The following is a 54,428-nucleotide window of genomic DNA, read 5'->3' on the forward strand; positions in this document are numbered from 1 at the left end:
AAACGGCGCGCACGCTGAAACTGATCCAGACACTGAAGGCGCAAGGGTTGGCGGTGATCCTGATCAGCCATTCGCTGGATGATGTCTTTGAGGTGTCTGACCGCATCCATGTGCAAAGGCGCGGCCAATGTGTCGGTGTGGTGCAGACATCAGAAAGTAACACGCAAGACGTCCTCGGCCTGATCGTTGGCGCAGAGGAGGCCGCGTGATGACGACCGAGATTGCAAACAAGACGCTCTCCGAACGGATTGAACCTTATGTCGCGATCATCGGCCCGATGGTGATGATCCTGGCGATCCTGCTGTTCATGGCCGTGGCGGAACCCGCGCGGTATTTCCGCGCAACAAACCTGAACCTGATCCTGCTGGATGCGGCGCTCTATATGCCGATGGCGATGGCGATGACCTTTGTCATCACGCAACGGGGCATCGACCTGTCTATCGGCTCCATCGCGGCGCTCAGTGGTATCATGATGGCCTTTCTGATCAAGCAATACGGCTTTTCGGTCTATGTCGCCGTCCCCATTGCGATCCTGTTGGGTGCGGTGATGGGGCTGATCAACGGTCTGATCATCACGCGGTTCAACGTGCCGGATCTGATCGGAACGTTGGCGATGGACCTTGTCTATCGCGGCTTTGCCCTGGTGCTGGCCAAAGGGCTTGTTCTGGCGCGCTTCCCCGAGTTCCTGACCGAGATCGGGCGCGGCCAGATTCCCGGCTTCATCCCGATCCCGGTCATCATCGGTATGGCGACGATGATCGCGGGTTACGTGCTGCTGACGCGCAGCTATTTCGGCCGCTATACCATCGCCATCGGATCGAACCCCGAAGCCGCCGAGCTGACCGGCATCTCGGTCAATCGCCACAAGGTCTATGCCTATGTGCTGATGGGGGCGTGTGCCGCATTGGGCGGGGTCATGCTGACCGGCAAACTGAATGCGATTCAGGCGACATCGGCACCCTATTTCAATCTGCATGTCATTGCAGCGGTGGTGGTGGGTGGCACGTCGCTATTCGGCGGTCGCGCCTCGATGCTGGGCTCGTTTGCGGGCGTTCTGCTGCTGAGCATGATGATCAACGCGCTGGTGACCCTGCGGATCGAGTTCTTCTGGCAATCGGTCGCCTCGGGCGTCGTCATTGTCAGTTCGGTCGCGCTGTACACCTGGATGCAAAAGAAGGACCGGGACGGGGCAGGCGGCGTGTTCGCGGGCCTCATGACCCCGGATGGACAGAAAATGCTGCGCTTCAGCGCGGCCCTGATTGGTGTGCTGATCGCGCTGCTTGCGATTGGTGGACTATTTGCCGGAAACCCCAATCCAAGCGGGTGACCGGCCAACACGCGGGTGGCCGGGCCGGGGGTGCAGCCCTGACCCGACCGATGGCTCCGCACTCATGTAAAGGGAGGAACCGAAATGAGGTTATTTACAACAACGGCACTGGTGGCAAGCGTGGCCCTGGGCGGGGGCGCATTCGCCGAAGGATCTCTGCCACTCAAGGAATTGCCCGATATCGGCGAGCGCGATTACTGGGTGCCGGACGAAGTCAATGCCGATGGCAAGCTTGAAGCATTGCAGGCGGTGGTCGGGTCAGAAGCGGTGCCGTTCTCTGGCTCGCTCGACAACCCGGTCCAGATCGCGCTGATCTACCCGTCGGCGGATACGTCCGACTTCTGGGCGCGCAACTATCTGGCCATGACCAAGCGGCTGGACGAGCTGGGCATCACCTATGAGACCACCGAATTTGCCAGCCGCCAGATCGAACACTCGCTGCAATCGACCTATGCCAATCAGGTCGAACAGGATGCCGATCTGTACGACTATGTCATCTTTGGCCCGTCGGAACTGGCCATTCAGGCTGACAATATCGACAAGCTGGCCGGGAATGACGGGTTCTCCACCTATGTCTGGGCGTTCCACACGCCGCTGAAAGACCTCAAGACCCAGCCCGACGTCTGGTTCGACTTTTCGTCGGCGGCGGGTGCGCTGGTGATGTGTGACTACATGCTGGACCGTCTGGGCAATGATGTGACCATGGCGATGAACCGAGGCATCCCCGGCATCACCGACAATCAGCGCTCGGGCGATTTCAAGGCCTGCGTGGAAGAGAAGGGCAACTGGACGACCGCCTATGAGCATTACGGCGAATACCAGCGTGAGGGCGGCTTTGATGGCACCAGCCTGATCCTGCAAGCCTACCCTGAGGCGACAATCATCCACAACGCCAACACAGCCATGGCCATGGGCTCGGTGGAGGCGCAGGTGTCGCAAGGCAAGGAGAAAGAGGTCTTCTCGACCGGCTGGGGCGGCACCGGGCTGGAGCTGGACGCCATCCGCCGCGGCGAGCTGGATGCAACGCCGATGCGCATGGGCGATGACGTGGGCGCGGCAACAGCCGAAGCGATCAAGGCCGACCTTGAGGACCGCGCGGAGGAACTGCCGCTGGTGTTCCTGGGCCGGATCACCGTCGCCCATGACCAGCTCAGCGCCGAAGAGATCGACGCGCTGGAACAGGAAGCCTTCCGCTTCTCTGGTGTTGGCGCGCTGGAGCGCTGAAATTTCTCGGGGCGCCGCGCCTGTGGCGGTGCCCCTTGATCCTCGGCAGGTGCTGCCGCATTCTGTGACCGATAACAAACAAGCGGTTCGCCGGTGTCACAGTCACAGAAAACGCACTCTCCGGTCACCATGCGCGACGTGGCGCGCGCCGCTGGCGTATCGCGCATGACGGTCTCGCGCGCGCTTAAGGAAAACAGCCCGATCTCGAAGGAAACGCGCGAGCGTATTCTGCAGATTGTGCGCGATATGAACTATGTGCCCGACCAGATGGCGGGCAGCCTGACCACCAAACGCTCGGGATTTGTGGCGGTTCTGGTGCCGTCTCTGAACAACCTGCACTTTGCCGAGACCGTCCAGGCCCTGACCGAAGAGCTTGAAGGGATCGGCCAGCAGATATTGCTGGGCTATACCGATTACTCCGCCGAACGCGAAGAAACGCTGGTTGAAACCATGCTCAGGCGCAGACCCGAAGCCATCGTGCTGTCTTATGACGGCCATTCGGACCGCACCGTTCAATTGCTGAGCGATGCCAATGTCCCGGTGATCGAATTGTGGGAACGCCCGGAGGACCCGATTGGCCACACGATCGGCTTTTCCAACCGCGCCGCCGCCGCCGAGATGACCCAAGCCCTGATCCAGCGCGGATATCGCAATATCGCCTTTCTTGGCGAGGCCGATGATGACTGGACCCGGGGTGCCGCGCGTCGAAAAGGGTTTATTGACGCAATGACAAAGGCAGACCTGTCCGCGCATCGCATCCTGAAGTTTGGCAAGCCGCCGCTCTCGATCGAGGATGGGGCGGCAGCCATGCCCGAATTGCTGGCGCGCTTCCCGGATGTCGATTGCATCTTCTGCGTTTCCGACGCCCCGGCCTTCGGGGCGCTTTCGGCCTTGCCCGCAATGGGCAGGTCTGTGCCTGACGGGATCGGCATCGCCGGCTTCGGGAATTTCGAAGTCTCGCGTTTCGCCTCCCCCGCCATCACCACCGTGATGGTCGATCCAAAAGGCATCGGTCGGGCCAGTGGCCAGTTGATCGCCGAGTTGCTGGGCACGCAGCCAGAAGGCGCAGTGATTCCCCAACATATCAAGATCGAGGCCCGACCGATCTTTCGCGGCACCACCCGGGATTAGTGATCCTCTAGTTTTCAACAGCTTACGGAGGGGTGCGATTTTCCTTTGTGTTACCGGTCACAATTGCTAATGTGACCGGTAACACATCGGAGAATCTGCACAGCCATGCCAACCATCCACCTTGAGAATCTGATCAAGCGCTATGGCGATGTTGAGGTCCTGCACGGGATCGAGCTTGAGATGGCGGACAACGAATTCACGGTTCTGGTCGGCCCCTCGGGCTGCGGAAAATCCACCACATTGCGGATGATCGCCGGGCTTGAGGATGTGACCGAAGGCGAGATCTATATCGGGGGAAAGCCGGTCAGCCGTCTGGAACCCAAGGACCGCGATCTTGCCATGGTGTTTCAGGACTACGCGCTTTACCCGCATATGAACGTGGCGCGGAACATGTCCTTTGCCCTGCGCCTGCAAAAGCGCCCTCAGGCTGAGATCGACCAGAAGGTCAAAGCGGTCGCGGCAACGCTGGGGCTGACCGATTATCTGGCACGCAAGCCCGGCGAATTGTCGGGCGGGCAACGCCAACGGGTTGCAATGGGGCGGGCGCTGACCCGTGATGCCGGAACATTCCTGTTCGACGAGCCGCTGTCAAATCTGGACGCCAAACTGCGCGGGCAGATGCGAGCCGAACTGGCGCTGATGAGCCAGCGGGTTCAGAAGAACATGATCTACGTCACCCATGACCAGATCGAGGCGATGACGCTGGCGGACCGGATCGTTGTGATGCATGGCGGCTATATCCAGCAGCAGGGCACCCCGGAAGAGTTGTTCAAACGCCCGGTGAACAAGTTCGTCGCGGGTTTCCTCGGCATGCCGCCGATGAACTTTCTGGACGGAGAGATTGTCGAGCGCAACGCGGGCGTCTTTGTCAGCGGCGATGGTTTCGATCTGCGGTTGGGGGACGAAAAGGCTGCGGTCGCAAAAGCCCATTCCAATAAAGAGGTCATTCTGGGCGTACGCCCGTCTGATCTGGTTTTTGACGCGGATGCGTCCGAACAGGAGTCATTGACGCTGGATGTCATGGTCTCGGAATATGTCGGCGCTCAATCGGTCCTGCTGTGCAGATGCGGACCGGCCAAGGTGATGGTCGAGGTGAATTCGGAAACGCCCGTCGCACTGGGGCAGAGGCTGACATTTGCGGTCAATCCAAACGGGATGCACCTGTTCGACCGCCAAGACGAGGTTGCGATCTAGCGGCCCGATTTCATGCAAAGGGAGGAACAAATGTCACTATCACTGAAATCCGCCACCGCCGGTCTGGCGCTTGCCGCCTGCTTGGCCGGGCCGTCTCTGGCCAATCCTTATGCGGAGTATGAGGGCACGACCCTGATCGTGAATTTTCCCGCCCATCCACATTATGACGCGGTGATGAAGATCCTGCCGGAATTCACCGCAGAAACCGGTATCGAGGTCGAGGTGGATCAGCTGCCCTATCTCAAGATGCGCGAACGCCAGACGCTTGAGCTGGGTCAGGACGAGGGCGAATATGACCTGATCGCTTATGTTGTGTTCTCCAAGGCGGATTATGTTTTTGCCGATCAACTGGAGAACCTGGCGAAATACTTCATGAACCCCAAGCTGTCCGACCCCGGATATGACGCGGGCGACCTGATCGACGGCTATGTCTACAACATCGGCTTTGCGGGGGGTGACAAAGGGTATCTGCAAGGAGCGACCGGTTCGCTCTTTGGCATTCCCTATGGCTCGGAAACCTCTGTGCTGGGTTACCGCAAGGACATCTTCGACAAGCATGGGCTGAAAGTGCCCGAAACCTATGACGAACTGCTCGAGATCGCCTGCCAGATCCCCGAGCTGGAACCGGGCATGGGCGGGCTCTCGTCGCGGGCGGCCTCTGGGCATCACGCGGCCCATGCCTTCCTGCTGCATCTTAATCCGATGGGCGGGGCGATCTTTGACGATCAGTGGAACCCGGTGGTGAACAACGAAGCCGGTGTGAAGGCGGCCGAAGCGCTCAAGACCATCGTGGATTGCGGCCCCGAAGGTGCCACCAACTTTGGCTTTGGCGAGGCACTGGGGTCTTTCCTGAACGGTGATACCGCGATGTTCCTGGATACCACTGTTGTGGCCGGGCAGATCGACGATCCGTCCAAAAGCCAGGTGGTCGGCAAGGTCGGCTGGGCGCTGCATCCAATGGGCACCGAACGGGCCAGCCAGACTGGTGGGTTCGGCATCGGTATTCCGGCCAATGCCGAAAACAAAGAGGCCGCCTTCCTGCTGATGCAATGGCTGACCTCCAGGAAAGGTGACAAGCTGGTTGCGATGGCGGGCGGCAACCCGTCACGCTTCTCGACCCACGCCGATGAAGAAGTGAATGCCAAATATCCGCATATGGCGACCTTTGGCGAGGCGCTGAAACATGCCGATCCCGATTGGCGTCCGATCATTCCGGTATGGGGCAAGATCAATGCCGATCTGGGCACAACCCTGTCCAAGGTGCTGACCGAAGACCTGGATATCCAGGAGGCGCTGGACGGCGTGGCCGAGCGCACCAAGGGCGTGATGACCGAGGCCGGGTACTACACCTGGAACTGACCCACACGGGCAGGGCCGGGGCCTGTGCGCCCCGGTCCGAGACAAGCATTTCCAAAGGACCCCTCCCATGCGACGCGCCGTGGCCAACCGTCTGACGCCTTACATGTTCATGGCCCCTGCGGTCGTCATCATGGTGATCGCCCTGCTCTACCCGTTGGGCTACATGGTCTGGGGCAGTTTCCGCGACTGGGACCCCAGCCAGACCATTGGCGAGGCCGAGTTCGTGGGGCTCAAGAACTACGTCACCCTGTGGCATGACCCCAATTTCCGCGAGAGCCTTGGCGTTACCCTCAGCTTTGCCTTCTTTGTCGTTACCTTCGAGATGTTCATTGGCGTGGGGCTGGCCCTGCTGCTGGACCGCAACATTCGCGGCATGTCGGTGCTGCGGACCCTGTTCATCCTGCCGATGATGATCGCGCCGGTCGTGGTCGGGCTGATGTGGCGCTACATGTATCACCCGACGGTAGGCACGTTTAACCGGGTCTTCGAGGCGATCGGCCTGCCCAAAGTGGACTGGCTGGGAACAAACGCGCTGATGTCGGTGATCATTGCCGATATCTGGCAATGGACCCCGTTCATCTTCATCCTGTCACTGGCCGCCCTGCAATCGCTGCCGCGTTCGGCGTTGGAGGCCGCGCGTATCGATGGCGCAACCGGCTGGCAGCAGATCATCCATATCAAGCTGCCGCTGATGATGCCGGTGCTGATCGTGACCGGGCTCTTGCGGCTGATCGACGCCTTCAAGGTGCTCGAGGTCATTCTGGTCATGACCGAGGGCGGTCCGGGTCTGAGTACCGAGATCCTCGCCCTGCGCATCTCACGTACCGCGACCGAGTTCCGAGAATTGGGCGTCGCGGCGGCGATGTCCAACTACCTGCTGATCCTGTTGCTGTTCTTCACCGTGTCGATGTTCGCCTTCACGCGCTGGCAGGAAATGCGCGCCAACCGCCTGCGCACCGCCGTGGAGGAGGATGAATAATGTCCACTGGATACGAAAAACAGCCCACGGCCTTCTATGCCCTGATCGCCGCGCTGGTGGTGATGTCGGTGGGGCCGGTCCTGCTGATGTTCATCAATTCCTTCAAGCTGGACGTGGACATCATCTCGGGCACGTCAGGCCTGATCTTTCTGCCGACGATCCAGAACTACGAGACCGCGCTCTGTGACGTGCTCTGGTACAAGCCAGATCATGTGGATCACTGTTCGCTGAAATTCGGCAACGCCTTCATCAATTCGCTGATCATCGCGCTGGTGTCGACCGTGCTGACGCTGGTGATCGGTTGCATGGCGGCTTATGCGCTGGTGCGGTTCCGGTTCATGGGGCGCGATACGGTCTCACTCTCCACGCTGATGGTGCGCATGGTGCCACCCGCCGTGCTGCTGGTCCCGGTCTTCGGGCTCTGGAACAACGAGTTCTGCATTGGCAAGACGACCTATGTCGGCGCGCTGATCCGCGAGACCTTTGGCGGCAGGGGGGATGTCTGCCTTGCGGGCACCCATTCGGGCATCATACTGGTCTATGTCGCCATGAATCTGCCTTTTGTGATCTGGATCCTCCAGAGCTTCATCCTGCAGGTTCCGCGCTCGCTGGAAGAAGCGGCGCGCGTGGATGGGGCGGGGCCGTTTCAGGTGTTCTTCAAGGTGGTGCTGCCGCTGATCAAGCCCGGCCTTGCGGCGGCCGCGATCTTTACCTTCCGCATTGCCTGGAACGAGTATCTGCTCGCCTCGGCACTGTCGGACCGCAATACCAAGACCGTGCCCATTCTGATCGTGAACAACATGTCCGAGTTCAACGTCGAGTGGGGGGTGATCATGGCGACGGGCATGCTGCTGGCGATCCCTCCGATCATCTTCACGCTGTTTGCGTCGCGACAGATCATCACCGGCATGACCGCAGGGGCAGTGAAGGGCTGATGTGGGACTGGCTGACCTCTCCCATTGATCCGGGGCGCGCGCATGAGGTGGGTTTTGCCATCTCTTGGCACGCGCGCTGCATGGTTCTGGGCTGGGGCGTGTTGGCACCGCTGGCGGTGATAGCGGCGCGGTTCTTCAAGGTCTTGCCGGGTCAGGACTGGCCAAAAGAGTTGGACAATCAGCGCTGGTGGCGCGCGCATTGGATTGGGCAGGCCCTGGTGGTGGGCCTGTCGATCTTTGGCCTGGCCCTCGTCCTGCCAAGTCGCGGGGACGCGATGAGCCTGCACAACTGGCTGGGGTATCTGGTCCTGGTCACGATGGTGGTGCAGGTCCTGCTGGGTGTCTTTCGCGGCACTAAGGGCGGCCCCACAGCCCCGGCAGCAGATGGCAGTCCGCGCGGCGATCACTATGACATGACCACGCGGCGACAGGCGTTTGAGATCCTGCACAAGCTGATCGGATACGCCTTGCTGCTGCTGGCGATCTTGACCATCGCTCTGGGGCTATGGAAGGCCAACGCCCCGATCTGGATGTGGTTGGTGGTTTTGGTCTGGTGGGCCGGGTTGATCGCCGGGTTCATCCTGCTGCAACGTCGCGGGATGGCCGTTGACACCTATCAGGCAATCTGGGGGAATGACCCGGACCATCCAGGCAACAGACGACATGCGCCGGGATGGGGCATGCGCAGGTTTGACAAGACGACAGGCAAGGGAGACACGAGATGTTCGGAGTGATCGAAGGAACCGGGTTCGAAGTTATTGATCCCCGGTTCGAAGAGTGTTTCATCGGGCATGTAAAGGTCGAACGCCTGTGGACCGGCGCACGCTGGACCGAAGGACCGGTCTGGTTTGCCGCCGGGCGCTACCTGCTATGGTCGGACATCCCCAACAACCGGATCATGCGCTTTGACGAGACCGATGGTTCGGTCTCGGTCTTTCGTGAACCAAGCAACAACAGCAATGGCCACACCGTCGATCGGCAGGGGCGACTGGTGAGTTGCGAACATCTGACCCGCCGCGTCACCCGCACCGAGCTTGACGGCAGCGTCACCGTCATCGCCGACCGGTATCAGGGCAAACGCCTGAATTCACCCAATGATGTGGTGGTGAAATCCGACGGCTCGATCTGGTTCAGCGATCCCAGCTACGGCATCCTGATGGATTATGAGGGCGAGCGGGCGGAAAGCGAGATCGGTGCCTGCCATGTCTACCGCGTCGACCCCACGACCGGCGAGGTTCGGATCGTGGCCGATGATTATGTCAAACCAAACGGGTTGGCCTTTTCACCCGATGAAAGCCTGCTTTACATCGCGGATACCGGCATCACCCACACGCCGGGCGGTCCTGCGCATATCCGCAGACACCAGGTCACGGCGGATGGTGCGCTGAGCGGTGGCAAGGTCATCTCGGATTGCTCCAACGGTGTTTTCGACGGTTTCCGCCTGGACCGTGACGGACGCATCTGGAGCTCTGCCGCAGATGGCGTCCATTGCATGACAGCGGAGGGCGAATTGATCGGCAAAGTGCTGATCCCCGAGATGGTTTCGAATGTCTGCTTCGGTGGGCCGAAACTGAACCGGCTTTTTATCACCGGCACCACCTCGCTCTATTCGGTATTCCTGAACGTGAATGGCGTTTCGCCGGTGTGATGGGTGATTTGCAACCTGCAGAAAGGGAATAACCGATGTTTGTTGAGACCACCCAACGCCTGACGGATGAAGCCATCCTTGCGATGCTGACCAAAGCGGTGGCCAAGGCGACCGAGATCGGCCAGCCGCAATGTATCGTGATCGTTGACGCAAGCGGGGTGACGCTTGGCCAGATCCGCATGAATGGCGCGAAGTATCTGAGCCTGAAAAGCGCCAGCGCAAAGGCGCGCACCGCCGCCTCGATCGGGGCTGAGACCACCGCCATTCCCGAGCATGTCGGATTGCCCATCGCCGCCGCCACCGAAGGTGACGTGACGCGGCTTGGGGGTGGGTTGCCCATCCATATGGACGACCACCTTATCGGTGGGATCGGCGTCGGGTCCGGCAGCCCGGAGCAGGACCTCGCTGTCGCTCGTGCCGCGCTGGATGCGATTGGCGCGCAATGACCTCTGCGATTGCCGCAATGTCGGTTTTCGCAACTGGAATTCGCAAAATCATGTGAACGCGGATCTGATTTGGTCGACACTTCCTGCAATACAGGAGGCCAAAGATGACCGCGCAACCCGCAATTCGTTCCCGCTCTGGCGGCCGTTCGACCCGCCGCGCCCTGCGCGCCGCCCCCGATTGTCGCATGTTGCCGGGGCTGACCAACGCACTGCCGCTTTGCGAGGTGATGGAGGACAGCCAGGTCGAGCGCATCGACGCCGCTTCGATGGATATTCTGGAAAATGTCGGCGTGCAATTCCGCGACCCGATCGCCGTGCAGGACTGGAAACGGGCAGGTGCGAAAGTGGACGGCGAGATGGTCTATCTCGACCGCGGTCTGGTGCGCGAGCTGATCAAGACGATCCCGTCGGATTTCACCTATCACGCGCGCGACCCGCAGAAAAACGTCCGGCTGGGCGGGCGCAACGCGGTGTTTGTGCCGATGACCGGCGCACCCTTCCTGCGCGATCTGGACGACGTGCGCCGCAACCCGATGCTGGATGATTTGGCGATGTTCCACAAGCTCAGCCACATGATGCCCGCGCTGCATTCTTCGGCGCACCACATCGTGGAGCCTTATGATCATCCGATCAGTCAGCGGCATCTGCGCATCACCTATTCGTCGATGAAACACTCGGACAAGATGTTCATGGGCATGACCACCTCGCCGAAAAACGCCGAGGATGTCATGGATATGTGCGCGATCCTGTTTGGCGAGGACTTCCTGGAGGACCATCCCGTCACCACCGGCAATTGCAACGGCAACTCGCCGCTGGTCTGGGACGAAACCATGCTGGGTGCGATGCGGGCCTTCTGCCGCCGCAATCAGCCGGTGCTCTGCTCGCCTTTCGTGCTGGGCGGGGCCAACACGCCCGCCAGCGTACCCGCTACCGTTGCGCAGTTGAACGCCGAGGCGTTGAGCGCGCTGGCCTATACGCAGGTGATCCGCAAGGGCGCGCCAGCGATCTACGGCCATTACCTGTCGACCGTCAGCATGAAGTCCGGCGCACCGATGGCGGGCACGCCCGAGATCAGCCTGATGAATTTCATGATTGGTCAGATGGCGCGGCATTACGGCGTGCCATGGCGCACCTCTAACACGCTGGGTGGGGCCAAGACATTCGACGCACAGGCGGGCTATGAAAGCGCCACAACCCTGTCGTCGGTGATGCATGCGGGGGCGAATTACATCTGGCATTCGGCGGGCTGGAACGAGGCGGGCATGCATTGCTCGGTTGCCAAGTTCATCGTCGATGCGGAACAATGCGCGATGGCCTACCGGATGGCGGAAGGCCCGAAATGGGGGGATTTCGATCAGGCGATCGCCGCTGTGCCCGATATCGGGCCGGGCGGGCATTATCTGGGCCATCCGCATACCCAGGAAAACTTCCAGAGCGCGTTCTTCATGCCCGAGCTCTTCGACAACAACTCGATCGAACAATGGGCCGCCGAGGGAAAGGTCGAGATCACCGAGCGCGCCCTGAAGCGCGCCCGATATTTGCTGGGCGAGTATCAGGAACCGACGCTGGACCCGGCCAAGGACGAGGCCCTGCGCGACTATATCGCGCGGCGCGAGCGCGAGATTCCGGCGGCGGACGAGTTGAACCAGAGCTTCTGAATCATGTTTCTGACTGGATGATGCAAGTTTGGATTTGAACGGCAAAACCGCTTTGGTCACAGGTGCAGCAGGCGGGATCGGCATCGCGATCGTCGAACGCATTGGGCACGCAGGCGCGCGCGTCGCCGTTGCCGACCGCGTGATGGACGGGATCGCGGCCGATGCCCATTTGCCGGGCGATCTGCTGGACCCGACCTATGCCGATGGGTTGGCCGAGGCCGCCGCCCGCCAATTAGGTGGGCTGGACATCGTGATCAACAATGCAGGCGCTATCACGCGCGGCCCGGTCGCGGAAACGACCGACGCCGATTGGTCGCTATCGCTTGGCGTGAGTGTCGAAGCGCCGTTTCGCATCTGCCGCGCCGCGATCCCGCTCATGGCCTCCGGGGGCGGCGGGGCCATTGTCAACACGGCCTCTTGTTGGGGGCTCAGACCCGGACCCAATCATGCGCTTTATTGTATGACGAAAGCGGCCCTTGCTTCGCTCACGCAATGTATGGGCATGGACTATGCCCATCAGGGCATCCGCATCAATGCGGTTTGCCCGAACGAGGTCGACACACCGATGCTGCGCTCCGGTTTCGCCAAGCGCGGGTTCGATCCCAACAAGGCGGTTGAGGAGCTTGCGGAAACCGTCCCGCTGGGGCGCAGTGCCGGACCCGGTGACATCGCTGATGTGATCCTGTTCCTGGCCTCCGATGCCGCGCGCTATATCTGCGGCGCTTTGGTAGAGGTCAATGGCGGGAAACCGGTGTCATGAGCCGTTTCAAAGGTCAGGTTGCCTTGATCACCGGTGGGCGCAGCGGCATCGGACGGGCCATCGCAGAGCGGTTGCATCAGGACGGCGCCCGGGTTTTCACCGCGCAGCGAGGGCAGGACGACTTGTTCGAGGGCATCGAGGCGGATTTGAGTGATCCCGTTTGCCCTGCAGAGATCGTCACTGAGGTTGCCGCGCGGGGCGGGCGGCTGGATATCCTGATCAACAACGCGGGTGTCATGCAGGAAGCCTCGGTCGAAGACATGAGTCTTGATGACTGGCACCGCACGCTGGCGGTCAATCTGACTGCGCCGTTCCTGATGATCAAAGCGGCGTTGCCTCATCTGCGGCACGACAAAGGAAACATCGTCAATATCGGATCCATCGAAGGTCTGGGCAGCAATTCGGGCCATACCGCCTATGGCGCGTCCAAGGCAGGTCTGCATGGGCTGACGCGTGCGGTGGCGGTGGATCACGGCGGCGACGGCATCAGATGCAACGCGGTCGCGCCGGGCTGGATCGATACGGAATTGAACACGGAGTTCATCGTCTCCATGCCGGACCCCCAGGCGTTTGCACGCCAGATCCGGCATATTCATCCGGTTGCGCGCACGGGCGAGCCCGCAGATGTGGCGGCTCTGGTCGCGTTCCTGGCCTCTGCCGAGGCGAGCTTTATCACCGGTCAGGTCTATACGGTCGACGGCGGGCGTATGGCAAAGCTCAGCCTGCCCTGATCGGTTATTATTCGTCCCGGGCGAGCCATTCTTTCCAGCGCAGAACCAGATTGGCCCCGATCTCGCGCAAAGGCTGTGGTGGCAGCCGCTTTGGCGCGGGTTCAGCGGTGAAATGGCGCGTGATGTCAGAGCTGTGACCGCAGGCAAGTTCAGCCGCACAGATCCCGGTGAGGGTGCCGCGCGCGGTGCCCAAGCCGTTCTGCACACATCCGGAATAGACCCCGTCCTCGATCTCTCGCGCAACGGACACGCCGTTGAAGCTGAGGCACAAATGTCCGGCCCAGGCATATTCCATGGCCATCCCGGCAAGCTGTGGAAATCGTTGATCGAACTTGCGCTGCATGACTGATGCGGCCCGTTTCAGGTCGGCCTGTTTCGACACCATGCCGGGACGCAGGCTGGCGCAGGTGCGGGTGATGATGCGATTGCCGCCCTGGCCGGTATCAATGCGCCGCATTGTTGTGCCCATCGGGTCGGATGGCGTGATGCCCCAGCGCGGCTGTCCCCCCAGCGCACGAAGGGCGTCGGCAGGTAATTCGGGCGTCATAACGGCAAACAGAAAAAGCTGCATCAACTGGCCTCGTGCGATGCCAAAGCTCTCCAGATGTCCATTCACGGTCACGATCACCCGATCGGTGGATACAGCGCCTTTCCCGGTCTGCACCAGCCATCCGCCGCTTTGCTGTTCGAACCCGGTGACCGCACTGTTCTCAAAGATACCGACGCCTTTGTCCGCCAACCCGGCCCCCAGTCCCCGGATATACCCGGCCGGTTGCAACATCACCGTGCCGGGCGTGTAGAGGCCCGCCGCATAATGCGCGCTGCCGGTCAGCTCTTGCATCTGTTGTGCGTCCAGCGTCTCGACCTGCTCGCCGAGGGATCTGAGGTGGCTGGCATAGCTTTGGGTATGGGCGATGGCCGCATCCCCGACCGCACCGTTCACCTTGCCGATCGCGTCAAAGAAGTTCGGGTCGATGTCATATTCGGCCACCGCCTTACGGCCAAACCCGATCGCCTGACGGTTCAGCGCGATGATCTTCCGGTCATCCCCGGTCCCGGCGTAATCGTCCGAGGTCAGGTCATGCGGCAGATCGATCATAAAGCCGGAATTGCGCCCGGCGGCCCCTTCGGCAAGCCGCCCGGCCTCCAGCACCGCGATCCGCGCACCGGGCTGCAACTGGGTCAGTCTGCGCGCGGCAGACAGCCCGGCAAAGCCGCCGCCGATGATCACGAAATCCGCGCTCTGATCGCCGGTCAGTTGGCGTGGCTCAGGCTGCGACCCAAGGATCGCATTCCAGGCCGCCTTTCCACGATGAACAGGCAGCCGCGCGGCGCGGTACCCTGTCAATCGACCGCCTCGTCTGCGTCATCGGCAAGGTCGATCCAGATCGTCTTGAGCTGGGTGTACTGATCATGCGCGTGGATCCCATTGTCGCGCCCGCCAAAGCCTGATTGCTTGTAGCCCCCGAACGGGGTCGAGATATCACCCTCGCCAAAGCAGTTCACCGTCCCGGCCTGCAACGCCCGCGCGCCCCGGATCGCGCGCTTTGCATTGGCGGTGAAGATCGACGCGCAGAGCCCGTAATCGGTGTCGTTTGCGATGGCGATGGCCTCGTCAAATCCCGAGACCTCGATCACCGAAAGAACCGGTCCAAAAATCTCTTCGCGGGCCAGGGCCACGTTGTTGCCTGCGAGTTCGATCACTGTGGCCTCGACAAACCCGTCTTCGGCCTTGCCGCCCAGAAGCACGCTCTCAGCTTGTTCCAGATAGCCGCGCACCTTGTCGAAATGCGCCCGCGAGACCAAGGCGCCCATGCGCGTCTCGGGGGCCAGCGGGTCGCCCACGTTCCACTGCTTGGCGTGATGCGCGATGCGCTGCAGCAGCGCGTTCTTGACATCCTTGTGCACGATCAGGCGCGAGGATGCCGAGCAGTTTTCGCCCATGTTCCAGAACGCGCCATTGACCACATGGCTCGCCACCCGGTCGAGGTTTTCGACGTCCTCCAGCACGATGGCCGGGTTCTTGCCGCCCATCTCCAGCACCACTTCCTTGGCATTGCTGTCCGCCGAATAACGCAGGAAACGCTTGCCGGTCACGGTCGAGCCGGTGAAGGACACCATGTCGATATCCATATGCCGCCCGATGGGTTCACCCACTTCAGCCCCGCCGCCCGGCACCACGTTCAGCACGCCGCGCGGCAGACCCGCCTCGGCGGCCAGTTCCGCCACGCGCAAAGCGGTCAGCGATGTTTCCTCGGCCGGTTTCACCACGACCGAGCAACCCGCCGCCAGCGCCGGGGCGATCTTCCAGGCCAGCATCAGCAGCGGAAAGTTCCACGGCAGCACCAGACCGACGACGCCAATCGGCTCGCGCACCACCATGGCGATGTGATCGTCCGATGCGGGGGCGACCTGATCATAGATCTTGTCGATCATCTCGGCATGCCATTTCAGGCAGTGGATGGTCTCGGGCAGGTCGACCGTATCGCAATCATAGATCGTCTTGCCGCTGTCGAGGCTTTCCATCACCGCCAGTTCGCGGGCGTTCCGGGTCATCAGCTTTGCCAGACGGATCAGCACATCCTTGCGCGCGGACGGGTGTTGCCGCGACCAGCGCCCGTCATCAAACGCCTTGCGCGCCTTCAGCACCGCAATATCCACATCTTCCGCCGCACAGGCCGCGATATCGGCCAGCGTCTCGCCGGTGGCAGGGTTGATGGTCTCGAAGGTCCGACCAGAGATAGCGGGGCGATAGCCCCCATCGATGAACGCGCCGTTGGGCAGGGCCAGACCAGCGGCGAGAGCCTTGTATTCTTCCTGTGTCAGCAATTCCATGGCTCAGCCCTCTGCTCGAATGGTGGCGATCGTGGTCTTCAGCACGCGCGTCACCTGTTCCAGCGCGCGTTTGTCGTCCTTGTTCAGACCTTTCAGCGGGGCGCGCATCGCGCCCGCCGGGATGCCGTTCATGGTGACACCATGTTTGATGGTCTGGATGAACTTGCCGCCCTGTTCCAGCACCCGCATCAGCGGCATCAAGGCTGACATGATCCGGCGGCCCTTGTCGAAATCGCCCTCGATCACGCAGGCCTGATAGAGCGCCACATGCTCTTCGGGCAGAAAGTTCGAGCCGCCGCAGACCCAGAACGGCGCGCCCCAGGCAAAGAATTCCAGCGCCTGATCATCCATGCCGCAGCCCAACTGGATATGCGGATAGTCCCGCGCCAGAAGATGCACCCGGTTGATGTCGCCAGAGCTTTCCTTGATCCCGCAGAAATTGCGCGACCGGCCGACGCGGTCCAGAAACGCCGCGCCCATCATCGTGCCGGTGCGGTGCGGGTAGTTATAGAGCATGACCGGCAGATCCGCCGCCTTGTCGATGGCCAGCGCGTTAAGCGCGTTTTCTCGATCGGTCGGCACGGCATAAGGCGGTGAGGCCAGCAAGATGGCGTCGGCCCCCATGTCGCGTGCGGCAGAAGCGAGAGAGATCGAGTCCTCCGTCAGCATAGTCCCGGTGCCAATAACCAGCGGCAGACGGCCTGCGATCCTGTCTTTGGTGAACCGCGCAAGCTCCAGCCGCTCGGGGACGGTCTGGGCATAGTTCTCGCCCGTGGACCCGCCCGAGATCATCCCGTGCACGCCCTTTTCGATCAGAAACTCGATGACGTCGGCAAGCGCCTCCCAATTGACGCTCCGGTCGTCGTGATAGGGGGTGACAACCGGCGTGTAGATGCCTTGGAATTGAAAAAGTGGGGTCATCTGATCCTCATGCGGGGGTCTTGCGCGACAACTCGCCCATGGGCATGTCCAGCGCGGCGGGCATCACAAACAGTTCGATCTGGTTGCGCGACAGGTTCCAGTGATCTTCGGCCAGTTGCGCCGCCGCACCCTCGTCCTGTGCCTCGATTGCGGCGATGATGGCGTCGTGCTGCTGGCACGCCTCGGTCAGGTTCTGCGCCATCTGTTGTGTCTGAGGCCGGTAGAAGGTCATCGAAATCCGGGCGTGGTCGATCAGCAGCCGGTTCAGCGATGGCAGCAGATAGATATTGCCCGCCATTTCGCCGGTGATCTGGTGGAAGTGATTGTTGGCCAAAGCACGATTCTCGGTTGAGCCGGCCCGCAGGGCTTCGCGAAATTCGACCTGCGCCAGCTTCAGCGCCTCGATCTGCTGCGCCGTGGCATTCAGCGCGGCCAGCCGCATCACCGCACCATAGATCATCGGCGCGGCAAGGAAAAAGTCCCTCAGCGTGGTATGCGACAGATCGGACACCCGCGCGCCGCGATTGAGGCGCAAGGTCAGGTACCCTTCGCCTGCCAGTTCCCGAAGCACTTCGCGCAGCGGTGTGCGGGAGACATCGAACGCGTCACATAGCTGCGTCTCGTCCAGATCCGCGCCCGGTTCCAGCGCAAGTGTCAGCACCGAGCGTTTCAAATGCTCCGCGAGCCTGACCTTGCGATCGCCAACACTGTCATTCACCGCTGATTCTCCCATTGCCAAAGACATCGTATCCTGTAAGAATACATATTGTATACAAAATAGCGACCCGCAGGGTCGCAGGACCGACATCATGGCGACGCCGCTTCACTTTTGCTTCATTCTGGTCGAGGAGTTCTCGCATCTCGCGTTCTCCTGCGCGGTGGAGCCATTGCGCATCGCCAATCTGGTCAGTGGCGCGGAGCTGTACCGATGGTCGCTGGTTTCCGAGGATGGCACGGTGGCGACCTGCTCGAACGGGACGGTCACGCAGGTCCATCATGGGCTGTCCGATATCCCGAAATGCGAGCGTCTGTTCGTGCTGTCCGGCATCAATATGCGTGACCATGTGAGCAAGCCGTTGCTTGCGACATTGCGGCGGGAACGCTCGGTTGGCACCCAGATCGGGGCGCTGTGTTCCGGCGCGTGGATCTTGGCCGAGGCCGGGTTCCTCGATGGGCGGCGGGCGGCGATCCATTGGGAATACCACGACAGCTTCATGGAGCATTTCCCCGAGGCCAATCTCGTGCGCAGCGTCTTTGTCGCTGATGGCAAGCACATCACCGCGTCAGGTGGAACGGCGACCGCCGATCTGATGCTGCATCTGATCGAGCAGGACCATGGCCGCGACCTGTCGGTCGAGGTGGCTGATCAGATGGTCTATAATGCCGTGCGCGATGCCAGCGCCGCGCAACGCGTGTCGCTGCAATCGCGCAACGGGATGCGCAACGCGCATCTGTCAAAGGCGATCAAGATCATGCGGGTGCGCACCGACAGGGCTATCTCGCCCTCTGACATTGCCGATGAAATCGGGATATCGACCCGGCAGTTGGAACGGCTGTTCGGCCGCTATCTGAATACCTCGCCCAAGAAATACCACATGGAGCTGCGGCTCGAGCGGGCACGCAACTTGCTGATCCAGTCCGAGGCCTCGATCATCGACATCGCTGTATCCTGCGGGTTCGAATCCGCCGGGCATTTTGCCCGCGTCTATCGCGCGGCCTACGGCCTGCCACCGACCCAGCAGCGCGACCGCATCACATAACGCGTGGTCCCGGATCAGAGATAACCCGACGTTAGGGTAACAGAGCGGTGTTTCCGCCCTATGTAGTCAAGACACGTTCCATCAGGAGAATTCCATGACCAAGACAGCGCTTGTCACCGGTGCGTCTTCCGGCATTGGCCGCGAATTCGCGCGTTATCACGCCTCGAAGGGTGGCAATGTCATCATCACCGCCCGTCGCGTCGAGCAGCTGGAGGCGCTCAAATCCGAACTGGAAGCGGCCCATGGTGTGACCGTGACCGTCATCGCGCTGGATCTGGGCGCGCCGGGTGGGGCGGCCAAGCTGCATGAGGCGGTCAAGGCCACCGGGATCAGGGTCGATTACCTGATCAACAACGCAGGCTTTGGCGGGCGCGGCGCGTTTCTGGAGCGCGAACTGTCGGAAGATCTCGACATGATCCGGTTGAATGTCGAGGCTCTGGTCTCGCTTTGCCACATGTTCGGCAACGATATGGTGGCCGCAGGTGGCGGCAAGATCCTCAATGTCAGCTCAACCGCTTCTTATATGCCCGGCCCCCTGCAGGCGACCTATTTCGCCACCAAGGCCTATGTGTCGAATTTCAGCCAGGCACTGGCCGAAGAGCTGCGCGGCAAAGGCGTGACCGTGACCGCGCTGGAGCCCGGCTATGTGCCCACCGAATTTGCCGCCCGCGCCGATCTGGAGGGCACCAAGCTGGCCTCGCAGAAAGGCATGACACCGGCGGATGTGGCCAAGATCGGCTATGACGCCATGGAGGCGGGCAAGCTGTACGTCATCAACGAGAAGTCTCTGGCCTTCACCCTGAAATGGGTCCTGCCCTTCCTGCCCCGCCGCATGAACCTGAACATGGTGCGGAAGATGCAGGAAAAGGGAGTCTGAGCCAGTGGGAGCTGGTGCGGGCGTTGTAGATGCTAGAGCTGGCCCCTCGTCTGAGAGAGGCCAGCGTGGGCAAGAGGTAACGCACGCAATCTACTCGTCGAATAGATCGTCTATGCCCTCTGGGCGCTTCTTTGAAAGACCGCGCCCCCTGGTGAAGCAAGGATGTAGCGTTCCAAGGTGACTTAGACCTGCCTCAAAATGAGCCCATCCGCCTTTCTTGCTTTTGGTTGTGTGTATTCGGGCTCCGCAATGCGGGCATTTGCTGCTTCCCGAGCTGCCAGATCTGGAGCTTCCCGCTTTCTCTGGTTTCCAATAGTAACTCTCGGGAACGTGGATAAATTTGCCGTTTCGGTAATATGAATAGCTTCTTCTTTTTCTCCACAAGTCTTTGTAGGCCTCTGATTAAAGGTTGCTGGACGATCATCTTCAAGTGGTTTATGGGCGGGAAAATTCAATGTCTGCGGGTTTAAGGATTGGGTCTCGCGGCCAAGTCCAATCTGTGGCCCAAACTTTCCCTTGCCACCCCACACCGAACCCCCTATAGAGCGGCATCTTGCGTGTCCCCCGGCCTTGTCGGGGGATTCGTTTTTATCATTCATCCACCAGGCCCAAGGTCACCCGGGCAATTCGGGGCCTTCTGGTGTTTTGAGAAAAGGAAAAGGCGATGAACGCCAACGAACTGCGTGACAAGACGCCGGACCAGCTCCGCGAGGAACTGGCCAATCTGAAAAAAGAAAGCTTCAACTTGCGCTTCCAGCAGGCCACCGGCTCGATGGAAAGCACCGCTGGCATCAAGGCAGCCCGCCGTAATGCCGCACGTGTGAAGACCATTCTGAACGAAAAGGCCGCTGCCGCGGCATCGCAGGAGTAATCAGATGCCCAAGCGTATCCTTACAGGCACCGTGACCAGCGACGCCAATGCACAGACCGTAACCGTTTCCGTCGAGCGCCGCTTTACGCACCCGGTTCTGAAAAAGACCATTCGTAAGTCCAAGAAATACCGGGCGCACGATGAGAAGAATACCTTCAAGGTAGGTGACTCGGTCCGCATCATCGAATGCGCGCCGAAATCGAAAACCAAACGTTGGGAGGTTCTGGAGGCGTAAGCCTGCAGGATTTTTCCTATTTGTCGAAACCCTGGGGGATCTAACTAGACCAGCCCCCACAGGTCGGGAGAAACCACATGATCCAGATGCAGACCAATCTGGATGTCGCTGACAACTCCGGCGCACGCCGAGTTCAGTGCATCAAGGTCCTGGGTGGTTCCAAGCGTAAATACGCCTCCGTCGGCGACATCATTGTCGTCTCGGTGAAGGAAGCCATCCCGCGCGGCCGCGTGAAGAAAGGGGACGTCCGCAAGGCCGTCGTCGTACGCACCGCCAAAGAAGTCCGTCGCGAAGACGGCACCGCGATCCGTTTCGATCGCAACGCCGCCGTCATTCTGAACAACAACAACGAGCCGGTCGGTACCCGTATCTTTGGCCCCGTTGTTCGCGAGCTGCGCGGCAAGAATTTCATGAAGATCATCTCGCTGGCTCCGGAGGTGCTCTGATGGCTGCGAAACTGAAAAAAGGCGACAAGGTCGTCGTGCTCTCCGGCAAGGACAAGGGCAAGGAAGGCACCATTGCCTCCGTTGACCCGAAAGCCGGCAAAGCTGTTGTTGATGGCCTGAACATCGCCATCCGTCACACCCGTCAGTCCCAGAGCGAACAAGGCGGCCGCCTGCCCAAGGCCCTGCCGATCGAGCTGAGCAACCTGGCCTATCTTGATGCAAACGGCAAACCGACCCGCGTTGGCTTCCGCATGGAAGGTGACAAGAAGGTCCGCTTCGCCAAGACCACGGGGGACGTGATCGATGCTTGATAACGCAACCTATACCCCGCGCCTCAAGTCCGCTTACAAGGACACCATCCGGGCCGCTCTGAAAGAAGAGTTCGGCTACAAGAACGAGATGATGATCCCCAAGCTGGACAAGATCGTTCTGAACATCGGCTGCGGTGCCGAAGCGGTCAAGGACAGCAAGAAGGCCAAGTCGGCGCAAGCAGACCTGACCGCAATTGCTGGCCAGCAGGCCGTGATCACCAAAGCGAAAAAGTCGATCGCTGGCTTCCGCGTTCGTGAGGAAATGCCGCTGGGCTCGAAAGTGACCCTGCGCGGTGACCGCATGTACGATTTCCTGGATCGCCTGGTCACCATCGCGATGCCGCGCATCCGTGACTTCCGCGGCGTGTCCGGCAGCTCTTTCGACGGTCGTGGCAACTATGCCATGGGCATCAAAGAGCACATCGTGTTCCCCGAGATCGATTTCGACAAGGTCGATGAGGCCTGGGGCATGGACATCGTAATTGGCACCACAGCGAAAACCGACGCTGAAGCAAAGGCACTGTTGAAAGCATTCAACATGCCCTTCAACAGCTGAAGCGCGGGAAGGAAAAGACATGGCTAAGAAAGCAATGATCGAACGCGAAAAGAAGCGCGAGCGCCTGGTGGCCAAATACGCTGCCAAACGTGCCGAGCTCAAAGAGATCGCGAATGACGAAAGCAAGCCGATGGAAGAGCGTTTCAAAGCGCGTCTGAAACTGGCGAAACTGCCGCGCAACAGCTCGGCGACCCGTCTTCACAACCGCTGCCAGCTCACCGGCCGTCCCCACGCTTACTACCGTAAGCTGAAGGTCAGCCGTATTGCGCTGCGCGAGCTGGGCTCTGCTGGTCAGATCCCCGGCATGGTGAAATCGAGCTGGTAAGGGAGAGAATGATATGAACGATCCTATCGGCGATATGCTCACCCGTATCCGCAACGCGCAAATGCGCGGCAAATCCACTGTGAACACTCCGGCGTCGAAACTGCGCGCCTGGGTTCTGGACGTGCTGGCGGACGAAGGTTACATCCGTGGCTATGAAAGCATGACTGGTGAAAACGGTCATCCGGCCATCGAAATCAGCCTGAAGTACTACGAAGGCACCCCTGTCATTCGCGAGATCAAGCGGGTTTCCAAACCCGGTCGCCGCGTCTACATGGGCGTCAATGACATCCCGCAGGTCCGTCAGGGTCTGGGCGTGTCGATTGTCAGCACTCCGAAAGGTGTGATGTCGGACCAGAACGCTCGCTCCAACAATGTTGGCGGCGAAGTGCTCTGCACCGTCTTCTAAGGAGGTCTGTCAATGTCTCGTATTGGTAAGAAACCGGTCGAGCTGCCTAGTGGCGTTTCCGCTGCTGTGTCGGGTCAGACCATCGAAGTGAAGGGCCCCAAGGGCACCCGCAGCTTCACCGCGACCGACGACGTTACCCTCAATGTTGAGGACAATGTCGTCACCATCGTGCCGCGCGGCAAATCCAAGCGCGCACGCCAGCAGTGGGGCATGTCCCGCACCGTGGTGGCCAATCTGGTGACCGGCGTGACCGCCGGTTTCAAGAAAGAGCTGGAAATCCAGGGTGTGGGTTACCGGGCACAGATGCAGGGCAACACCCTGAAGCTGAACCTGGGCCTTAGCCACGACGTTGATTACGTGGCGCCCGAAGGTGTCACCGTAACGGCGCCGAAGCAGACCGAGATTGTTGTCGAAGGTATCGACGAACAGCAGGTCGGTCAGGTCGCAGCGGAGATCCGCGCCTGGCGTAAGCCCGAGCCCTACAAAGGCAAAGGCATTCGCTACAAGGGCGAGTTCATCTTCCGCAAGGAAGGCAAGAAGAAGTAAGGACGCAAACAATGGCAAACAGCAAAAGAACCCTGTTTCTGAAGCGCCGCCTGCGCGTTCGGAACAAACTTCGCAAGGTCAACGCGGGTCGTCCGCGGCTGTCCGTGCACCGGTCGAACAAGAACATCTCTGTTCAACTGATCGACGACGTGCGTGGCGTGACCCTGGCCTCGGCCTCGACCCTGGAAAAAGATCTGGGTCTGGCTGGCAAGAACAACGTCGAAGCGGCCACCAAGGTGGGCGCGGTCATCGCCGAGCGTGCCAAGAAGGCAGGCGTCGAAGAGGCCTATTTCGATCGTGGCGGCTTCCTGTTCCACGGCAAGGTGAAGGCTCTGGCCGACGCTGCGCGTGAAGGTGGTCTGAAGATCTAAGGCCAAGCGCATCCCGAAAAGTGGGAACCGGTTTTCGGATCAAGATGCGCGATACTTAAGATGGAGGGCAGCTTTGCGGCTGCCCCGATGATCCGGGGGCCCTGGCGACAGTCGGGGCCCACCTGGATTGAACAATCGGCGCCGAAATGCGCCACCAATGAAAGGGATGCCAAATGGCAGAACGTGATAATCGCCGGGGACGTGGTCGTGACCGCGACGAAACTCCGGAATTTGCAGATCGCCTGGTCGCGATCAACCGTGTTTCGAAAACCGTAAAAGGTGGTAAGCGCTTTGGCTTCGCCGCTCTGGTGGTTGTCGGCGATCAGAAAGGCCGCGTGGGCTTTGGCAAGGGTAAGGCGAAAGAAGTGCCCGAGGCCATCCGCAAGGCAACTGAACAAGCCAAGCGTCAGATGATCCGCGTGCAACTGCGCGAAGGCCGCACCCTGCACCACGATATCGAAGGCCGTCACGGCGCCGGTAAAGTGATCATGCGGACCGCACCCGAAGGTACCGGAATCATCGCCGGTGGCCCGATGCGTGCCGTGTTCGAAATGCTGGGTATCAAGGACGTTGTATCCAAGTCGGTCGGTTCGCAGAACCCCTACAACATGATCCGCGCAACCATGAACGGCCTGACCAAAGAGCAGAGCCCGCGTTCGGTTGCCCAGCGTCGTGGCAAGAAGGTTGCCGACATCCTGCCCAAGCGGGACGAAGCACCGGCTGCTGCCTCTGAAGCCGCAGAAGCGTAAGGAGACGGAAACATGGCAAAAACCATCGTCGTCAAGCAGATCGGTTCCCCGATCCGCCGTCCCGCCGACCAGCGCGCAACGCTGATTGGTCTGGGTCTGAACAAGATGCACAAGACCCGCGAGCTGGAGGACACTCCCAGCGTCCGCGGCATGATCAACAAGATCCCGCATATGGTCGAGATCATCGAAGAACGCGATTGATCGACGGGGTGAAACCCCGTTCCAAGACACATGAAAACGCCCTCGGTCCTCCGGGGGCGTTTTTCATTCTGAAGGCGTGTAAATCTCCTGTGGGCTTGTAACGCCCTTTAGCATCACGCGCTCTGTCCTTGCCGTGGGTGTCCTGACCCGCTCGGCGATCTCGCGGGACATCAGAACCGGTTGGCCCAGCCCGGCACACAGGCTTTCGATCCGGGCCGCGATGTTCACCGCCTGTCCCAGCACCGTGAAATCCAGCCGTTCTTCTGCGCCGATATTGCCATAGAGCACCTGCCCGAAATGCAACCCCGTCCCGAACGAAAGCGGCAAGGGCGGATCGAGGCGGGCGGCTGCGTCAATTGCCGCAAGGGCCGCATCCAGCGCCGATTGGCAAGCCTGTTCGGCATTCCCGGCATCAGGAAACACCGCCAATACCCCATCACCCAGAAACTTCAGGATTTCGCCGCCATGATCCGATACCGCCCGGTCGAGCAATTCGAAATACCGGTTGGCCATGGCGAGCAGCTCCGGCGGGGCGAGCCGTGCGCTCCAGCCGGTCCAGTCGCGAATGTCGCTGACCAGTATCGCGGCGTCGATGGTTTCGATATCGCCACGCGTGATCTGGCCGGACAGCACCCGCTGCCCGGTGCGCGGCCCCAGATAGGCCTCGGCGATGGCCGTGGACAGGTTCTGCAGCCGGAACACTTCGGCGATCGGGGTCAGCGCGGTGGCGACCGAATTCAGGCGCGAAAGATCGTCATCAGAGAACCCCTCCGCCGCGTCGGTAACAAAAATGGCGATACCGTTGCTGCCCGAAGAAAAGGGCAGACGCAGGCCGAAGTAATCCGTCGCCCCCCTTTGCCTCAACTCATGAAAGACAGCATGATCCGAGGCGGTGAGCGTATCCAGCCTTCGCCGCAAGGGGTGGTCGGAGTTGTTGAGCTGTGCCATCGGGCTGCCGATATACCCGCTGCGCTGTTCCAGCCCATGTGCGGCTTGCAGCGGCGTGGTGGCCGCGCCGTCGCGTTCCCAGACAGCGCTGACGGCAGTGACCAGCGGATGCACCGTTCGCATCGAATAGCGCACCCGCCAGAGCGGCGCGCCCTGCGCCAGCAGACGCGGACCCAGCGCGCCCACGACGGCGGCCAGCGTCGGCAGCCGCCGCCCGTCTTCCAGCAACCACCGAATGACCGGTGCTTCATTCCAACTCATCCAACCCACCTCCGGGTTCCAAACTCCATGCAATGCCATGCAGCAGATGCATAACGGCCAGTCCCGAACATCGCTTGCTGGAACAGGCCGGGGTACCTAAATGACCGCTATCGGTAACAAACCAGAAACTTTGTCAGGAAATTCGTCCTGACGCACTGAAAGGAACACAATATGGCACATACACTGACACATGCCGCCGCCCCTATCGGAATTTTCGCACGCCTGCGCTCGCTTTTTGAAGAAGCGAAAGAGGCCCGCGCCCGCCGCACGCTTTATGTCCAGACCGTCAAGGAACTGGAACGGCTGACCGACCGCGAACTCGCCGATATCGGCCTGGCCCGCTGCAACATCGCTGAAACTGTGGATCGTCACGTTTTCGGTCACTGAATTCGACTGCACCGCCACTCACGCGAAAGAGCCCTCGGTCCTCCGGGGGCGTTTTTCGTTGCGCTGGTCGGGTTGCCTTAGCCCGACAGAAGCCGGCGCTTTTCGGCCATCGCCTCGCGTTGCGAGCGTTCGATGCCGGTGCGGAACGAATCCTCGACAAAGTCGAGATGTGCCAGCGCGGCCTTTTCGGCCCGTTCCGCATCGCCGTCGATCACCGCCTGACCCAGTTCGAGATGCTGTTCCAGCAGCCGCTTGCCGGTGCCGTCGATGGATTTGAGGTAGGCGCGGTTGTAGAACACGCCCTGCCGGGTCAGATGGTAGATCGAGGCCATGATGTGGATCAGCGTGGCGTTCTGGCTGGCATCGACAATCGCGGAATGCAGTTGATAATCCGCCTCGCGTGAGCTGTCGGGATCATTCTCTTCCCAGGCGCGCTGCAGCCGGTCGAGGATTTCGGTGATCCGTTCCTTGTCGGCCTTGGTGGCACGTTGTGCGGCAAGCCGGGCGGCAAAACCTTCCTGCTCGCGGCGGTATTCCAGATAGTCGAAGAAGGCCGGTTCGTGACGACCGTAGAGGTCCAGCAGCGCGGGCATCATCGCCTGGCCGGTCAGGGGCGCGATAAAGCTGCCTTCGCCATGGCGCGTTGTGACCAGCCCGCGCTCTTCCAGCGCTTGCAGCGCATCGCGGAGCTTGGGGCGCGAGACATTGAGCGTTTCGGCCAGCTCCCGCTCCGAGGGCAGTTTGCGGCCCTGTTTCAGGATTCCGGCGGCGATCAGACCCTCGATCTGAGAGATCACGGCCTCAGAGACCGATTCGTGATCAATCGGCTCGAAGAGGGATGTTGGGGTCAGTTTGCTGGGCATGGTTTGCCTCCGGTGTCCCTATGCTTGGTAAAGTATATTAACCTCAAGGGTTACAATTTCAATCAAAACATCTTGTCACATACGGCGGCGTAACTCTCTGAAAATTATCTGAAAGCTACCACATTAAGCGTACGAGCCAAAACTCCCTTGCAATGGCAAACGTGTGAAACCCGGTCGATTTACCGGCCGAAGAGATGTCAAGTGGTAAATAAAATTGTTGACTTAACGTAGTGGTAAAAATTATGAACCACTATAAGGCGCAGGAAATCCCGGCGCTCTGACCAGGGACGGAACCGTCCAAAACTGTTGGAGGAGACATCATGAAAAACGTTCTGACCGGATTGGCCGTGGCGGCCAGCCTGATGGCAGGCCCCGCCATTGCAGCCGACAAGATGCTGCTGAAAACCCCGATCGCGTTCTCGACCGCGTTGCCGGGTCTGGGGTCGCCCATTCCGCGTGTGGCCGAGCAACTGGACCTGATGTCGGGCGGCACGCTGAAAATGAAAGTTTACGAGCCGGGCAAACTGGTGCCGCCGTTCGAGATCCTCGATGCCGTGTCGTCGGGCAAGATCAACTCGGGCTACACCACTGCGGGTTACTGGGCGGGCAAAATCCCGGCCGCGCCGCTGTTTTCCGCCGTGCCCTTCGGCCCGGAAGCGGGCGAATACATGGCGTGGCTCTACTATGGCAACGGCATGAGCCTGTATCAGGAGATGTATGATCAAGCGGGTTTCAACGTCAAAGTCATCCCCTGCGCGATCATCGCCCCCGAAACTTCGGGCTGGTTCGCCACCGAGATCAATTCGCCCGATGACCTGAGCGGGCTGAAAATGCGCTTCTTCGGTCTGGGCGGCAAAGTGATGCAAAAGCTGGGCGTCGCGACCTCGCTGCTGCCCGGCGGTGAGATCTTCCCGGCGCTGGAAAAAGGCGCGATCGACGCAACCGAGTTCTCGATGCCGGCCATCGACGCGCGTCTTGGCTTCCACAAGCTGGTCAAGTTCAACTACTTCCCGGGCTGGCACCAGCAGGCGACCGTGTTTGAACTGCTGATCAACAAGGATGCCTGGAACGATGCCTCGGAACAGCATCAGGCCATCATCGAAAATGCCTGCAAGGCGTCCATGGCCGACAGTTTTGCCGAAGGCGAGGCGATCCAGCATGCGGCCCTGATTGACAATGTTGAAAACAACGGCGTCGAGATCAAGCAGTGGAACGAAGACATGCTGACCACCTTCCGCGCCACCTGGGACGAGGTCGCCGCCGAAGAAGCCGCCAATGACGCCTTCTTCGCCAAGGTGCTGGGCGACATGACCGAATTCCGCGAGGGCTACGCGGTCTGGAAAGAAAACGCCTTCCTCCCGCGCAAGTAATTCTACCTGCGCATCCCGGGAGCGGTGCTGAGTTTTCGCACCGCTCCCACCCTGATTTTCGCAATTTTGCAGACCCGTTTGCCGCATTCCCGGCCCGAACCGTCATGCCCTGAGGAGGAGACCATGTCACAGAAGCTGCGCACACCGGATGATCCGATTGAAGTCTATGAGACGCTGCTGGAGCACCCGGATGTCGACAACCAGAAACTGGCCACCGGCATCGACAGGACCATCAAGGGCATCGGCAATGTGGTCATGTGGGCCAACCTGTTGCTGGTGGCGGCCATCGTGTCTCAGGTGGCGATGCGCTATCTGCTGAACCAGAACTACCCGAAGCTGGACGAGATTCAGTGGCATTTCTACGGGCTGGTTACCATGATCGGCATCTCTTATGCGCTGGTCACCGACAGCCATGTGCGTGTCGACGTGCTGCACATGCAGCTCAGCCGCCGCGCGCAGCGCATCATCGAGGTGGTGGGCATCCTGACCCTGCTGGCGCCGTTCATCTATCTGATGATCGATCAGGGCTATGATTATTTCTACGAAAGCTGGCGCGTCAATGAACGCTCTGACAGCCCCACCGGTCTGGCGGCGCGCTGGGCGCTCAAGGCGGTGATCCCGGTCAGCTTTGTCTTGCTGGGTTTTGCTGCGCTGGCCCGACTGATCCATGATGCCCATGCCCTGCTGCTTGGCCCCGAGGCGGAACGCACCGGATCCGGCCTGCGGTTGATATTCTGGGCGCTGTTCGGGTTCGCGGTGGCGGCAACGGCGCTGACCTTCCTGGTGGAAACGACCGAGGAAAAGCTGGTCATCGTGATGTTCCTGACCTTCATCGCGCTGCTCTTCACCGGCTTCCCTGTGGCCTGGGCACTGGCCGGGGTCGGCGTTGCCTTTTGCGGGCTGGCCTATCTGTTCGACAACGGCATGATGAACTGGACCGGCATGGAAGAGACCCTGACCGGGCTGGATTACCTGACCCTTGGCGCGGTGGTGAACCGGGTCTATGCGACCATGTCGAACGCGGTTCTGGTGGCGCTGCCGATGTTCATCTTCATGGGGCTGATGCTGGACGAATCCGGCGTGGCCGAGCGGCTGATGACCTCGATGCAAAGGCTCTTTGGCACGGTGCGTGGCGGGTTGGCGATCACCGTGACGATGATCGGCATCATTCTGGCCGCCTCCACCGGGATTATCGGCGCGTCGATCGTGCTGCTGGGCGTACTGTCGCTGCCGTCGATGATGGAACAGAAATACGCCCCGACGCTCGCCGCGGGTGTGGTCTCGGCCTCTGGCACGCTGGGCATTCTTATTCCGCCCTCGATCATGCTGGTGATCATGGCTGATCAGATGGCGCTGTCGGTAGGTGATCTGTTCATGGCAGCGGTGTTTCCGGGTGTCATCATCGGCGGTCTTTACCTGACCTATATATTCATCATCGCGCTGATCAAACGCGACGTGGCCCCGGTGCCCGAAGGCGCGACACGCCCCGACTGGGCCGCCGTCAAGGACGTGATGATCGCGGTTCTGCCGACATTGGCGCTGATCCTCGCGGTGCTGGGTTCGATCTTCGCGGGTCTGACGACACCCACCGAAGCCTCGGGCGTTGGTGCTTTGGGCGCGACCCTGCTGGCCATCGGGTATCGCAAGCTGACACTGGCGAAGCTGGTCAACGTGCTCAAGGCGACCTTCAACACCACCGCCTATATCTTTGCGATCTTCCTGGGCGCGACGGTGTTTTCCTACGTGCTGCGCGAGTTGGGCGGCGACGAGCTGATCGAGGACATGATCACCGGCACCGGTTTTGGCCCCAATGGCACCGTCTTCATGATCCTGTTCATCGTGTTCCTGCTGGGCTTCGTGCTGGACTGGATCGAGATCACGCTGATCGTGTTGCCGCTGATGCGTCCGATCGTGAACGGGTTGGGCATGGATATTCCGGGTTTTGACGCAATCGACGAGCCGTCGCTGGTCTGGTTCGTGATCCTTGTGGCAGTCACGCTGCAGACCTCGTTCCTGACCCCGCCGGTTGGATTTGCGCTGTTCTACCTGAAAGGCGTCTGCCCGCCCGAGATCAAGCTGTCGCATATCTACAAGGGCATCATCCCTTTCGTGCTGCTGCAACTGACCGGTCTGGCACTAGTCTTCCTGTGGCCCGCGCTGGCGACCTGGCTGCCCTCCGTGGCCTACTGAGAGGGGGGCTGACATGGATGACGCAACCCTCATCTCTGCCTTCCGCGACATCGTGGGACGGCGCCATGTGCTGACCGGCGCGCGCGCAACCGAGCGGTTCCGCAAGGGGTTCCGCTCGGGCGAGGGCGAAGCGCTCTGCGTTATTCAGCCCGGCACCCTGCTGGAGCAGTGGAAGGTTTTGCAGGCCTGCGTCGCGGCGGACAAGATCGTGATCATGCAGGCCGCCAATACTGGCCTGACCGAGGGGTCCACCCCCTCGGGGTGCTATGACCGCGACGTGGTGCTGATCAACACCCGCCGCATGGACCGGATCAAGGTGCTGGGGCAGGGCGAACAGGTCATCGGTTTTCCGGGCTCGACGCTTTTTGCGCTGGAAAAGCTGCTGGACCCGCTGGGGCGCGAACCGCATTCGGTGATCGGATCATCCTGCATCGGGGCCTCGATCGTGGGCGGGGTGTGCAACAATTCCGGCGGCTCACTGGTTGAACGCGGCCCGTCCTATACGGAAATGTCGCTTTTTGCGCAGATCGACGCGCAGGGGCAGCTGAGCCTCGTGAACCATCTGGGCATCGACCTTGGCGACACGCCGGAAGACATCCTGACCCGTCTGGAAACCGGCGATTTCAACCATGATCCTTCTGCCAGCAACCGCAAGGCCTCGGCCTCGGATTACGCCGATCAGGTGCGCAAGGTGGATGCCGACACGCCCGCGCGCTTCAATGCCGACAAGCGCCGCCTCTATGAGGCGTCGGGCTGCGCGGGCAAGCTGGGTGTCTTTGCCGTGCGGCTGGATACCTACGCCAAACCCGACCGGCAAAAGACCTACTATATCGGCACCAATGATGTGGCCGACCTGACCGAGCTGCGCCGCCACATGCTGGCCGATTTCGACAACCTGCCGGTTTCCGCCGAATATATGGAGCGTGAAGCTTTCGACATCACCGCCCGCTACGGCAAGGACACGGTGATGATGATCGACTGGCTGGGCACCGACCTGCTGCCCACCTTCTTTGCGCTGAAAGGCGCGGTGGATGCACGGCTGCGCAATGTGCCGGGGTTGGCGAGTTTTACCGACCGATTCATGCAGCTTTTTTCCCGGTTGACGCCACAGGTTCTGCCAAAGCGCATCCGGTGCTTTCGCGACCGCTACCGCCATCACCTGATCCTCAAGATGCGCGATGACGGCATTGACGAGGCGGCGAGCTTTCTGACCTCATTCCTTGCCGGGCGCGATGGCGGGTTCTTTGAATGCACCGACCGCGAAGCCAAACTCGCGGCGCTGCAACGCTTTGCCGCTGCCGGGGCCGCCGTTCGTTACATGGCGATCCACAAGAATGAGGTTGCCGATATCATCCCGCTCGATATCGCGCTGCGGCGCAATGATCGTGACTGGTACGAACAGCTCCCGCCCGAGATCGAAGGGCAATTGGTGGCCAAGCTTTATTACGGCCATTTCATGTGCCACGTGCTGCATCAGGACTATGTCGTGCGTAAAGGGGCCGACGCCAAGGCGCTCAAGGCGCGGATGCTGGAAATCCTCGACCAGCGCGGCGCGGAATACCCTGCCGAGCATAATGTCGGCCATCTCTATCCTGCCAAGCCCGATCTGGCCGCGTTCTACAAAGGCTGCGACCCGACCAATTCCTTCAACCCCGGTATCGGCAAGATGTCAAAGGCCCGCAACTACGCCGAAGACGCGATCTGAGGCCCGGTTTACTGCTGGTAGGGGTCCAGACTGTCCCGCAACCCGTCGCCAAGGAAGTTGAACGCCAGCACCACGACGATGATCGGCAGCATCGGGATGGCGGTCCAGGGATAGATCTCGATCGAGGCGAGGTTTTGCGCATCGTTCAGCATCACGCCCCAACTGACCGCCGGGGCCCGCAGTCCCAGACCAAGGAAACTCAACGCGGTTTCCCCGAGGATCATCGCCGGGATCGACAGCGTGGCCGAGGCGATCAGGTGCGACATGAAATTGGGCAGCAGGTGTTTGCGGATCACCCGGCCAGACCCGGCCCCCATCATCTCGGCGGCGCGAACATACTCCTCTTCGCGCAGGGACAGGAACTTGGCCCGCACCGCACGGGCCAGACCCGGCCAGTCGAGAATGCCCAGGATGATCGAGATGACAAAGAACACCGCCACCGGCGACCAGTTCGACGGCACCGCCGCCGACAGCGCCAGCCAGAGCGGCAACTCCGGCAGGCTTCGCAGGATCTCGATCACCCGGTTGATGATCCAGTCGGTCCTGCCGCCGAAATACCCCGCGATTGACCCAAAAAGGATGCCCAGAGTGAACGACACCGTAATGCCGATCAGACCCACGGTCAGCGACAGCTGCGCGCCATAAAGGATGCGGCTGAACACGTCGCGGCCCAGCCGGTCCGAACCCCAGAGGAACACGGTTGCGCCCTCGGGCGCGCAGAACAGATGGGTGTCAGCCGGGATGAACCCCGCCAGCTTGTAGTCGTCGCCCTTGCAGAAGAACCGCAGGTTCTGCGGATCACTGATGTCGGGGATAAACTTCCACTGGAAGGTCTCCAGATCCGGCTCGGCGGTGATCGGGTAGATGAACGGCCCCTTGAATTCCCCCTCATGGAAGAAATGCACCGCCTGCGGCGGGGCGTATAGGTGGTCTCCGTTGCGCTCATTGGGCGTATAGGGTGCGATGAAGCCAGCAAAGGGCAGCATCAGATAGCTCAGCAGCAGGAAGAGGCCCGAGAACAGCCCCAATTTATGGGTCTTGAACTTGCGCCAGATAAGTACCCAGTTGGGCGCGTCCAGATCGCGCCGCTCAAGCTGTTGCAGCGACGCCTGCGGATCATAGGGCGCGTCGTCGACATAGCGACCATCGGGCAGTTGGGTCATGTCTCGCGCCCCTCATACCGGATGCGGGGATCGAGCAGCACCAGCAGCACGTCCGAGATCATCGTGCCGACCAGCGTCAGCAGCGCCACGAACATCAGGATGAAGCCCGACAGGAACAGGTCCTGCGTTTTCAGCGCGGTCAGCAGGCTGGGGCCGATGGTCTGCAGGCCCAGCACCACGGACACCAGAACCGAGCCCGACACCATGGACGGCAGCAGGTTGCCGATATCGGCGACAAACGGGTTGAACGCCACGCGCAGCGGATACTTGTACAGCATCCGCGACGGCGACATGCCCTTGGCAATGGCGGTCTCGACATAAGGCTTGCCCAGCTCGTCCAGCATATTGGCGCGCAGCCGCTGCATCATCGCCGAGGCACCGGATGTGCCGATGACGAAGGTGGGGACGATCAGGTGGATCAGGATCGATTTGGCTTTCTCCCAACTCATCGGCAGCCCTTCAAAGCCGGGGTCCATCAGCCCGCCGATGGGCAGATCGAACAGCTTGTGGCCATAGTAGAACATGATCAGCGCCAGCAGAAAGTTCGGCGTGGCAAGGCCCAGATATCCGACAAAGGCCGAGCTGTAATCGACCCAGGTGCGCGAGCGCGCCGCGGCCAGTACTCCCAGAGGCAGGGCCACCAGATAAACAAACAGGACGGCGGCCAGATTGACCAGCACGGTCAGCCACAGGCTTTCACCGACAATCTCGGACACCGGCCGGTCGAACTCGAAGGACCAGCCGAAATTGCCCTGAATGATGCCGGAAAACCCGTGCGGGCCGGGCATGAAGCCCATCCAGATCATGTATTGCTGCCAGAGCGGTCGGTCGAGCGCGTATTCGGTGCGCAGGAACTCGGCCTTGGCCACGCCCGCCGACTGGCCCGAGGCCTGCAGCTCTGCGATCTGATTGCTCAGGTAATCGCCCGGCGGCAGGTTGATGATGGCGAACACCAGCACCGACACCACAAGCAGCGTGAGCAGCATCGTGATGAAGCGATAGATCGCATAGCGCAGGATGACCATTCAGCTGTTCCCGTCACTCGGCAAAAAAGAACTCATCCATCCGGTGCACCCCGAAATGCGCGCCCGGGTCCCAGGCCCACATTCCCTTTTCAGGCACGTTATGCAGCTTGTTCGAGACCACGACCGGTTGCGGAGCACCTGCCAGAATACCAATGCCATAAAGCTGATCGGCGTGAATGGCCAGCATCTCGCGCCAAGCGGCGTCGCGCGCCTCAGGGGTCTCGGCCTCGTTCCAGTCGTGCAGCAATTCCATCAGACGCTGCGCCTCGGGCAGGTCGGGGGCTTCGCCCACCTCGCCATCGGTCTGGTAGTATTGGCCCCATTTCGGCCAGGCAAGGAACACCTGATCGGTGGGGGCCAGGTAATCGGGCGAAGTATACTCGCGCGGCAAGCCATTGTCCCAGCCATACCAGACCGAGGCCATGGTGCTGCCTGCAAAGACCCGGTTGCGCAGGATGTCGCGATCCAGCGGACGCATCACCAGCTTGACCCCGATCTCGCGCCAGGTATCGGTCACGATCTGCAAGGCGTTCTCGACCTCCTGCCGCTCACCGGCGGTTTCGATGACGAACTCCATCGGCCGCCCGTCGGGCAGCAGACGTGTTCCGTCCGGCGCGCGCTGGTCCAGCCCGGCCTCGTCCAGCAGACGGTTGGCCGTTTCGGGATCGAACTGCGCCCAGGCATTCAGGTTGTCCTCCTCGAAGAACGGACTTTCCGGCAGCACCGTCATCGAGCCGGGCTTGGCCAGTTTGAAATACAGCGCCTGATTGATCGTGTGGCGGTCAATCCCCAGCGATAGCGCCCGGCGCACCCGGGCGTCGCGCAGCACCTCGCGCCAGACGTCGTCTTCGTAGTTCAGATTGGGATAGATCGCGATCTGCGAGGCGACGCCGGTGTTCCAGAGCTGGGTTTTGTAATCCCCTTCTGCCTCGCCCTTTTTGAGGATCGAGGCATCGCGGAAGTCCAGCCCGCGCGCCTGCAGATCGGATTCGCCCGCGTTCGACTTGGCGGCCACCAGACCGGGGGCCACGATCTCCATCTCGACCACGTCGATATAGGGCAGTTGCACGCCGTTGCTGTCGACCCGGTGATAATAGGGGTTGCGCACGAAGTTGTGGCGGATCTTTTTACCCGAGCTTGCATTCACCCAAGGCTGCAGGGTGGGCAATTTGTGATTGTCGAACTTGTAGAGATTGTCGAGCTTGTTGTGCAGCGAGGCCCAGCTTTTGACCCGCTCTTCCTCGACCTGAGCGGCCAGTGTCTCGGGATCGGCATAGTCGCCGTGATACGCCTTCAGGAACTCTGAAGGGCGATAGATGAAGGGCGGGCGCGCCTGTGCCAATGCCTGCAGGAAATCGGGGTTGGGCGTGTTCCATTCGTAGATGATCGTCTGTTCGTCGGGGAAGCTGACCGTGGGCAATTCGCCCTCGACCCGCAGGAAATCGGGCGGGCCCGAGGGGCTGAGCAACTCGTTATTGGCCACATCTTCCCACCAGTAGCGGAAATCCTCCGAGGTGAAGGGCGCGCCGTCGGACCATTTATGGCCGGGGCGCAGGTGCAACGTGTATTTGCGGTTGCCTTCGTTTTCGTAAGCGGCAAGCAGATCGGGCGCGATCTCATAGTTCTCGTCATAGCCCACCAGCCGCGCATAGCCATAGACGACCATCTGGCGGATATCCTTGGATCGGGTGATCATCGTGTTCAGCGTGCCGCCCTCGGTGCCGAATTCGCGCCCCTTCGCTTCCAGATCGACAATGATCGGGTCGGCGGGCAGGCGTTCTGCGATCGGAGGCAGGTGGCCGGCATCGACCTCGGATTTCCAGAACGCGCCCTCCTGCAACTCGGGCAGGGTGGTCGCGCCCGCCGGTAACAGCCCGGACAGGACCAGGGCGGAAGACAGCAGAAAACGACGGAAACGAGTGTCAAACATGGCAACGTACCTTATGGCCAGGCTCCAGTTCCACAAGCGACGGTACCACCTGTTCGGTGAAACGAAAGGCGTCGTCCCACTTTTCCGGGGAGCCTGCGCCCTGAGCCACGAGTTTCAGGTTGATGGGCCGGTCGATATCCGGCTCTGGCTGCGCCGCGATCAGCGCTTTGGTGTAGGGATGTCTGGGATTATAAAACAACGTATCGGGTGGGGCCTGTTCGACCACCAGCCCCTGACGCATCACCGCCACCTCGTCGGCAATCCGCGCCACCACGGCCAGATCGTGAGAGATGAAGAGATAGCTGAGGCCCAGACGCTCCTGCAATTCCTCCAGCAGGGTCAGGATCTGTTCCTGCACCGACACATCCAGCGCCGAGGTCGGCTCGTCACAGACAATCAGCGACGGGTCCAGCATCATCGCGCGCGCCACTGACAGGCGCTGGCGCTGGCCGCCGGAAAAGGCATGCGGGTAGCGTTTCAGCATATCCGGGTTCAATCCGACCCGGCACAGCATCGCCTCGGCCTTGTCGCGCTGTTCGGATCGGCTGCCGATGCGGTGGATTTCCAGCGGTTCGGTCATCGCGTCCTGCACCCGCATGCGCGGGCTGAGCGAGCTGTAGGGGTCCTGAAACACCATCTGCGCCTGACGCTGGAACCGTGTGCGCTCGGCCCGGGTCATCTTGTGCACGGCGACGGGATCGGCACCCGGCCGGGCGCGGAACAGGATCTCGCTGCCGGGGTCGGGCAGTTCCGCCCCCAGCGCGATCCGTGCCGCTGTGGTCTTGCCCGAGCCGCTTTCGCCGACGATGGCCAGCGTCTTGCCGCGCGCCAGCTTCAGGTCGACGCCACGGCAGGCATGCACCTTGATCGCCGGTTTCCACCCTGACCCGGCGCGCATCGTGTAGGTTTTCGAGACTTTGTTCATCTCGAGGATCAGATCGTCCTGCGGCATCGGCAGGCCGACGGTCGCGCGGTCGGGAATCTCGGGTGCGGCGTTGAACAGTTGCTGCGTATAGGGATGCGCGGGGGCTTTCAGGATCGCAGCGGCGCTGCCCGCCTCCATCACCCGGCCCTTGTGCATCACCACGACCTGCTCGGCCATGTTGGCCACAACGCCAAGGTCATGGGTGACCAGGATCAGCGCCATGCCGGTTTCGCGCTGCAATTCCTTGATCAGCCCCAGCACCTGCGCCTGCGTGGTCACGTCCAGCGCGGTTGTCGGCTCGTCCGCGATCAGCAGATCGGGTTTGGCAACCATCGCCATCGCGATCATCGCCCGCTGACGCATGCCACCCGACAGTTCAAACGGATAAGACCGGTAGGCGCGTTCGGGATCGGGGAAGCCGACACGCTCGAATTGCTGCAGGACCTGCCGGCGCGCCTCGCGTTCGCTGGCGCCGCGATGCAACCACAAAACCTCGCTCACCTGATTGCCGATCCGGTGCAGTGGCGACAGCGACCGCATCGGTTCCTGAAAGATCATCGAGACCCGATCGCCGCGAATGTCGCGCAGCTTGCGCTCGTTGAGTTCCGACAGGATCAAGGGCCCGCCTTTGCCGCCCAGGGTGACCCGCCCCGAAGTGATGCTGGCGGTGCGTGGCAGGATGCGCAGCACGGCGCGGCAGGAAATGGTCTTGCCTGACCCGGATTCCCCGACCAGCGCAAGGGTTTCGCCCGGTGCGACGCTGAAACTGACATTCTTGACCACCGGTTCGGCGCCGCCGAAACCGATGCTCAGATCGTCAACTGAAAGCAGAGGGGTCATTCAGCCGGTCCTGGAACCATGGCCTCGCCGAAACATACTGATTTTTTCATCCCCGTGGTCATTTTGCGCCACTTTCGCTTGCCGGTGCCCATGTAGTCAAACCCGAATTTGTGACCGGACCTCACGAAAAGCGGAGGTCGGGCCAATCCACCCTACACAATTGGTTGACGATTTGGCATCACCGGCGTGACGCCGCGCATCTGTCGGCGCGATTGCAACGGAGTGTCCCGCGTGACCCAGACCCAGACCCGTCTTGACCTGTTCATCGACCGGATGGTCTCGCAACGGGCCTGTCTCGATCACGCGATTGCCCTGACCACCGGCATGACCGGCCCGGTGTTCGAGCTTGGCCTTGGCAACGGCCGGACCTATCACCACATGGCGCAGCGGGTCAGCGGGCGTGATATATATGTCTTTGAACGCAACCCCGCCGCGCATCCCGATTCCACGCCGCCGGAAGAACAGTTGATTCTGGGTGACGTCCGCGAGACGCTGCCGTCGACGCTACAACGCTTTGGCGCCAGCGCCAGTCTGATTCATGCCGATCTGGGTGGGCATAACCGGGAGAAGAACGACGTCTTTGCCCGCTTCGTTTCGCCGCTGATCGAGCCGCTTCTGGCCTCTGATGGGCTGATGGTGTCGAGCGATCGGATGTATTTCGAGGGGATGAGCGAAGAACCGCTGCCACAAGATGCCGTACCGGGGCGGTGTTTCATCTATCGCGCGCCCTGAGCGGCAACAGACAGGAGAGACCGCATGATCTTCTACGATTGCAAGACCGCCCCCAGCCCGCGCCGGGCGCGGCTGTTCATCGCCGAAAAGGGGATCGAGGTCGAAACCCGCGAGGTTGCGCTGGGCGAAGGCGCACATCTCGCGCTCGAATTCCGGGCCATAAACCCACACGCCACCGTGCCGGTGCTGGTCACCGATGAGGGCGCTGTTTTGACCGAAAACCTCGGTATCGCTGCCTATCTCGAGGCCAAGTTCCCCGCCCGCCCCCTGATGGGTGAAACACCCGATGAAAAGGGCCTTGTCCTGATGTGGAACGCGATCATGGAACAGCAGGGCGGCGCTCCGATTGCCGACGCGCTGCGCAATTCCAGCCCACGCATGGAAGGCCGCGCCATTGTCGGCCCGGTGAATTTCCAGCAGATCCCGGAACTGGCCGAACGGGGCAGGGTGCGGGTTGGATTGTTCTTTGACCTGCTCGAAAACCGCCTGTCCGAGGCGCCCTATCTGGCGGGCGAACGCTTCACGCTGCCCGATATCAGCGCACTGGTCTTTGTCGAGTTTGCGCGCGCGATCCGCATGACGGTGCCCGACGAACATCCCGCGACACTCGATTGGTATGCCCGCGTAAAGGAACGCCCCAGCGCCTCACTCTAAAGCCGACACAATTTGGGCGCGAAACCATGCGGCTTGAACTGTACAGAAATGTCTAGACAGATGTGAACAGTCTGGCTAGCGTCTGACCCGACAGGTCCATGGGAGGGTCGGATGAAGTCGCATTACCGCGTTGTCGTGATCGGTGGGGGCGTTGTCGGCGCCTCGGTTCTGTATCATCTGGCCAAGCTGGGCTGGTCCGATGTCTGCCTGATCGAACGCTCGGTGCTGACCGCCGGGTCAAGCTGGCACGCCGCAGGCGGCATTCACGCGCTGAACGCCGATCCCAATATCGCCGCGCTGCAGGCCTATACGATTGACCTGCTGCCCGAGATCGAAAAGGAAAGCGGCCAGAATATCGGGTTGCACATGACCGGCGGGCTGACCATGGCCGGAACCCCGGATCGCTGGGAATGGCTGCAATCGGCCTATCGCGTGTTCCAGTCCATCGGCATCGAGGATTGCCGTCTGGTGACCCCGGAAGAAGCGGGTGAGCTGAACCCGATCATGTCCACCGAGGGGCTGCTGGGCGGCATGTGGGCCGACCGCGAGGGCTATGTGGACACCACCGGCACCGTTCATGCCTATGCCACCGCCGCCAAGAAACGCGGTGCTGAGGTGATCGAACATAACCGGGTGCTGGAGCTGAACCAGACTGCTGAGGGCTGGCAGGTGGTGACCGAGAAAGGCACCGTGACCTGCGAACATGTGGTCAATGCCGGTGGCCTCTGGGCCAAGCAGTTGGGCCGTATGGCCGGGATCGACCTGCCGGTCTCGCCGCTCAAACACCACTACTTGATCTCCGACACCATCCCGACGTTGGAAAAGCTGGATTTCGAAGTGCCAATGACCGTGGACCTCGAGGGGTTCACCTATATGCGGCAGGACCAGAAGGGGCTGCTGCTGGGCATTTACGAGGTCGATCACGAACATTGGGCCATGGATGGTGCGCCCTGGGACTACGGGATGGAGCTGTTTGGTGAGCAGACCGACCGGATCGAACAAGAGCTGATCCTGGGGTTCGAACGCTATCCCGATCTGCAAGAGATCGGCGTCAAGACATGGGTCAACGGTGCGTTTACCTTCTCGCCCGATGGCAATCCTCTGGTGGGTCCGGTACCGGGCAAGCGCGGCTATTGGTGCGCCTGCGCGGTGATGGCCGGGTTCCTGCAAGGCGGCGGTGTCGGCAAGTCGCTGGCCGAATGGATGATCCATGGCGAGCCCGAGGCCGATGTCTATGGCATGGACGTGGCCCGCTATGGCGATTTCGCCCAGAACAAGCGTTACATCCGCGAGACCACCGGCCAGTTCTATTCCCGCCGCTTCGTGATGACCTATCCCAACGAGCAATTGCCTGCCGGACGCCCGCTGAAGACCGCGCCCGCCCATGATGCGATGACGCAGGCGGGCTGCAAATGGGGCGTCAGCTGGGATCTCGAGGTGCCTTTGTATTTTGCCCCGCAGGGGTTCGAAGAAACGCCAACCCTGAAACGCTCCAACGCCTTCGACATCGTGGGTGAGGAATGCCGGGTGATCCGCGAGGGCGTGGGTCTGCTGGACATCACCGGCTTTTCCCGGTTTGAGGTCAGCGGGCCACGGGCTGAGGCGTGGCTAGACACGCTGATGGCCTCGAAACTCCCCGGACCGGGCCGCGCCAAACTGGCCCCGATGCTGAGCGAGACCGGAAAGCTCAAGGGCGACCTGACGGTGCTGAACTGGGGCGATGGCAGTTGGTGGATCATGGGCAGCTATTATCTGCGCGCCTGGCATATGCGCTGGTTCAACGATCACTTGGAGGATGGCGTCTCGGTCCGTGATCTGGGGGAGGAAATCTGCGGGTTCGCCCTGATCGGCCCGAAATCGCAGCAGGTGATCACACGCGTGGCCGAGCAGGACATCTCGGGTCTGAAATTCATGGGCTGCGGCCGCTATGACATCGGGATGTTGCGCACCCGCGTGGCGCGCATGTCGGTGACCGGTGAGAAAGGCTATGAGATCAACTGCCGCTACGGCGATCACAGCACCCTGCGCCACATGCTGCTTGAGGCCGGGACCGAGGACGGCATTCGCGAATGCGGCTTCAACGCGATGCTCTCGACCCGGCTGGAGAAAAGCTTTGGCATCTGGTCGGCAGAGTTCACCCAAGGCTACACGCCCGGCATGACCGGCATGGATCGCTGGATCGACTGGTCGAAGGAATTCGTCGGCAAACTGGCCGCCGAGGGGGAACGCGACGGCAATGGCCCGGCGCAAATTCTGGTGACGCTGGAGGTGGACGCGGAGGGCGCCGATGCCAGCGGCTATGAGCCGGTCTGGGTCGGTGAGGAAAAGGTCGGTTTTGTCACTTCGGGCGGTTATGGCCACACCACCGGCAAATCGCTGGCCATGGCGTTGGTGAACCGGGATCAGGCGGCAGTTGGCACCGATCTGTCGGTGCATGTGGTGGGCGTGAAACGCGCGGCCAAGGTCATCGCACCCTCGCCCTATGACCCCGGCGGCAAGGCCATGCGATTATGATCCGGCGTGGACGGCGGGCGCGTTCGGCAGAAGCCCCGACGCGCAAAGTGGATTACCACAATCTGCGCAATCCCTTTCCACCGATGAACGCCTTCACCGAGGACCGGATCGAGGCGCTGCATCAGGCCTCGCTGACGGTGCTGGAAGATATCGGCATCAAGGTTCTGCTGCCCGAGGCGCGCAAGCTCTTTGCCCAAGGCGGCGCGCGGGTCGAGGACGAGATGGTTTTCATCGGGCGCGACATGGTCGAGGCGGCCATAGCCTCGGCCCCCAAATCGATCCTGATGAAAGCCGCAGCGCCAGAGCGCGACCTCACGCTGGAACTGGGGCGGCTGGTGTTCCAGCCCGGCGCGGGTGCGCCACATGCCACCGATCTGGTGCGCGGCCGCCGCCCCGGCACGATCCGCGATTTCCGCGAGATGGTGCAGATCACCCAGGCGTTTGACGTGCTGCATATGGTCCCGCCCCTGGTCGAGGCGCAGGACGTACCGGTCGAACTGCGCCACTATGCCATGACCGAGGCCGAATTGACGCTGAGCGACAAGGTGCCCTTCCTCTATTCGCGCGGCACGCCGCAGGTGAGGGACGGGTTCCAGATGATCCGCGACTTCCGTGGTCTCTCGGATGCGGAATTCCAGGCCCAGCCCTGGTGTTACACGATCATCAACACCAACTCGCCCCGCGTGATCGACATGCCGATGGCGCAGGGGTTGATCGACTTCGCCCGCGCGGGCCAGATGTCGATCGTCACGCCTTTTACCCTGATGGGGGCGATGGCCCCGGTCACCGTGGCGGGCGCAATGACGCTCAGCCATGCCGAGGCGCTGGCGGCGATCACGCTGACCCAACTGACCAAACCCGGCGCGCCGGTCTGCTATGGCACCTTCACCAGCAATGTGGACATGAAATCCGGCGCGCCTGCCTTTGGCACACCGGAACATTTCACTGCCTCACTGGTGGCAGGGCAACTGGCGCGCAGGCTCGGCCTGCCCTGGCGCTGCGCAGGCGGAAGCGCCGCCAATATCAACGACGCGCAGGCCGCCAATGAGACGCAGTTCGCGCTTTGGGGCTGCCTGATGGCCGGTGCAACGGTGGTGATCCATTCGGCTGGCTGGCTGGAGGGCGGGCTGACGGTGTCGTTCGAAAAGATCATCACCGATCTGGAAGTGCTGCAAATGGTGGCCGAGCTGTGCGCCGGAACCCCCGCCAGTGACGCCGATATCGCGTTGGACGCGCTGCGCGAGGTACAGCCCTCGGGCCATTTCTTTGGCGCCACCCACACGATGGAGCGCTACCAGACCCAATTCTACGAGCCGCTGGTCGGTGACTGGTCGAATTTTGGTACCTGGACGGAGCGCGGCGAGGTGGATGCTAACCACCGCGCCATCGGCATCTGGCAGGAAATTGTCGAAAACGGCACCGCACCCGCCCATGACCCCGACCGTATTGCGGGCCTGAGTGAATTCATTGCGCGCCGCACCCAAGAAGGCGGCGCCGCCCCGGAGAGCTGAATGAACACCAAACCGATCCTGCACCGTGACGATCCCGAGGCCGAGCCTCTGGTCGGCAACATCAAGGTCACCCGCGACGACTGGCTGAACCTGGCCATGGATGTGCTGATCTCGGACGGGGTCGAGCAGGTCAAGGTGATGAATCTGGCCGAGCGGATGGCAGTCTCGCGCTCGTCCTTCTACTGGTATTTCAAGTCCCGTCAGGACCTGCTGGATGCGCTGCTGGCGAAGTGGCAGGCCACCAACACTGCCGCCCTGATCGCCCAGGCCGAGGCCCCGGCCAGAACCATCACCGCCGCCGTCTGCAACGTGCATCGCTGCGTGGTCAACACCGACCTTTTCGACACCGCGCTGGATTTCGCCGTGCGCGACTGGGCCCGGCGCGAGGGCAAGGTCCGACGCATGCTGGACCAGTCCGACGCCAGACGGCTGGCCGCGCTGCGCGCGATGTTCGCACGGTTCGGATATGAGGAACTGGAATCCGAGACCCGCGCGCGTGTCCTCTATTACATGCAGATCGGCTATGATCTGGCCCAGCTCAACGAACCGCAGGACATCCGGCTGTCGCTGGTGCCGCAATACCTGTTTGTCTTCACCGGCGTCGAACCCCTGCCCGAGGAAGTCGAGGAATTCGCCGCCTATGCAAGCAGCTTCTGGGAGGAGGAAGACCAGACATGACCAGCCCTGACGCAATCCTCATCGGAACCGGCGTGATCGGCTCGGCCATTGCCTTCGAGATGGCGAAAGCGGGCTGGAAAACCCTGTCGCTGGACCGCAACGCGCAGGTGGGCCACGGCTCGACCGCCGGGTCCTGCGCGATCATTCGGATGCATTATTCGACCTTCGACGGCACCGCCTTTGCCTGGGAGGGCTATCACTATTGGCGCGATTGGGGGCAGTATCTGGGCCTGCCCGAGGATGCCGATCTGGCGCAGTTCCGCGAGACCGGCTGTCTGGTGATGAAGACCGAAGCCAACGGGTTTCTGGCCAGGCACATGAAGAACTCTGCCGCGCTGGGTTGCCCGTTCGACGAACTGACGCCGGATCAGATCACCAAAAGGTTGCCGGTCTACGCGCTGGACAGCTATGCACCCGCCAAGCGCATGGACGATCCCGGTTTCGGGCACCCCAATGGCGGGCAACTCAGTGGCGGCGTGCTCTGGCCCAATGGCGGTTATGTCACCGACCCGGCGCTATCGGCGCAAAACCTGATGCAGGCGGCGCGCCAACACGGGGCCGAGGTCAGGACCGGCGCTGAGGTGGTGGAGATTCTACAATCGGGTGGCCGGGTGCAGGGCGTGAAACTGGCCTGCGGCGAGGAAATCCATGCACCTGTCGTGGTGAATGTTGCGGGGCCGGGTTCGGCGCTGATCAACGGCATGGCCGGGGTGCTGGAGGATATGACCATCGCAACCCGCCCGCTGCGGCAGGAGGTGGTGCATGTGCCCAGCCCCGAAGGCTTCGATTTCGAGAGCGATGGCCTGATCGTCTCGGACAGCGACATCGCGTGTTACTGCCGCCCCGAACACGGCAATCACATCCTGATCGGCTCGGAAGACCCGGAATGCGACCCGCATCAATGGTGCGAGGATGACGCGCATTATGACACCAATTTCACCGATCAATGGACCACGCAGGCGATGCGCTATGCACAGCGCGTGCCCAGCCTTGGCATCCCCTCGCGGATGCGGGGGGTGGTGGACCTCTATGATGCCTCCACCGACTGGATTCCGATTTATGACAGATCCAGTCTGCCCGGGTTCTACATGGCCTGCGGCACCAGCGGGAACCAGTACAAGAACGCCCCCATTGCGGGCAAGATGATGACCGCGCTGATCGCTTATTGCGAGGGGGGCGGGGATCACGATGCCAACCCGCTGCACTTCGAGCTGCCCTATCTGGGCAAAGAGGTCGATGTCGGATTCTATTCGCGCAAACGCCCGATCAACGAAGAAAGCAGTTTTTCCGTATTGGGATAATCCGGGCCGTTCAGACCGTTGAAACCGGATTTGAGCGCCGCGCCTCTGGGCCTGCCATCGCATACGCCTATCATCTGCGGGCAGCGCATGATCCGGAGGAGCCCGTGGCAGACCCGCAAACCCGCGTACTGATCCTGGGCAGCGCACCGGTGGCCGAGGTCGCCTGTGACTGGCCGAAAGCGCCCTTCACCCATATCGTGGCGATCAATAACGCCTGGCGGCTGCGTCCCGATTGGGACATTCTGATCCACCCCGAGGATTTTCCCGAAGCGAACCGGCCCAAAACCCTTGCACCCGGCCAGCGGATCGTGACCGCCGCCGATTATGTGCCCGCACAGAACACCTTTGGTGGCTTTGTCTTTGCCGGCGGCACCATGGCCTTCACGGCGGGCTATTGGGTGCTGGCCGCCCTGACCCCGTCAGTGATCGCCTATTGCGGCTGCGACATGGTCTACCCGGCCTCCGGCAAGACGCATTTCTATGGCACGGGCGCGGCAGACCCGTTGCGCGCGGATGTGACCCTGCGCTCGCTCGAGGCGAAATCGGCGCGTCTTGCGCTGTTTGCCGCGCGGCAGTCCTGCCGGATGGTGCGCCTGTCGCAAGGGGAAAGTCGCCTGATCGTGCCGCCCGCCCTGCGGTCCGGCCTCGACGACGCCGCCCTGCCGGATGCCGCAGTGATGGAACCGGCGCTGGCGGCCGAGCGCGCGCTGGGCTATTTCGTGCCCTCGGGCCGCTATTGGGAGTGTCAGGACAGGTTCGAGCCCGCCGCCATTGATGCGGTCGACCGTTTGTGGCTTGAGGCTTATGCGCGGGCCACCGAGACACCCAGCGCCGAGAGCTCCGCCGCCACTGACGCCCGAACCTGATCTGCGGCCTCGGCGCGCACCGGACCATAGCCGCGAATGTCATCGGGGGCGGCGAGGATGCGGCTCCAGTGATCAGCGTGGGTCGGGTCGGGGTCCACCATGGCCTGCGCGATCAGACCCTCGTACCATTTCAGCAACGCGCGATGCAGCCGTGCCTCGTGATGGTAGCGGAACGGGTTCAGGAGCGACCCGCGCAGCCCACGCAGGGCCGCCAGCCCGCGCAGCACCGGGCGCAGCCACGGCCCGAAGGTCTGCTTCACCGCCCGCCCGCGCCCGTCCTTGCGAAACCCCAGCAGCGGCGGGGCCATGTGGTAGGTGACGCGGTAGTCGCCCTCGAACTGCCCGGTCAGTTCTGCGGCGAAGCGCGCTTCACTCATCAGCCGCGCCACCTCGAACTCGTCCTTGTAGGCCATCAGCTTGAACAGGTTGCGGATCACGGCGCGGTGCATGGCCTCGGGTGCGACCGGCAGCGCGTCGCGAAACGCGGCGACCCGGTTGGTATAGCGCCGCGCATAAACCGCATTCTGATAATCGCTCAGGAACCTCGCCCGGCGCGCGATCATCTCGTCGGTGCTTTCCTCCTCGGGCTGCGTGTCGCGGTATCCTTTCAGCCGGGAGGGATCAGCATCCATGCAGCGCCCGATGGCAAAGGCCAGACGGTTGCGCGCAACCGCCACCCCGTTCAATTCGATCGCCTGCGCAATCGCAATGCCCGAGACCGGCACCAGCCCGCGCTGCCAGGCAAAACCCAGCAGGATCACATTGGCAAACACGGTATCCCCCAGCAGCGCCTCTGCCGCCGCGTTCGCGTCGAACCCGGCGACATGTTCCGCGCCCACCACCGCGCGGATTGCCGTCTCGCGCTTGTCCACATGCAACTGCGCGTCTCGGCGCAGCACGATATCGCCGGTGGGCATTTCGGCCCGGTTCAGCACCACCTGCGTGTCTGCAGTGTAATGCGCCGAAGCTTTGGGGGCCGAGCTTACCACGATGTCGCATCCGATCACCGCATCCGCTGCACCCTGATCGATGCGCACCTGGTTGAGGTCGCTTTGCCGCTCGGCCAGCCGCACATAGCTGAGAACCGTTCCGAATTTCTGCGCGAACCCGGTGAAGTCGAGCACCGAAGCGCCCATACCCTCCAGATGCGCGGCCATGGTGATCAGCGCACCGATGGTCACCACGCCGGTGCCGCCGACGCCGGTGACCAGCAGATCGAATGCGGTGTCGAGCCTGGGCAGTTCGGGCACCGGCAGGCCCTGTTCCAGCGCGGCGGGGTCCAGCGTCACAGCGCGTTTGCGCCGCGCCGCGCCCTCGACCGTGACAAAGCTGGGGCAGAACCCGTTCAGGCAGGAAAAATCCTTGTTGCACGAACTCAGATTGATCCGGCGCTTGCGCCCGAACGGCGTCTCTTTCGGCTCAACGCTCAGACAGTTGGATTCGACCGAACAGTCGCCGCACCCCTCGCAGACCAGATCGTTGATCCAGACAAAGCGATTGGGGTCCTCCATCTGGCCGCGCTTGCGGCGGCGGCGTTTCTCGGTGGCGCAGGTCTGTTCATGGATCAGAACCGTGACACCGGGGATCTCGCGAAGCTCGCGCTGTACGCTGTCCAACGCATTGCGGTCGTGAAGCGAGGTGCCCGCCGGAAAATCGGTGCGGCGGTATTTCGAGATATCATCCGAGGCGACCGCGATCCGCGCCACCCCCTCGGCGCGGCAGATCTGGGCGATACCTGCGACACTGATCGGGCCATCCACCGGCTGCCCGCCGGTCATCGCCACCGCGTCGTTGTAGAGGATCTTGTAGGTGATGTTAGTGCCCGCAGCGACCGCCTGCCGGATCGCCAGCGAGCCGGAATGATACCATGTCCCCTCTCCGAGGTTTTGAAAGATATGCCCGCCGCCAGTGAATTTCGAGGCCGCCACATGCGGCACGCCCTCGCCGCCCATCTGCGCGTAACCTGCCGTCTGCCGATCCATCCAGCTTGCCATCACGTGACAACCGATGCCGCTCGCCGCGGTCGACCCTTCGGGGATTTTGGTCGAACTGTTATGCGGGCAGCCCGAGCAGAAATAGGGCGTGCGGGTCGCACCGTCGATCTGGATCAGGTGTGGCGGCGTGTCGGTCAGGGCGCGCGCCTTGGCGGGCAGGCGTTCATCGGGGAAGAACCGGTCCAGCCGCGCGGCCACGATGGGCACCAGCATCAGCGGGCTCAGCTCTCCGGTCCAGGGGATCAGTGGTTCGCCGTGACTGTCATATTTGCCGACCATCTTTTGCGGCTTGTCGCCCGGCCAGTCGTAGAAGTACTCCTTGAACTGGCTCTCGATGATGCCGCGCTTTTCCTCGACCACCAGCACTTCGGCCTTGCCGCGCACAAAGCGCAGCGCGTTGCGCCGGGCCAGCGGCCAGACCATGCCGACCTTGTAGATGTCGATGCCAAGGCGGTGGCAGGCGGCGGCGTCCAGCCCCAGCAGACGTAGCGCCTCCATCAGGTCCAGATGGCCCTTGCCAGTGGTGACAAAACCGAACCGCGCCCGGTCGATGTCATAGATGCGCCGGTCGATCGGGTTGGCCTCGGCAAAGGCGCGCACAGCGCGCAGCTTGGCTTGAATGCGGGTCTCGATCTCGGGCGAGGGCAGGTCGGTGCGGCGCACATGAAGCCCCCCGGCGGGTACGTCGATCTGCGGCAGGGCGAACCGCCGGTCGGGGTGCAATGTGACCGACCGCGCGCTTTCCACGGTCTCCGAGATCGCTTTGAAGCCGACCCATGTGCCGGAAAACCGCGAAAGCGCCAGTCCGTATTCACCGAATTCCAGATATTCCGCGACCGAGGCCGGGTTCAGCACCGGCATGAACCAGCTCAGAAAGGCGGCATCCGACTGGTGCGGCATCGACGAGCTGACGCAGCCATGATCGTCGCCCGCCACCACCAGAACCCCGCCCTTGGCAGCAGAGCCATAGGCGTTGCCATGTTTCAGCGCGTCGCCCGACCGGTCCAGACCAGGCCCCTTGCCGTACCACATGGAAAACACGCCTTCGACCGCGCAGGCGGGGTCCAGAACGGCCTGCTGGGCGCCCAGCACCGCTGTGGCGCCCAGATCCTCGTTCACGGCGGGCATGAATGTGATGCGGTCAGCCTCCAGCCGGTCCTGAGCGCGCCAGAATTCCAGATCAAGCGCGCCCAGTGGCGAGCCACGATAGCCCGAGACGAATCCCGCAGTGTTCAGTCCCGCCACGCGATCGCGCCGGGCCTGATCCATCATGATCCGTACCAAAGCCTGCGTTCCGGTCAGAAACACGCGGCCCGATGTCAGATCATAGCGGTCCTGCAGGCGGTAGGATCGCAACTGCATCTCGTGACGGGTCATCGGACATCCTGCCGTTTGGTTCCGGTTGATGAAAGGATAATCCGGCAGGAGGGGAAGGAGATTTCTGGTTGTATTGAATTTCGGAGAAAATTGGATAAATTTTCCAAATAGAGCGATGTTTTCGAAGCATTCAACCGGGACCGAAATGACCGACGGCCGCGACCGACAGATACTGACCCTCTTGCAGCGGGATTGCCGCATCTCGAACGCCGAGCTTGCCGAAGCGGTGGGCATGTCGGCTTCGGCGCTGTGGCGGCGGGTGCGGGCGCTGGAGGACACAGGTGTGATCGACCGCTATGGCGCGATCGTGAACCCTGAGGCAATCGGGCTGAACTTCGAGGCGATCGTGCATGTCCACCTGACACGGCACGCGCCGGAAAAGATCATCGAATTCATCCGCGCGGTCGAAACCAGCGACGCGGTGCAGGAATGTTATGCCACAACCGGGCAGGCCGACTATCACTTGCGCGTGCTGACAAGCGATCTGGCCGCCTATAATCACTTTCTGGAAGAGTTCCTGTTCCGGCTGCCGGCGGTGTCCAGTGCGCAAACCAATGTGGTGCTGAGAACGATCAAACGGGACCGGCCGGTCACGGCCTGAGCGTCAGGTCACGTATGTCAGCCAGGCCCAGACCATCGCCACATAGGTCATCTGGTGCAGGAACTGGTCAAACCCCACCGCATGCCAATACCGTGCCTGATTGGGCTGCAGTTCCATCTTGTCGGAATAATGCGCCTTGCCGTAATCGATGTTGAAATGGATGAACCATTCCAGTGCGATCAGCAGCAACAGGAAGGCAATTGGTGTGCCCACAATCAGCAACACAATGGCCGAGCCAGCGGCATGGACGCCGGCATGCAGGGCCCGCCCCATATGCCAATACTCTCCACGTCCCGAGAGCATCATGGGTGTTTGCAGGAAGTAGTCGGCGAACATGTGTTTGATCTGAAACAGAAAAAACAGCAATATCACCGTGCCGACGGTGACGGACAAGTTTGCCTCCCAGACTTACGCTCATCGCAGATTACGGATAAAAAACCGCGACTGTAAGTGAACTTCATCACATTAATAGCAGAAAATTTCATGCTATTCCATTTGCCTGTGACAATCTGCGCGGGCTACGCTGTTGCGATGGTAACATGGTAAGGGGCGCTATTTTTCAGCGGCATAGCTCTTAGAATCCGGGGCGGGGAACATCGAACGCACGCTTTTTCAGTTCATCTGGAAATACTCGAAGCGCGACCAGCTCATTCTGCTGGCGGTGACGGCGACGCTGTTTCCGGTGCTCTACCTGACGCTGGAATTGCCGAAGCGGATCATCAACGACGCCATCGGTGCTGCTACTCCGGTGATCCAGGTCTGGGGCATGAATTTCCCACAGGTGACCTATCTGGGCATACTCTGCGTCGCGTTTCTGCTGGCGGTCCTTGGGCATGGTTTGCTCAAGATGCGCATCAACACGATGAAGGGCGTGCTGAGCGAACGGATGCTGCGCCGGTTCCGCTATCAGCTGATCGCGCGCGTGTTGCGCTTTCCGCAGCCCTATTTCGAGCGGGTCAGCCAGGGCGAGCTGGTCTCGATGGTCACCGCCGAAAGCGAGCCGATGGGCGGGCTGATGGGCGACGCGATCAGCCAGCCGGTGCTGCAGGCGGGGCAGATGCTGACCATCCTGTCCTTCTTGTTCCTGCAAAGCGTCTGGTTCGGGCTGGCGGCGGTGGCGCTGATCCCGCTGCAGGCCTGGCTGATCCCCAAACTGCAACGGCAGGTCAACCTGCTGAACAAGAGCCGCATTCAGGAAGTGCGCGTGCTGGCCGCCCAGATCGGCGAAAGCGCCGCGGGCGCCGCGACCCTGCGCGCCAATGGCGGCTGGCGCCACCGGATGGCGCTGGTCACCCTGCAGCTTGGCCGGCTGTTCGATATCCGCTTCCAGATCTACCAGAAAAAATTCTTCATGAAGTTCCTCAACAACTTCATCTCGCAGCTGACGCCGTTCCTGTTCTATTCGGTGGGCGGTTATCTGGTGCTGCAGGGGACGGTCTCGCTCGGGGCGCTGGTGGCGGCACTGGCGGCCTATAAGGACCTGTCGAGCCCGTGGAAGGAACTGCTGGCCTATTACAACCAGACGCAGGACATGGCGCTGCGCTGGGACGTGATCCTGGAACGGTTCGCGCCGCCCGGCATGGTCGACGAAGACCTGTTCCAGGGTGACCCCGAGGAGCGCCCGCGCCTGAACGGCGATATCGTTCTGGACCATGTCTCGGTCCGCGATGGCGATGGCAATCTGGTGCTGGAGGATCTGGATGTCACGCTGCAGGCGGGTGCCGTGATCGCCATCGCTGCACCCAGCGAAGAGGATCGTCGCGCGCTCTCGGCGCTGCTCACCCGCGAGTTGCTGCCCGCCAGCGGCTCGGTGAGGGTTGCAGGTCATGACCTGTCCACGCTGCATCAGGCGGTGCTGGCGGCGCGTATCGGCCATGCCACGTCGCGCCCGGTGATGTTTCAGGGCACCTTTGGCGACAACGTGATGATGCCGATGCGCCTTCGCCCCAATGGCACGCCTGAGGACGATGCCGAACGCAACGAGGCAATCCGCGCTGGTAACAGCGCCGATCCTTATTCCGCTGAATGGCTTGATCCGGGTCTGGCCGGGCTTGAGGACGCCAAGGCGCTGCGGGCCTGGTGGCTGCGCCTGATCGAGGGGCTGGGTTCCGGCGCGGCTTTGTTCCGGCGCGGCACCGAACAGCAGTTCGATTCACTGGTGCATCCGGAACTGGCGACACGGCTGGTCGAGTTGCGCCCCAAGGTGCAGCAGGCTGTACAGGCGGCGGGGCTGGCAGATCAGGCCTATCTGATCGATCCCGACCTCTACAATCCGGCGCTGCCCGTGGCCGAGAACCTGCTATTCGCCACCGCGCGGGTGCCGATCACGCAGGAATTGCTGGCGGGTCAGGCAGAGTTTCTGGCCCAGTTGCGACAGTTGGGGCTGGACCAGACGCTGGTCAGCCTGACCCAGGACGTGATCGACATGCTGCGGCAGATCTTTGGCCTGGACACCACCGATCACCCGCTCTTTCGCAAGCTGGGGCTGGACACCAAAACCTACGAATCTGCCATCGAACTGATCGAGAAGACCCGTGAAAACGGCCATGCGCTCAGCGATGCCGAACTGGCCAACCTGCTGGCGGTGCCCTTTGCGATCTCGGCCGACCGGATCGGTCCGGCCTTTTCCGAAGAGCTCAAGGCGCGCATTCTGGAGCTGCGCCATTCCCATTCCGAACAGCTGATGCGCTGCATCGGCGGTGTCTTCACCCCGCTTGACCCGGTGACCTTCGCACCGGGTCTGACGGTTCTGGAAAATGCGCTCTATGGCAAGGTCAGCCAGATGGGCGGCAGCAAGGCCGATGAACTGCGCAAGCTGGTGGCGGGCGTGTTGATCGACAACGGAGTCCAGCCGCTGGTGGTGGAGCTGATCTATGACATGCCGGTCACGCTGGGCGGGCAGAACCTGTCGGCCACCTATGCCGAGCCGCTGGCCTTCACCCGCGCCACCATCAAGAAGCCCGATATCCTGATCCTGGATCAGGCGCTGGCCAGCTATGACATGACCACCCAGATCGCGGTCTATCAGAACCTGCGCGCGCTGCTGCCGGACAGCACGGTGATCTACATCAATGACGGCTTCGAGACTCCGGATGTCTTTGACCAGTTCATCGAGGTGAAACAGGGCCGCATCGTCAGCGAAGAGGCGGATGAGCTGATTGCCGAAGACGGCGTATCCTCGGCCGACCTGACCCGCAAGCTGCGGGCACTGGAAAAGACGCCGCTGTTTTCGGGGCTGGATCGCAGCCAGTTGCGCCTGCTGGCCTTTGGCGCGCGCTGGTACAATGCGGGGGCCGGGGAAGTGGTGTTTCTCAGGGATGACGAACCGACCGACGGCGCCTATGTGATGATCGAAGGCGATGCCGGGCTCTATTTACCAAAACCCGGTGATGAGGCAGATGAGCTGATCCTCACGGTTGGCCCGGGCGCACTGGTGGGCGAGCTGGGCCTGATCCGCAAGGAACCGCGCGCGCTGAGCATGGTGGCCGAGACCGATATCACCTGTCTGCGCATCGGTGAAGAGGAATTCCTGGCCGTGGTCGAACATGACGCCGCCGTGGCTTATAAGCTGCTGCAGGTGGTGGCAGGTTATGTGTCGAACTAGGCGTCTTGGCTGGCGGTCCTTGTGTCTCGATCTTGGATTCAAGACCGGCATACGATTACGGCAGATCAGGGCATTGGCGGCAATGAGCCCAAATTGCAGATATTCCGCGATGCGGCTGATGTCAGCTTTATGAATTCCACCCGTCAAATGGGGTTGGAGAATTTAGTTTTTAGATGTTGGAGTTTTT

53 protein-coding genes (1 of these 53 running past the window's edge) are annotated in these 54,428 nt (G+C 61.6%); 40 read left to right on the plus strand and 13 right to left on the minus strand.

The genetic code is table 11. The annotated features are described in order from the left end of the window. The 14 genes from M3P21_RS02965 to M3P21_RS03030 form a co-directional block, all read left to right on the plus strand. Positions 1-209, plus strand: the final stretch of a protein-coding gene (locus tag M3P21_RS02965) for an ATP-binding cassette domain-containing protein (RefSeq protein WP_249706661.1). The gene continues 550 nt to the left of window position 1, outside the view; 209 of the gene's 759 nt are visible here — the last part of the coding sequence; the start codon falls outside the window, past its left edge; it ends in the stop codon at positions 207-209. Further along, positions 209-1,327, plus strand: a complete 1,119-nt coding sequence (locus M3P21_RS02970; RefSeq protein WP_249706662.1) for an ABC transporter permease — start codon at positions 209-211, stop codon at positions 1,325-1,327. Before M3P21_RS02965 ends, M3P21_RS02970 begins: the two co-directional genes overlap by 1 nt. Positions 1,328-1,411: 84 nt before the next feature. After that, the gene (locus tag M3P21_RS02975) at positions 1,412-2,551 is read left to right on the plus strand and encodes a substrate-binding domain-containing protein (RefSeq protein ID WP_249706664.1); all 1,140 of its coding nucleotides are present in this window, start codon (positions 1,412-1,414) and stop codon (positions 2,549-2,551) included. A 93-nt stretch (positions 2,552-2,644) separates the two neighbouring features. Further along, complete coding sequence (locus tag M3P21_RS02980) at positions 2,645-3,682, plus strand: LacI family DNA-binding transcriptional regulator (protein ID WP_249706667.1); 1,038 nt, start codon at positions 2,645-2,647, stop codon at positions 3,680-3,682. A gap of 105 nt (positions 3,683-3,787) precedes the next feature. Next, positions 3,788-4,876, plus strand: coding sequence for an ABC transporter ATP-binding protein (locus M3P21_RS02985; protein WP_249706668.1), 1,089 nt, complete (start codon positions 3,788-3,790; stop codon positions 4,874-4,876). Between the two features lie 30 nt (positions 4,877-4,906). Beyond that, positions 4,907-6,235, plus strand: a complete 1,329-nt coding sequence (locus tag M3P21_RS02990; RefSeq protein ID WP_249706670.1) for an extracellular solute-binding protein — start codon at positions 4,907-4,909, stop codon at positions 6,233-6,235. Positions 6,236-6,302: 67 nt separating this feature from the next. Continuing rightward, complete coding sequence (locus tag M3P21_RS02995) at positions 6,303-7,214, plus strand: carbohydrate ABC transporter permease (protein WP_249706671.1); 912 nt, start codon at positions 6,303-6,305, stop codon at positions 7,212-7,214. After that, positions 7,214-8,149 (plus strand): carbohydrate ABC transporter permease, encoded by a 936-nt coding sequence (locus M3P21_RS03000; protein ID WP_249706672.1) that lies wholly within the window; start codon positions 7,214-7,216, stop codon positions 8,147-8,149. The genes M3P21_RS02995 and M3P21_RS03000 overlap by 1 nt, the downstream gene beginning before the upstream one ends. Beyond that, positions 8,149-8,883: a cytochrome b561 domain-containing protein gene (locus tag M3P21_RS03005; protein ID WP_249706673.1), complete on the plus strand. Its 735-nt coding sequence runs from the start codon at positions 8,149-8,151 to the stop codon at positions 8,881-8,883. The genes M3P21_RS03000 and M3P21_RS03005 overlap by 1 nt, the downstream gene beginning before the upstream one ends. Beyond that, positions 8,871-9,797 (plus strand): SMP-30/gluconolactonase/LRE family protein, encoded by a 927-nt coding sequence (locus tag M3P21_RS03010; RefSeq protein ID WP_249706674.1) that lies wholly within the window; start codon positions 8,871-8,873, stop codon positions 9,795-9,797. Before M3P21_RS03005 ends, M3P21_RS03010 begins: the two co-directional genes overlap by 13 nt. Positions 9,798-9,832: 35 nt before the next feature. Then, entirely contained in the window at positions 9,833-10,243 is a 411-nt protein-coding gene (locus M3P21_RS03015) for a GlcG/HbpS family heme-binding protein (protein ID WP_249706675.1), read from the plus strand. 104 nt (positions 10,244-10,347) lie between these two features. Beyond that, the gene (locus M3P21_RS03020) at positions 10,348-11,901 is read left to right on the plus strand and encodes a trimethylamine methyltransferase family protein (protein ID WP_249706676.1); all 1,554 of its coding nucleotides are present in this window, start codon (positions 10,348-10,350) and stop codon (positions 11,899-11,901) included. 28 nt (positions 11,902-11,929) lie between these two features. After that, positions 11,930-12,661, plus strand: coding sequence for an SDR family NAD(P)-dependent oxidoreductase (locus tag M3P21_RS03025; protein ID WP_249706677.1), 732 nt, complete (start codon positions 11,930-11,932; stop codon positions 12,659-12,661). Further along, entirely contained in the window at positions 12,658-13,392 is a 735-nt protein-coding gene (locus tag M3P21_RS03030) for an SDR family NAD(P)-dependent oxidoreductase (protein WP_249706678.1), read from the plus strand. Before M3P21_RS03025 ends, M3P21_RS03030 begins: the two co-directional genes overlap by 4 nt. Before the next feature lie 7 nt (positions 13,393-13,399). Here M3P21_RS03030 and M3P21_RS03035 read toward each other — a convergent pair whose 3' ends face one another. From M3P21_RS03035 to M3P21_RS03050, 4 genes are read right to left on the minus strand one after another with little or no spacing between them, the layout of a single operon-like run. Beyond that, complete coding sequence (locus tag M3P21_RS03035; RefSeq protein WP_249706680.1) at positions 13,400-14,740, minus strand: NAD(P)/FAD-dependent oxidoreductase; 1,341 nt, start codon at positions 14,738-14,740, stop codon at positions 13,400-13,402. Continuing rightward, positions 14,737-16,227, minus strand: coding sequence for an aldehyde dehydrogenase (locus tag M3P21_RS03040; protein ID WP_249706682.1), 1,491 nt, complete (start codon positions 16,225-16,227; stop codon positions 14,737-14,739). Before M3P21_RS03040 ends, M3P21_RS03035 begins: the two co-directional genes overlap by 4 nt. 3 nt (positions 16,228-16,230) lie before the next feature. Next, on the minus strand, positions 16,231-17,148 hold the full coding sequence (locus M3P21_RS03045; protein WP_249706684.1) for a dihydrodipicolinate synthase family protein: 918 nt from the start codon (positions 17,146-17,148) through the stop codon (positions 16,231-16,233). Between the two features lie 7 nt (positions 17,149-17,155). After that, complete coding sequence (locus M3P21_RS03050; RefSeq protein WP_249706685.1) at positions 17,156-17,866, minus strand: GntR family transcriptional regulator; 711 nt, start codon at positions 17,864-17,866, stop codon at positions 17,156-17,158. A 91-nt stretch (positions 17,867-17,957) separates the two neighbouring features. Between M3P21_RS03050 and M3P21_RS03055 the strand changes: the two genes are divergently transcribed. Both M3P21_RS03055 and M3P21_RS03060 read left to right on the plus strand, forming a co-directional pair. Continuing rightward, complete coding sequence (locus tag M3P21_RS03055; RefSeq protein ID WP_249706686.1) at positions 17,958-18,908, plus strand: GlxA family transcriptional regulator; 951 nt, start codon at positions 17,958-17,960, stop codon at positions 18,906-18,908. Between the two features lie 94 nt (positions 18,909-19,002). Beyond that, entirely contained in the window at positions 19,003-19,785 is a 783-nt protein-coding gene (locus tag M3P21_RS03060) for an SDR family NAD(P)-dependent oxidoreductase (protein WP_249706687.1), read from the plus strand. 182 nt (positions 19,786-19,967) lie between these two features. Here M3P21_RS03060 and M3P21_RS03065 read toward each other — a convergent pair whose 3' ends face one another. Then, positions 19,968-20,384 carry a hypothetical protein gene (locus M3P21_RS03065; RefSeq protein WP_249706688.1) on the minus strand — a complete coding sequence of 139 codons (417 nt, stop codon included), beginning with the start codon at positions 20,382-20,384 and terminating at the stop codon, positions 19,968-19,970. Positions 20,385-20,449: 65 nt separating this feature from the next. Between M3P21_RS03065 and rpmC the strand changes: the two genes are divergently transcribed. The 11 genes from rpmC (at position 20,450) to rpmD (ending at position 24,802) form a co-directional block, all read left to right on the plus strand. Next, entirely contained in the window at positions 20,450-20,656 is a 207-nt protein-coding gene (gene rpmC, locus M3P21_RS03070) for a 50S ribosomal protein L29 (RefSeq protein WP_249706689.1), read from the plus strand. 4 nt (positions 20,657-20,660) lie between these two features. Continuing rightward, a complete protein-coding gene (rpsQ, locus tag M3P21_RS03075) occupies positions 20,661-20,891 on the plus strand; it encodes a 30S ribosomal protein S17 (protein WP_249706690.1) in 231 nt (76 codons plus the stop codon). Positions 20,892-20,968: 77 nt separating this feature from the next. After that, positions 20,969-21,337, plus strand: coding sequence for a 50S ribosomal protein L14 (rplN, locus tag M3P21_RS03080; RefSeq protein ID WP_008757934.1), 369 nt, complete (start codon positions 20,969-20,971; stop codon positions 21,335-21,337). Further along, positions 21,337-21,648: a 50S ribosomal protein L24 gene (rplX, locus tag M3P21_RS03085; protein ID WP_249706691.1), complete on the plus strand. Its 312-nt coding sequence runs from the start codon at positions 21,337-21,339 to the stop codon at positions 21,646-21,648. Before rplN ends, rplX begins: the two co-directional genes overlap by 1 nt. Next, positions 21,641-22,204, plus strand: coding sequence for a 50S ribosomal protein L5 (gene rplE / locus M3P21_RS03090; RefSeq protein ID WP_249706692.1), 564 nt, complete (start codon positions 21,641-21,643; stop codon positions 22,202-22,204). Before rplX ends, rplE begins: the two co-directional genes overlap by 8 nt. 19 nt (positions 22,205-22,223) lie before the next feature. After that, positions 22,224-22,529, plus strand: coding sequence for a 30S ribosomal protein S14 (gene rpsN / locus M3P21_RS03095; RefSeq protein WP_010437098.1), 306 nt, complete (start codon positions 22,224-22,226; stop codon positions 22,527-22,529). A gap of 13 nt (positions 22,530-22,542) precedes the next feature. Beyond that, positions 22,543-22,935, plus strand: coding sequence for a 30S ribosomal protein S8 (rpsH, locus tag M3P21_RS03100; RefSeq protein ID WP_249706693.1), 393 nt, complete (start codon positions 22,543-22,545; stop codon positions 22,933-22,935). Between the two features lie 12 nt (positions 22,936-22,947). Beyond that, the gene (gene rplF, locus M3P21_RS03105; RefSeq protein WP_249706695.1) at positions 22,948-23,481 is read left to right on the plus strand and encodes a 50S ribosomal protein L6; all 534 of its coding nucleotides are present in this window, start codon (positions 22,948-22,950) and stop codon (positions 23,479-23,481) included. 11 nt (positions 23,482-23,492) lie between these two features. Continuing rightward, on the plus strand, positions 23,493-23,852 hold the full coding sequence (gene rplR, locus M3P21_RS03110; RefSeq protein ID WP_249706696.1) for a 50S ribosomal protein L18: 360 nt from the start codon (positions 23,493-23,495) through the stop codon (positions 23,850-23,852). Between the two features lie 173 nt (positions 23,853-24,025). Next, a complete protein-coding gene (gene rpsE, locus M3P21_RS03115; protein WP_249706698.1) occupies positions 24,026-24,601 on the plus strand; it encodes a 30S ribosomal protein S5 in 576 nt (191 codons plus the stop codon). 12 nt (positions 24,602-24,613) lie between these two features. Continuing rightward, positions 24,614-24,802, plus strand: a complete 189-nt coding sequence (gene rpmD / locus M3P21_RS03120; protein WP_090221181.1) for a 50S ribosomal protein L30 — start codon at positions 24,614-24,616, stop codon at positions 24,800-24,802. Between the two features lie 63 nt (positions 24,803-24,865). Here rpmD and M3P21_RS03125 read toward each other — a convergent pair whose 3' ends face one another. Beyond that, positions 24,866-26,011 (minus strand): adenylate/guanylate cyclase domain-containing protein, encoded by a 1,146-nt coding sequence (locus tag M3P21_RS03125; RefSeq protein WP_249706700.1) that lies wholly within the window; start codon positions 26,009-26,011, stop codon positions 24,866-24,868. A gap of 171 nt (positions 26,012-26,182) precedes the next feature. On the opposite strand from M3P21_RS03125, the gene M3P21_RS03130 reads away from it, so the two are divergent. After that, a complete protein-coding gene (locus M3P21_RS03130) occupies positions 26,183-26,398 on the plus strand; it encodes a DUF1127 domain-containing protein (protein WP_249706702.1) in 216 nt (71 codons plus the stop codon). Between the two features lie 77 nt (positions 26,399-26,475). On the opposite strand, the gene M3P21_RS03135 is transcribed toward M3P21_RS03130, so the two are convergent. Beyond that, complete coding sequence (locus tag M3P21_RS03135; RefSeq protein WP_249706704.1) at positions 26,476-27,261, minus strand: FadR/GntR family transcriptional regulator; 786 nt, start codon at positions 27,259-27,261, stop codon at positions 26,476-26,478. A 320-nt stretch (positions 27,262-27,581) separates the two neighbouring features. Between M3P21_RS03135 and M3P21_RS03140 the strand changes: the two genes are divergently transcribed. From M3P21_RS03140 to dld, 3 genes are all read left to right on the plus strand, one after another. Further along, positions 27,582-28,631 (plus strand): TRAP transporter substrate-binding protein, encoded by a 1,050-nt coding sequence (locus M3P21_RS03140; protein WP_249706706.1) that lies wholly within the window; start codon positions 27,582-27,584, stop codon positions 28,629-28,631. Positions 28,632-28,754: 123 nt separating this feature from the next. Then, positions 28,755-30,821, plus strand: a complete 2,067-nt coding sequence (locus tag M3P21_RS03150) for a TRAP transporter large permease subunit (RefSeq protein WP_308445907.1) — start codon at positions 28,755-28,757, stop codon at positions 30,819-30,821. A 13-nt stretch (positions 30,822-30,834) separates the two neighbouring features. Next, a complete protein-coding gene (gene dld, locus M3P21_RS03155) occupies positions 30,835-32,526 on the plus strand; it encodes a D-lactate dehydrogenase (RefSeq protein ID WP_249706708.1) in 1,692 nt (563 codons plus the stop codon). 8 nt (positions 32,527-32,534) lie between these two features. On the opposite strand, the gene M3P21_RS03160 is transcribed toward dld, so the two are convergent. Genes M3P21_RS03160 through M3P21_RS03175 form a run of 4 tightly spaced genes read right to left on the minus strand, consistent with a single transcriptional unit; the run spans position 32,535 to position 38,409 of the window. Then, positions 32,535-33,689 carry an ABC transporter permease gene (locus tag M3P21_RS03160; RefSeq protein WP_249706710.1) on the minus strand — a complete coding sequence of 385 codons (1,155 nt, stop codon included), beginning with the start codon at positions 33,687-33,689 and terminating at the stop codon, positions 32,535-32,537. Beyond that, entirely contained in the window at positions 33,686-34,714 is a 1,029-nt protein-coding gene (locus tag M3P21_RS03165) for an ABC transporter permease (protein WP_249706712.1), read from the minus strand. The genes M3P21_RS03160 and M3P21_RS03165 overlap by 4 nt, the downstream gene beginning before the upstream one ends. Before the next feature lie 13 nt (positions 34,715-34,727). Then, entirely contained in the window at positions 34,728-36,644 is a 1,917-nt protein-coding gene (locus M3P21_RS03170) for an ABC transporter substrate-binding protein (RefSeq protein WP_249706714.1), read from the minus strand. Then, on the minus strand, positions 36,637-38,409 hold the full coding sequence (locus tag M3P21_RS03175; protein WP_249706716.1) for an ABC transporter ATP-binding protein: 1,773 nt from the start codon (positions 38,407-38,409) through the stop codon (positions 36,637-36,639). The genes M3P21_RS03170 and M3P21_RS03175 overlap by 8 nt, the downstream gene beginning before the upstream one ends. Before the next feature lie 231 nt (positions 38,410-38,640). Here M3P21_RS03175 and M3P21_RS03180 point away from each other — a divergent pair, with 231 nt between their 5' ends. The 7 genes from M3P21_RS03180 to M3P21_RS03210 all read left to right on the plus strand — a co-directional run bounded on the left by M3P21_RS03180 (position 38,641) and on the right by M3P21_RS03210 (position 46,665). Beyond that, positions 38,641-39,141, plus strand: a complete 501-nt coding sequence (locus M3P21_RS03180; RefSeq protein WP_373319935.1) for a class I SAM-dependent methyltransferase — start codon at positions 38,641-38,643, stop codon at positions 39,139-39,141. 24 nt (positions 39,142-39,165) lie between these two features. Beyond that, positions 39,166-39,795: a glutathione S-transferase family protein gene (locus M3P21_RS03185; RefSeq protein ID WP_249706718.1), complete on the plus strand. Its 630-nt coding sequence runs from the start codon at positions 39,166-39,168 to the stop codon at positions 39,793-39,795. A 111-nt stretch (positions 39,796-39,906) separates the two neighbouring features. Next, entirely contained in the window at positions 39,907-42,309 is a 2,403-nt protein-coding gene (locus M3P21_RS03190; protein ID WP_249706719.1) for a GcvT family protein, read from the plus strand. Further along, positions 42,306-43,820 carry a trimethylamine methyltransferase family protein gene (locus tag M3P21_RS03195; protein WP_249706722.1) on the plus strand — a complete coding sequence of 505 codons (1,515 nt, stop codon included), beginning with the start codon at positions 42,306-42,308 and terminating at the stop codon, positions 43,818-43,820. Before M3P21_RS03190 ends, M3P21_RS03195 begins: the two co-directional genes overlap by 4 nt. Beyond that, positions 43,821-44,498 carry a TetR/AcrR family transcriptional regulator gene (locus M3P21_RS03200; protein ID WP_249706724.1) on the plus strand — a complete coding sequence of 226 codons (678 nt, stop codon included), beginning with the start codon at positions 43,821-43,823 and terminating at the stop codon, positions 44,496-44,498. Further along, the gene (locus M3P21_RS03205; protein ID WP_249706726.1) at positions 44,495-45,799 is read left to right on the plus strand and encodes an NAD(P)/FAD-dependent oxidoreductase; all 1,305 of its coding nucleotides are present in this window, start codon (positions 44,495-44,497) and stop codon (positions 45,797-45,799) included. Before M3P21_RS03200 ends, M3P21_RS03205 begins: the two co-directional genes overlap by 4 nt. A gap of 104 nt (positions 45,800-45,903) precedes the next feature. Further along, entirely contained in the window at positions 45,904-46,665 is a 762-nt protein-coding gene (locus M3P21_RS03210) for a hypothetical protein (RefSeq protein ID WP_249706729.1), read from the plus strand. On the opposite strand, the gene M3P21_RS03215 is transcribed toward M3P21_RS03210, so the two are convergent. After that, on the minus strand, positions 46,602-50,036 hold the full coding sequence (locus M3P21_RS03215; RefSeq protein WP_249706731.1) for an indolepyruvate ferredoxin oxidoreductase family protein: 3,435 nt from the start codon (positions 50,034-50,036) through the stop codon (positions 46,602-46,604). The two genes, M3P21_RS03210 and M3P21_RS03215, sit on opposite strands and share 64 nt — an antisense overlap. Before the next feature lie 145 nt (positions 50,037-50,181). Between M3P21_RS03215 and M3P21_RS03220 the strand changes: the two genes are divergently transcribed. Then, positions 50,182-50,637: an Lrp/AsnC family transcriptional regulator gene (locus tag M3P21_RS03220; protein WP_249706733.1), complete on the plus strand. Its 456-nt coding sequence runs from the start codon at positions 50,182-50,184 to the stop codon at positions 50,635-50,637. A 3-nt stretch (positions 50,638-50,640) separates the two neighbouring features. On the opposite strand, the gene M3P21_RS03225 is transcribed toward M3P21_RS03220, so the two are convergent. Beyond that, positions 50,641-51,030 (minus strand): DUF3307 domain-containing protein, encoded by a 390-nt coding sequence (locus M3P21_RS03225; RefSeq protein ID WP_249706735.1) that lies wholly within the window; start codon positions 51,028-51,030, stop codon positions 50,641-50,643. Between the two features lie 268 nt (positions 51,031-51,298). Here M3P21_RS03225 and M3P21_RS03230 point away from each other — a divergent pair, with 268 nt between their 5' ends. Next, a complete protein-coding gene (locus M3P21_RS03230; RefSeq protein ID WP_373319936.1) occupies positions 51,299-54,241 on the plus strand; it encodes an ABC transporter transmembrane domain-containing protein in 2,943 nt (980 codons plus the stop codon). Positions 54,242-54,428: the final 187 nt, after the last annotated feature.

Source organism: Ruegeria spongiae, from assembly GCF_023502395.1.
In the GTDB taxonomy this organism is placed as follows: Bacteria; Pseudomonadota; Alphaproteobacteria; order Rhodobacterales; family Rhodobacteraceae; genus Ruegeria_C; species Ruegeria_C spongiae.

Excerpts from the sequence above, each read along its gene's own strand:
- M3P21_RS02970 (WP_249706662.1), top strand. The coding sequence starts at position 209 with ATGACGACCGAGATTGCAAACAAGACGCTCTCCGAACGGATTGAACCT.
- M3P21_RS02975 (WP_249706664.1), top strand. The coding sequence starts at position 1,412 with ATGAGGTTATTTACAACAACGGCACTGGTGGCAAGCGTGGCCCTGGGC.
- M3P21_RS02985 (WP_249706668.1), top strand. The coding sequence starts at position 3,788 with ATGCCAACCATCCACCTTGAGAATCTGATCAAGCGCTATGGCGATGTT.
- M3P21_RS02990 (WP_249706670.1), top strand. The coding sequence starts at position 4,907 with ATGTCACTATCACTGAAATCCGCCACCGCCGGTCTGGCGCTTGCCGCC.
- M3P21_RS02995 (WP_249706671.1), top strand. The coding sequence starts at position 6,303 with ATGCGACGCGCCGTGGCCAACCGTCTGACGCCTTACATGTTCATGGCC.
- M3P21_RS03000 (WP_249706672.1), top strand. The coding sequence starts at position 7,214 with ATGTCCACTGGATACGAAAAACAGCCCACGGCCTTCTATGCCCTGATC.
- M3P21_RS03005 (WP_249706673.1), top strand. The coding sequence starts at position 8,149 with ATGTGGGACTGGCTGACCTCTCCCATTGATCCGGGGCGCGCGCATGAG.
- M3P21_RS03010 (WP_249706674.1), top strand. The coding sequence starts at position 8,871 with ATGTTCGGAGTGATCGAAGGAACCGGGTTCGAAGTTATTGATCCCCGG.
- M3P21_RS03015 (WP_249706675.1), top strand. The coding sequence starts at position 9,833 with ATGTTTGTTGAGACCACCCAACGCCTGACGGATGAAGCCATCCTTGCG.
- M3P21_RS03020 (WP_249706676.1), top strand. The coding sequence starts at position 10,348 with ATGACCGCGCAACCCGCAATTCGTTCCCGCTCTGGCGGCCGTTCGACC.
- M3P21_RS03030 (WP_249706678.1), top strand. The coding sequence starts at position 12,658 with ATGAGCCGTTTCAAAGGTCAGGTTGCCTTGATCACCGGTGGGCGCAGC.
- M3P21_RS03040 (WP_249706682.1), bottom strand. The coding sequence starts at position 16,227 with ATGGAATTGCTGACACAGGAAGAATACAAGGCTCTCGCCGCTGGTCTG.
- M3P21_RS03045 (WP_249706684.1), bottom strand. The coding sequence starts at position 17,148 with ATGACCCCACTTTTTCAATTCCAAGGCATCTACACGCCGGTTGTCACC.
- M3P21_RS03055 (WP_249706686.1), top strand. The coding sequence starts at position 17,958 with ATGGCGACGCCGCTTCACTTTTGCTTCATTCTGGTCGAGGAGTTCTCG.
- M3P21_RS03060 (WP_249706687.1), top strand. The coding sequence starts at position 19,003 with ATGACCAAGACAGCGCTTGTCACCGGTGCGTCTTCCGGCATTGGCCGC.
- M3P21_RS03065 (WP_249706688.1), bottom strand. The coding sequence starts at position 20,384 with ATGAATGATAAAAACGAATCCCCCGACAAGGCCGGGGGACACGCAAGA.
- rpmC (WP_249706689.1), top strand. The coding sequence starts at position 20,450 with ATGAACGCCAACGAACTGCGTGACAAGACGCCGGACCAGCTCCGCGAG.
- rpsQ (WP_249706690.1), top strand. The coding sequence starts at position 20,661 with ATGCCCAAGCGTATCCTTACAGGCACCGTGACCAGCGACGCCAATGCA.
- rplN (WP_008757934.1), top strand. The coding sequence starts at position 20,969 with ATGATCCAGATGCAGACCAATCTGGATGTCGCTGACAACTCCGGCGCA.
- rplX (WP_249706691.1), top strand. The coding sequence starts at position 21,337 with ATGGCTGCGAAACTGAAAAAAGGCGACAAGGTCGTCGTGCTCTCCGGC.
- rplE (WP_249706692.1), top strand. The coding sequence starts at position 21,641 with ATGCTTGATAACGCAACCTATACCCCGCGCCTCAAGTCCGCTTACAAG.
- rpsN (WP_010437098.1), top strand. The coding sequence starts at position 22,224 with ATGGCTAAGAAAGCAATGATCGAACGCGAAAAGAAGCGCGAGCGCCTG.
- rpsH (WP_249706693.1), top strand. The coding sequence starts at position 22,543 with ATGAACGATCCTATCGGCGATATGCTCACCCGTATCCGCAACGCGCAA.
- rplF (WP_249706695.1), top strand. The coding sequence starts at position 22,948 with ATGTCTCGTATTGGTAAGAAACCGGTCGAGCTGCCTAGTGGCGTTTCC.
- rplR (WP_249706696.1), top strand. The coding sequence starts at position 23,493 with ATGGCAAACAGCAAAAGAACCCTGTTTCTGAAGCGCCGCCTGCGCGTT.
- rpsE (WP_249706698.1), top strand. The coding sequence starts at position 24,026 with ATGGCAGAACGTGATAATCGCCGGGGACGTGGTCGTGACCGCGACGAA.
- rpmD (WP_090221181.1), top strand. The coding sequence starts at position 24,614 with ATGGCAAAAACCATCGTCGTCAAGCAGATCGGTTCCCCGATCCGCCGT.
- M3P21_RS03125 (WP_249706700.1), bottom strand. The coding sequence starts at position 26,011 with ATGAGTTGGAATGAAGCACCGGTCATTCGGTGGTTGCTGGAAGACGGG.
- M3P21_RS03130 (WP_249706702.1), top strand. The coding sequence starts at position 26,183 with ATGGCACATACACTGACACATGCCGCCGCCCCTATCGGAATTTTCGCA.
- M3P21_RS03135 (WP_249706704.1), bottom strand. The coding sequence starts at position 27,261 with ATGCCCAGCAAACTGACCCCAACATCCCTCTTCGAGCCGATTGATCAC.
- M3P21_RS03140 (WP_249706706.1), top strand. The coding sequence starts at position 27,582 with ATGAAAAACGTTCTGACCGGATTGGCCGTGGCGGCCAGCCTGATGGCA.
- M3P21_RS03150 (WP_308445907.1), top strand. The coding sequence starts at position 28,755 with ATGTCACAGAAGCTGCGCACACCGGATGATCCGATTGAAGTCTATGAG.
- dld (WP_249706708.1), top strand. The coding sequence starts at position 30,835 with ATGGATGACGCAACCCTCATCTCTGCCTTCCGCGACATCGTGGGACGG.
- M3P21_RS03160 (WP_249706710.1), bottom strand. The coding sequence starts at position 33,689 with ATGACCCAACTGCCCGATGGTCGCTATGTCGACGACGCGCCCTATGAT.
- M3P21_RS03165 (WP_249706712.1), bottom strand. The coding sequence starts at position 34,714 with ATGGTCATCCTGCGCTATGCGATCTATCGCTTCATCACGATGCTGCTC.
- M3P21_RS03170 (WP_249706714.1), bottom strand. The coding sequence starts at position 36,644 with ATGTTTGACACTCGTTTCCGTCGTTTTCTGCTGTCTTCCGCCCTGGTC.
- M3P21_RS03175 (WP_249706716.1), bottom strand. The coding sequence starts at position 38,409 with ATGACCCCTCTGCTTTCAGTTGACGATCTGAGCATCGGTTTCGGCGGC.
- M3P21_RS03185 (WP_249706718.1), top strand. The coding sequence starts at position 39,166 with ATGATCTTCTACGATTGCAAGACCGCCCCCAGCCCGCGCCGGGCGCGG.
- M3P21_RS03190 (WP_249706719.1), top strand. The coding sequence starts at position 39,907 with ATGAAGTCGCATTACCGCGTTGTCGTGATCGGTGGGGGCGTTGTCGGC.
- M3P21_RS03195 (WP_249706722.1), top strand. The coding sequence starts at position 42,306 with ATGATCCGGCGTGGACGGCGGGCGCGTTCGGCAGAAGCCCCGACGCGC.
- M3P21_RS03200 (WP_249706724.1), top strand. The coding sequence starts at position 43,821 with ATGAACACCAAACCGATCCTGCACCGTGACGATCCCGAGGCCGAGCCT.
- M3P21_RS03205 (WP_249706726.1), top strand. The coding sequence starts at position 44,495 with ATGACCAGCCCTGACGCAATCCTCATCGGAACCGGCGTGATCGGCTCG.
- M3P21_RS03215 (WP_249706731.1), bottom strand. The coding sequence starts at position 50,036 with ATGACCCGTCACGAGATGCAGTTGCGATCCTACCGCCTGCAGGACCGC.
- M3P21_RS03220 (WP_249706733.1), top strand. The coding sequence starts at position 50,182 with ATGACCGACGGCCGCGACCGACAGATACTGACCCTCTTGCAGCGGGAT.